The sequence below is a fragment of the Thermosynechococcus sp. JY1331 genome (genome assembly GCF_031583475.1).
Classification (GTDB): domain Bacteria; phylum Cyanobacteriota; class Cyanobacteriia; order Thermosynechococcales; family Thermosynechococcaceae; genus Thermosynechococcus.
Map to the genome: position 1 here is coordinate 56012 of NZ_CP134180.1, position 57671 is coordinate 113682.

50 protein-coding genes, 3 tRNA genes and 1 riboswitch (1 of these 54 cut by a window edge) are annotated in these 57671 nt (G+C 54.1%); of the genes, 18 read left to right on the plus strand and 35 right to left on the minus strand.

The features are described 5' to 3' along the window. Positions 1-215 precede the first annotated feature (215 nt). Positions 216-288, plus strand: a tRNA-Val gene (locus RHJ31_RS00290). Between the two features lie 11 nt (positions 289-299). Here the strand turns inward: RHJ31_RS00290 and RHJ31_RS00295 are convergent. The 4 genes from RHJ31_RS00295 to RHJ31_RS00310 are packed head-to-tail and all read right to left on the minus strand — an operon-like array spanning position 300 to position 2689. After that, the gene (locus RHJ31_RS00295; RefSeq protein ID WP_302676936.1) at positions 300-998 is read right to left on the minus strand and encodes an OB-fold-containig protein; all 699 of its coding nucleotides are present in this window, start codon (positions 996-998) and stop codon (positions 300-302) included. Positions 999-1002: 4 nt separating this feature from the next. Further along, positions 1003-1791 (minus strand): TIGR03943 family putative permease subunit, encoded by a 789-nt coding sequence (locus RHJ31_RS00300; RefSeq protein ID WP_302676937.1) that lies wholly within the window; start codon positions 1789-1791, stop codon positions 1003-1005. A gap of 33 nt (positions 1792-1824) precedes the next feature. Next, complete coding sequence (locus RHJ31_RS00305; RefSeq protein ID WP_225901605.1) at positions 1825-2277, minus strand: diheme cytochrome c; 453 nt, start codon at positions 2275-2277, stop codon at positions 1825-1827. A 37-nt stretch (positions 2278-2314) separates the two neighbouring features. Further along, positions 2315-2689, minus strand: coding sequence for a DUF4346 domain-containing protein (locus RHJ31_RS00310; RefSeq protein WP_149817099.1), 375 nt, complete (start codon positions 2687-2689; stop codon positions 2315-2317). A gap of 119 nt (positions 2690-2808) precedes the next feature. Here RHJ31_RS00310 and RHJ31_RS00315 point away from each other — a divergent pair. Next, positions 2809-2881: transfer RNA gene (locus RHJ31_RS00315), tRNA-Met, on the plus strand. Between the two features lie 19 nt (positions 2882-2900). Here the strand turns inward: RHJ31_RS00315 and RHJ31_RS00320 are convergent. The 10 genes from RHJ31_RS00320 to RHJ31_RS00365 form a co-directional block, all read right to left on the minus strand. Further along, positions 2901-5570, minus strand: a complete 2670-nt coding sequence (locus RHJ31_RS00320; RefSeq protein ID WP_302676938.1) for an RNA helicase — start codon at positions 5568-5570, stop codon at positions 2901-2903. Next, positions 5567-9817 (minus strand): response regulator, encoded by a 4251-nt coding sequence (locus tag RHJ31_RS00325; protein ID WP_302676939.1) that lies wholly within the window; start codon positions 9815-9817, stop codon positions 5567-5569. Before RHJ31_RS00325 ends, RHJ31_RS00320 begins: the two co-directional genes overlap by 4 nt. 18 nt (positions 9818-9835) lie before the next feature. Then, positions 9836-13015, minus strand: a complete 3180-nt coding sequence (locus tag RHJ31_RS00330; protein WP_302676940.1) for a methyl-accepting chemotaxis protein — start codon at positions 13013-13015, stop codon at positions 9836-9838. 199 nt (positions 13016-13214) lie between these two features. After that, a complete protein-coding gene (locus RHJ31_RS00335) occupies positions 13215-13745 on the minus strand; it encodes a chemotaxis protein CheW (protein ID WP_149817107.1) in 531 nt (176 codons plus the stop codon). A gap of 4 nt (positions 13746-13749) precedes the next feature. Next, entirely contained in the window at positions 13750-14115 is a 366-nt protein-coding gene (locus RHJ31_RS00340) for a response regulator transcription factor (RefSeq protein WP_149817109.1), read from the minus strand. Positions 14116-14195: 80 nt separating this feature from the next. Further along, positions 14196-15386 (minus strand): response regulator, encoded by a 1191-nt coding sequence (locus RHJ31_RS00345; RefSeq protein ID WP_302676941.1) that lies wholly within the window; start codon positions 15384-15386, stop codon positions 14196-14198. A 58-nt stretch (positions 15387-15444) separates the two neighbouring features. Continuing rightward, positions 15445-16080 (minus strand): MerR family transcriptional regulator, encoded by a 636-nt coding sequence (locus RHJ31_RS00350; RefSeq protein WP_302676942.1) that lies wholly within the window; start codon positions 16078-16080, stop codon positions 15445-15447. A gap of 323 nt (positions 16081-16403) precedes the next feature. Then, positions 16404-17726 (minus strand): 3-phosphoshikimate 1-carboxyvinyltransferase, encoded by a 1323-nt coding sequence (gene aroA / locus RHJ31_RS00355; protein ID WP_206200581.1) that lies wholly within the window; start codon positions 17724-17726, stop codon positions 16404-16406. A gap of 48 nt (positions 17727-17774) precedes the next feature. Further along, positions 17775-18317 (minus strand): hypothetical protein, encoded by a 543-nt coding sequence (locus tag RHJ31_RS00360; RefSeq protein ID WP_302676943.1) that lies wholly within the window; start codon positions 18315-18317, stop codon positions 17775-17777. Positions 18318-18331: 14 nt separating this feature from the next. Beyond that, positions 18332-19186 (minus strand): hypothetical protein, encoded by an 855-nt coding sequence (locus RHJ31_RS00365; protein ID WP_302676945.1) that lies wholly within the window; start codon positions 19184-19186, stop codon positions 18332-18334. A gap of 73 nt (positions 19187-19259) precedes the next feature. On the opposite strand from RHJ31_RS00365, the gene RHJ31_RS00370 reads away from it, so the two are divergent. Continuing rightward, positions 19260-20276: a YheT family hydrolase gene (locus RHJ31_RS00370; RefSeq protein ID WP_302676946.1), complete on the plus strand. Its 1017-nt coding sequence runs from the start codon at positions 19260-19262 to the stop codon at positions 20274-20276. Between the two features lie 15 nt (positions 20277-20291). On the opposite strand, the gene RHJ31_RS00375 is transcribed toward RHJ31_RS00370, so the two are convergent. The 3 genes from RHJ31_RS00375 to RHJ31_RS00385 all read right to left on the minus strand — a co-directional run bounded on the left by RHJ31_RS00375 (position 20292) and on the right by RHJ31_RS00385 (position 22606). Further along, a tRNA-Cys gene (locus tag RHJ31_RS00375) sits at positions 20292-20363 on the minus strand. Between the two features lie 59 nt (positions 20364-20422). Continuing rightward, entirely contained in the window at positions 20423-22327 is a 1905-nt protein-coding gene (sir, locus tag RHJ31_RS00380; RefSeq protein ID WP_302676947.1) for a sulfite reductase, ferredoxin dependent, read from the minus strand. A gap of 108 nt (positions 22328-22435) precedes the next feature. Then, a complete protein-coding gene (locus RHJ31_RS00385; RefSeq protein ID WP_190278128.1) occupies positions 22436-22606 on the minus strand; it encodes a hypothetical protein in 171 nt (56 codons plus the stop codon). A gap of 158 nt (positions 22607-22764) precedes the next feature. Here RHJ31_RS00385 and zds point away from each other — a divergent pair, with 158 nt between their 5' ends. Continuing rightward, positions 22765-24204 (plus strand): 9,9'-di-cis-zeta-carotene desaturase, encoded by a 1440-nt coding sequence (gene zds, locus RHJ31_RS00390; RefSeq protein ID WP_302676948.1) that lies wholly within the window; start codon positions 22765-22767, stop codon positions 24202-24204. Next, the gene (locus RHJ31_RS00395; RefSeq protein ID WP_206200587.1) at positions 24201-24650 is read left to right on the plus strand and encodes an SRPBCC family protein; all 450 of its coding nucleotides are present in this window, start codon (positions 24201-24203) and stop codon (positions 24648-24650) included. Before zds ends, RHJ31_RS00395 begins: the two co-directional genes overlap by 4 nt. 7 nt (positions 24651-24657) lie before the next feature. On the opposite strand, the gene RHJ31_RS00400 is transcribed toward RHJ31_RS00395, so the two are convergent. From RHJ31_RS00400 to RHJ31_RS00410, 3 genes are all read right to left on the minus strand, one after another. After that, a complete protein-coding gene (locus RHJ31_RS00400; RefSeq protein WP_302676949.1) occupies positions 24658-25650 on the minus strand; it encodes an inorganic phosphate transporter in 993 nt (330 codons plus the stop codon). Positions 25651-25653: 3 nt separating this feature from the next. Next, positions 25654-27036 (minus strand): phosphomethylpyrimidine synthase, encoded by a 1383-nt coding sequence (thiC, locus tag RHJ31_RS00405; protein WP_302677823.1) that lies wholly within the window; start codon positions 27034-27036, stop codon positions 25654-25656. Between the two features lie 10 nt (positions 27037-27046). Continuing rightward, a riboswitch (TPP riboswitch) is annotated at positions 27047-27145 on the minus strand. Positions 27146-27178: 33 nt separating this feature from the next. Beyond that, the gene (locus RHJ31_RS00410) at positions 27179-28114 is read right to left on the minus strand and encodes a septal ring lytic transglycosylase RlpA family protein (RefSeq protein ID WP_302676950.1); all 936 of its coding nucleotides are present in this window, start codon (positions 28112-28114) and stop codon (positions 27179-27181) included. Positions 28115-28633: 519 nt separating this feature from the next. Between RHJ31_RS00410 and RHJ31_RS00415 the strand changes: the two genes are divergently transcribed. The 6 genes from RHJ31_RS00415 to RHJ31_RS00440 are packed head-to-tail and all read left to right on the plus strand — an operon-like array spanning position 28634 to position 34206. Further along, a complete protein-coding gene (locus tag RHJ31_RS00415; RefSeq protein ID WP_302676951.1) occupies positions 28634-30439 on the plus strand; it encodes a DUF2339 domain-containing protein in 1806 nt (601 codons plus the stop codon). After that, positions 30436-31071, plus strand: coding sequence for a pyridoxamine 5'-phosphate oxidase (gene pdxH / locus RHJ31_RS00420; RefSeq protein WP_206200590.1), 636 nt, complete (start codon positions 30436-30438; stop codon positions 31069-31071). The genes RHJ31_RS00415 and pdxH overlap by 4 nt, the downstream gene beginning before the upstream one ends. Before the next feature lie 35 nt (positions 31072-31106). Continuing rightward, positions 31107-31412: an urease subunit beta gene (locus RHJ31_RS00425; RefSeq protein ID WP_302676952.1), complete on the plus strand. Its 306-nt coding sequence runs from the start codon at positions 31107-31109 to the stop codon at positions 31410-31412. Between the two features lie 33 nt (positions 31413-31445). Further along, positions 31446-32201 carry a HEAT repeat domain-containing protein gene (locus RHJ31_RS00430; RefSeq protein ID WP_302676953.1) on the plus strand — a complete coding sequence of 252 codons (756 nt, stop codon included), beginning with the start codon at positions 31446-31448 and terminating at the stop codon, positions 32199-32201. A gap of 14 nt (positions 32202-32215) precedes the next feature. After that, positions 32216-33013 (plus strand): ABC transporter ATP-binding protein, encoded by a 798-nt coding sequence (locus tag RHJ31_RS00435; RefSeq protein WP_302676954.1) that lies wholly within the window; start codon positions 32216-32218, stop codon positions 33011-33013. Between the two features lie 29 nt (positions 33014-33042). Further along, positions 33043-34206, plus strand: coding sequence for a glycosyltransferase family 4 protein (locus RHJ31_RS00440; protein WP_302676955.1), 1164 nt, complete (start codon positions 33043-33045; stop codon positions 34204-34206). 6 nt (positions 34207-34212) lie between these two features. Here RHJ31_RS00440 and prmA read toward each other — a convergent pair whose 3' ends face one another. The 9 genes from prmA to RHJ31_RS00485 all read right to left on the minus strand — a co-directional run bounded on the left by prmA (position 34213) and on the right by RHJ31_RS00485 (position 46044). Next, positions 34213-35112, minus strand: coding sequence for a 50S ribosomal protein L11 methyltransferase (gene prmA / locus RHJ31_RS00445; protein ID WP_302676956.1), 900 nt, complete (start codon positions 35110-35112; stop codon positions 34213-34215). Between the two features lie 8 nt (positions 35113-35120). Beyond that, entirely contained in the window at positions 35121-36704 is a 1584-nt protein-coding gene (gene serA, locus RHJ31_RS00450) for a phosphoglycerate dehydrogenase (RefSeq protein ID WP_206200595.1), read from the minus strand. Between the two features lie 145 nt (positions 36705-36849). After that, positions 36850-37749 carry a J domain-containing protein gene (locus tag RHJ31_RS00455; RefSeq protein WP_302676957.1) on the minus strand — a complete coding sequence of 300 codons (900 nt, stop codon included), beginning with the start codon at positions 37747-37749 and terminating at the stop codon, positions 36850-36852. Between the two features lie 67 nt (positions 37750-37816). Next, positions 37817-39742: an RAMP superfamily CRISPR-associated protein gene (locus RHJ31_RS00460; protein ID WP_302676958.1), complete on the minus strand. Its 1926-nt coding sequence runs from the start codon at positions 39740-39742 to the stop codon at positions 37817-37819. A 12-nt stretch (positions 39743-39754) separates the two neighbouring features. After that, complete coding sequence (locus tag RHJ31_RS00465) at positions 39755-40144, minus strand: hypothetical protein (protein WP_206200598.1); 390 nt, start codon at positions 40142-40144, stop codon at positions 39755-39757. A 2-nt stretch (positions 40145-40146) separates the two neighbouring features. Next, on the minus strand, positions 40147-40944 hold the full coding sequence (gene cmr4, locus RHJ31_RS00470) for a type III-B CRISPR module RAMP protein Cmr4 (RefSeq protein WP_302676959.1): 798 nt from the start codon (positions 40942-40944) through the stop codon (positions 40147-40149). Positions 40945-41016: 72 nt separating this feature from the next. Next, on the minus strand, positions 41017-42123 hold the full coding sequence (locus RHJ31_RS00475; RefSeq protein ID WP_302676960.1) for a type III-B CRISPR module-associated Cmr3 family protein: 1107 nt from the start codon (positions 42121-42123) through the stop codon (positions 41017-41019). Positions 42124-42201: 78 nt separating this feature from the next. After that, positions 42202-45231 (minus strand): type III-B CRISPR-associated protein Cas10/Cmr2, encoded by a 3030-nt coding sequence (gene cas10 / locus RHJ31_RS00480; protein ID WP_302676961.1) that lies wholly within the window; start codon positions 45229-45231, stop codon positions 42202-42204. 375 nt (positions 45232-45606) lie between these two features. After that, on the minus strand, positions 45607-46044 hold the full coding sequence (locus RHJ31_RS00485; RefSeq protein ID WP_206200602.1) for a hypothetical protein: 438 nt from the start codon (positions 46042-46044) through the stop codon (positions 45607-45609). 197 nt (positions 46045-46241) lie between these two features. Between RHJ31_RS00485 and gshA the strand changes: the two genes are divergently transcribed. Together gshA and lpxB are read left to right on the plus strand one after the other, a co-directional pair. Beyond that, positions 46242-47381: a glutamate--cysteine ligase gene (gshA, locus tag RHJ31_RS00490; protein ID WP_302676962.1), complete on the plus strand. Its 1140-nt coding sequence runs from the start codon at positions 46242-46244 to the stop codon at positions 47379-47381. 2 nt (positions 47382-47383) lie between these two features. Beyond that, positions 47384-48571 (plus strand): lipid-A-disaccharide synthase, encoded by a 1188-nt coding sequence (lpxB, locus tag RHJ31_RS00495; RefSeq protein WP_302676963.1) that lies wholly within the window; start codon positions 47384-47386, stop codon positions 48569-48571. A gap of 50 nt (positions 48572-48621) precedes the next feature. On the opposite strand, the gene RHJ31_RS00500 is transcribed toward lpxB, so the two are convergent. The 3 genes from RHJ31_RS00500 to RHJ31_RS00510 all read right to left on the minus strand — a co-directional run bounded on the left by RHJ31_RS00500 (position 48622) and on the right by RHJ31_RS00510 (position 50056). Then, complete coding sequence (locus tag RHJ31_RS00500) at positions 48622-49062, minus strand: Spy/CpxP family protein refolding chaperone (RefSeq protein WP_302676964.1); 441 nt, start codon at positions 49060-49062, stop codon at positions 48622-48624. A gap of 71 nt (positions 49063-49133) precedes the next feature. Further along, entirely contained in the window at positions 49134-49454 is a 321-nt protein-coding gene (locus RHJ31_RS00505) for a hypothetical protein (protein ID WP_302676965.1), read from the minus strand. After that, on the minus strand, positions 49451-50056 hold the full coding sequence (locus RHJ31_RS00510) for a sigma-70 family RNA polymerase sigma factor (RefSeq protein WP_302676966.1): 606 nt from the start codon (positions 50054-50056) through the stop codon (positions 49451-49453). Before RHJ31_RS00510 ends, RHJ31_RS00505 begins: the two co-directional genes overlap by 4 nt. A gap of 158 nt (positions 50057-50214) precedes the next feature. On the opposite strand from RHJ31_RS00510, the gene RHJ31_RS00515 reads away from it, so the two are divergent. The 3 genes from RHJ31_RS00515 (at position 50215) to RHJ31_RS00525 (ending at position 52479) form a co-directional block, all read left to right on the plus strand. Then, on the plus strand, positions 50215-50874 hold the full coding sequence (locus tag RHJ31_RS00515) for a MotA/TolQ/ExbB proton channel family protein (RefSeq protein ID WP_206200607.1): 660 nt from the start codon (positions 50215-50217) through the stop codon (positions 50872-50874). 105 nt (positions 50875-50979) lie between these two features. Next, positions 50980-51381, plus strand: a complete 402-nt coding sequence (locus RHJ31_RS00520; RefSeq protein ID WP_206200608.1) for a DUF3110 domain-containing protein — start codon at positions 50980-50982, stop codon at positions 51379-51381. Further along, the gene (locus tag RHJ31_RS00525) at positions 51382-52479 is read left to right on the plus strand and encodes a glycosyltransferase family 2 protein (RefSeq protein ID WP_302676967.1); all 1098 of its coding nucleotides are present in this window, start codon (positions 51382-51384) and stop codon (positions 52477-52479) included. A 61-nt stretch (positions 52480-52540) separates the two neighbouring features. On the opposite strand, the gene RHJ31_RS00530 is transcribed toward RHJ31_RS00525, so the two are convergent. Continuing rightward, a complete protein-coding gene (locus RHJ31_RS00530) occupies positions 52541-52915 on the minus strand; it encodes a DUF4278 domain-containing protein (RefSeq protein WP_302676968.1) in 375 nt (124 codons plus the stop codon). A 173-nt stretch (positions 52916-53088) separates the two neighbouring features. On the opposite strand from RHJ31_RS00530, the gene RHJ31_RS00535 reads away from it, so the two are divergent. Beyond that, a complete protein-coding gene (locus RHJ31_RS00535) occupies positions 53089-55407 on the plus strand; it encodes an ATP-dependent helicase (RefSeq protein ID WP_302676969.1) in 2319 nt (772 codons plus the stop codon). Here RHJ31_RS00535 and RHJ31_RS00540 read toward each other — a convergent pair. Further along, entirely contained in the window at positions 55388-56026 is a 639-nt protein-coding gene (locus RHJ31_RS00540; RefSeq protein ID WP_149817184.1) for a hypothetical protein, read from the minus strand. The genes RHJ31_RS00535 and RHJ31_RS00540 overlap by 20 nt on opposite strands. Before the next feature lie 47 nt (positions 56027-56073). Beyond that, positions 56074-56766 (minus strand): HAD family phosphatase, encoded by a 693-nt coding sequence (locus RHJ31_RS00545; RefSeq protein WP_302676970.1) that lies wholly within the window; start codon positions 56764-56766, stop codon positions 56074-56076. A gap of 350 nt (positions 56767-57116) precedes the next feature. Here RHJ31_RS00545 and RHJ31_RS00550 point away from each other — a divergent pair, with 350 nt between their 5' ends. Next, a protein-coding gene (locus tag RHJ31_RS00550; RefSeq protein ID WP_149817189.1) for an ATP-dependent Clp protease ATP-binding subunit crosses the window boundary here: on the plus strand, positions 57117-57671 show its 5' end (the start). 1920 nt of this gene lie beyond the right edge of the window; 555 of the gene's 2475 nt are visible here — the first part of the coding sequence; it begins with the start codon at positions 57117-57119; its stop codon lies beyond the right edge, outside the window.

The following is a 57671-nucleotide window of genomic DNA, read 5'->3' on the forward strand; positions in this document are numbered from 1 at the left end:
CTTCCCAAGAGTTGCCCCATGTTGACGTACAGCGCTTTTCACAGGGATTGAACGGCCTTGAAAGGGTCAAACTTCTTTGACACTCATCCCGCTAACGCTAGGCGTATAGCAGGAGATTCCCCGTTCACAGAGTCATAGAACAAGCTCCTATCCGCTTTGTGTACCGTTTTTTAGAAACAGGCTATACCTTTGCTATGATAGATATTCTGGAACTTGGGCGGTTAACTCAGTTGGTAGAGTATCTCGTTTACACCGAGGCTGTCGGGGGTTCGAGTCCCTCACCGCCCATCAAGGATTCCCTAAGACTCTTCGCTATCTTTAATCTGAGATTGCCGCTGCTGGCGTAACCATGTGGCTTCATCCAAGCTGTCTTTGGCCACGACGATGTACTCATTCTCTTGGCGATCGATAATTAAAATCTCCTGACCATGCTGGGGGGTGACCGTTGCCCAAGGGGGGAGCACTGCCGGCAGAATCAGCCGATTGCGATTGGCATCCAAAACACTCACTTGGCCAATACCAGTACCACTGCGGGGAATATGGGCAGAACTGACGTGGCCACTGCACCCCAGCAGGCGATCGCGACTGGTATCTTCACTAAACTGCGCAAAAATTTGCCCCAAAGGCCGTGAACACAGCCCCCCAATTGTTAGCGCCAACAGCAGTGCCGCGATCGCAATCACCCCAGACCACACCACCCTCGGCCAACTGCCACTCAGGGTGTAAAAGAGAACATTAAAAAACCAGCCCAGCACGCCCAAAAGGCTAAAGTCTAAGGCGAGCAAGAGAATGAGGGGCGCTCTCCCCACCCCCAACCAATGCAAAATTGTCAGAAATGAGATGCCCTCCTCTAGATCGACCTCCACTTCCAAGGGATCGGCATCTCCCTCTAGCTCGACCTCTTCAGCGCCCACATCGCCAAAGATCACCGTCAAAAAGAGCAAGATCCCCATGCCCAAGACAATCCAGTAGGGAGTGTGAATCAAGTGAAATAGCATTGCCTTAGTACATAAAGGGATTTTCAGGCTCAGGAATCGGCGTTATCGTCTCAGCAACCAATACCAATTGGCGGCGGTCGTTGAGGGTTTCTGTGGTCATCCGACCTTCAACGCGAAACCACTGATCTTGGGGATAGGCTTGGCGCGATCGCCCCAATTTCACGGGCAGTCCCACAGGATAGGCATCCGCTGCACAACAGGTAATGACAAAACGGGTGAGCGTGAGATAAGTCTCTGGCAGTTGGGGACTATGAACCGCAAATCCCTCAATGCGAGCGGGCAACCCCCTATAGGCATCGGGTTCGGGATAGACATCAAGGGTGCGAATCCAGTCAATGAGCGTCCGCTCCTCAGGCCGTTGATTGAGGCGAAAGGCCACTGGACTATTGCGGGTCACTGTCAAGCCATCCTCGAGACCGCGATGAATGGCCGTGGCACTATTGAAAGGACGGGGCGTAATCACCAAACCCACGACTGCCGCGAAAATCAGAATACTGAGCGTCCAACGAGCCGGTAAGAGGGCAACATGCCGCACAGGTGTCACTCGCCCCCGCCATAACCGCCACCCTTGCCAACCACTCACAGCAACTAAAAGAAACCCAGCGGCGATCGCCAGTCCAAAGTAGTTGGGGTGAATCAGTAACCCCAGTCGCCCCTGCAACCAATATCGAAGAAACAACATTCCCCAGAGGAGAAGTGCCCCAACCGTCCACCACTCTTGCTGTAGCCAGCGACGGCGCATCATCATGCGTTGGACACGCGGAGAATAGCGATTGGAGGAGCTAGAAAACATCGGGCGGTGGAAAATTCGCCATCCCTAAACATTCTAGGGGGAATCCTGCCACTGCGGACTTAGCTCACGAAAGTTAAAGAGGGTGGCCTTGGGATGACATTGGGCACAACCATCGAGGGTGACGGGCTGCGGTACCGCAACACGGGGATGGAGGATGCGAAAGAAGGGCGATCGCCCGACGCGAAAGGGAATTTGGGCATCGTTGGGCAGGGGTCGCGAATAGGTGCGCAAATAGTTCCACAGGGGAACCAGCTCTGGGCGGGGAATGGGTTCGAGGGTTGCGCCGTAGTGATTGGTATCTTGAATCAGTACCTGCCATGCCGGAGTGGGCAATGTTTCCGGGGGGACTGCGAGGTGACAACTGCCACAGCGCCGCAGATAGATTTGCGCTCCCAACTGGGCATTCAAGGGCAAAACATCGACGGTACCGCTCCAGTCGGGGGTGGCGATCGCTGCTAAGGCTGTACCCACTAGGGCACAGAGCATCAAAAGAACTACCCCTACCCCCCAGCGCCAGTGTTGTCTAATCTTGGATATACTCAAGCCCTTCATCCAAACAAAACTGTGCCCGCATCAATTCACGACCGAGATAGGCCGCATGGTCAAACATCGTCACCAGTTGGCGATCCTTTTCAAAGAGTTCAATACACAACTCCTTGGCTGTTCGACCGCTGAGTACTAGATCGGGTTCCCGCGTTACTTTCCCTTTGGTGGGAATGGGTTCTCCCGTATCGGGATCCACCGCTAAGCCCTTCTCATTGATGTCATTGGGATAGTGTTTCATCCAGATCAGTTCTTGCGCAGGGTCAATGTAGATAATGAAATACCCTGCCGGATCGAGATGAATAAATCGCTGCGATAGCTTGTTGTCAAGCGCCGTGCGTTCTGCTTTGCTCAACGCCTATCTTTCCTCTAATGGATTCACTCTTTATTGTACGGCGAACTCGACTGGAATCTGCGAGCCGAGCCTTGAGTTTTGGGACATTCGCGTTATAATGAAAATTACGCAAAAATTTCGGCTCAGTAGCTCAGTGGTTAGAGCAGGGGACTCATAAGCCCAAGGTCGCAGGTTCAAATCCCGCCTGAGCCACTTCTTATGACGATTCAAACTATACGGTTGCTGCCTCTAGCTCGACTCCTTCTAGCAGGTCATTCACGGGGAAGCGATCGAGGAGGTAGCGTGCCTGCTGGGCGCTTTGGCGGAGTTGGGGACTGGTGTGGGGCGCATGGGGAATCTGGGAAAGAAAATCGAGGGTGCGCCGCAGCAACCGCACAATATCGCCGGCATCGAGATTGGTTTCAGTGCACAATTCATTCCACGGCGTGCCCAAGGCCCACTGCTCTACCAAGCCAATGAGATCCCACTCGTACCAGAGGGGAAAGATGATGTGATGGCGACGCTGCACCTGAAACAGTCGGCGGCGAATCGGACTAAGGGCGGCAAGGCGTTCTTCCACTTCACTGGGAATGGGGTAGTTGCACCAACTGTCGGAACGGGGCGTTTCAGTCACTAGAGCTGCGATCGCTGCCGCCAAGAGGTGGGGGGGCAAGTCATCGAGTTCGCCAGAGGCCAAGGCCAGAGCCAACCACAGTTCATTTTCGCCGCGCAGAGCAGCGGCCATTTCCCCAAGGGGGGTGGGGGTTAGGTCGTTGAGGCCACCAAAGTCCTGCAGGGCAGCAATGAGGGCAAGAAATTGCTCCCAGTGGCGTTGGGACTGTTGCTGGAGCTTGTGCTGGCGATCGCGCAGTTCCGTTTGTAGCCGTTCTTCGCGACGAACTAAGCGTAGCAGCGAATGGACATTTTGCGGCAGACTGGCTTGGAGTTGCATGAGTTTGGCCTCAAGGTCAGCGATTTTAGCGGCTTGGGCCGCCACTTCCGGCGCGGCTAAGACAGGTGGCAGATCCGGGAGGGTACCGAGGTAGTGATTCGCCTCATTGCAGGGATAACTTTCCCCTAGGCGCAGTTTCATTGCCTCTGGGGGCGGGGGGAGATTGCTACAGGGGGGGCGATCGGGATAGACAGCCAAAATGTCATCAATGCCAACGACCCGAAAGCGACCATCAGCCGCAAGGCACAGCCAGTGGGGCAACTGCCCGGAACCAGCAACGGGTTGACAGAGGACGGCGGCTAAGGGGGGATGGTCTCGCAGGGGGGATTTGATATGGAGCCATGTCCCCGGCGGCACCGCCATCATAAAGGGGAGGAGTTCTTGGGCACGTTCCTGCTCCGCCTGCTGTTCGAGGATTTTCAGGAGGCGTTGATCCTGTCGTAGCCGTTCCCGCAGCTTTTGATACTGCGCTAGTTGCTGCCGATCAATGCCTGTGAGGCGTTGTTGCACGGTTTGCAATTCCGTTTCCAGTTGGGCGATCGCCTGCCGTTGGGGCGTGAGTTGCAATGTGGCCAAGTATTGACCAAAACTGCGCTCCACCAATTCCCGCGCTTCTTCGAGGGTGTGGCGTTGCAGTAGGTTCAAGACCATGCCATAGCTGGGGGTAAATTGACTGATTAGGGGATCGGGGGCGGCGGTGGCCAAAAATGCCGCTTCATGGGCGCCCTCAAAGGGGGTTTGCAGCGTCACCACATGACCCACGGTATCCATACCGCGGCGGCCGGCTCGCCCTGCCATTTGCAAAAACTCCGAGGCTGTCAGGAGGCGATGACCGCTGTCGGTGCGCTTCGAAAGGGTGGAAATGACGGTGGTGCGCGCGGGCATATTGATCCCTGCGGCCAGCGTTTCCGTGGCAAAGACGAGTTTGATCAGGCCTTCTTGAAAGAGGGTTTCCACAAGGGTTTTCACCACGGGTAGCACCCCGGCATGGTGAGCGGCAATCCCTTGGTAGAGGGGGGCAATCATTTCCGGGGCAACAATGTCCTGATGTTGTGCCAAAAAGGCCTCGACCCGCTCCGCTAGTGCTTGCTGTTCTGCCTTGGTGAGGAGATTCATGCCCAGGACCTCTTGAACCGCTTGGTCACAGCCGCGCCGACTAAAGATAAAGTAAATGGCCGGCAGCATCTCCCGCTGTTGCAGTTGGCTGACCACGTAGCGGATGCTCAAAAAGTCCCGCTTGCCGCCGCGTCGCCGCAGTTCGGGCTGGCCGTGGAGCTTCGGGTTGAGGCGTTTGCGTTGGCCGTCCAAGAGGGGGAAGAGTCCCTTGCCGTTGCAAAAGTAAAAGTGCAGCGGTATCGGCCGCCAGTCGGAGTAGATCAGTTCAGCATCCCCATGGACGGATTGAATCCAGTCGGTGAGTTGCTCGCCGTTGGCGATCGTGGCGGAGAGGGCGACTAGTTGAATTTCCTTGGGGCAGTAGATGATCGATTCTTCCCAAACGGTGCCCCGCTGGCGATCGTTCATATAGTGGCATTCATCGAGCACCACCACTTCAACCCCCGCAAGGGAGGTACCCACTTCGCCAATGGGGGTGCCGTAGAGCATATTGCGGAAAATTTCCGTCGTCATCACCAGAATCGGGGCATCGCGGTTAATCGAGACATCCCCGGTCAAGAGGCCGACCTGCTCTGCACCAAACTGCTGCTGAAAGTCACGCCACTTCTGGTTTGAGAGTGCCTTGAGGGGGGTGGTGTAAAAAACCCGCTGCTGCCGCGTCAGGGCACGGTGAATCGCATACTCACCAATGAGGGTTTTACCTGACCCCGTAGGAGCACAGACCACCACAGAGCGACCGGCATCAAGGGCAGCGATCGCCGCTTCTTGAAAGGCATCCAGTTCAAAGGGGAGTTGGGCAAGGAAGTCTGCTAGGGCCGGCGATCGCTCACTCATGGGGTAGGTGTCGGCTCCTGCTGCACCAGAACTTCACCCCTGAGGAGCCGTGCCGCCGCATCCAGTAATTGCTCCTCGAGATAGGGCTTGGTAAAGTAGCCCCGTGCCCCCAGTTGTGCGGCCATCTTGCGGTGGCGATCGGCGCCCCGTGAGGTCAGCATGGCGATCGGCAGATGGTTGAGTTTGGGATCTTTTTGAATCCGCGAGAGCAACTCCAAGCCATCCATGCGTGGCATCTCAATGTCACAAAAGACTAAGTCACAGGGCAAGCCAGAGCGCAGTTTTTCCCACGCATCTTGACCATCCCGTGCCTGCTCAACGCGGTAGCCTGCCCGCGTAAAGGTCATTGAGAGCAACTCCCGCACTGTAATCGAGTCGTCGATAATCAGCACCAAGGGTTCGGAGGCTTCCTCGGGTTCCGCAACATCCATGGTGTGACCAAAGCCACGCCAGTCGCGATCCATGCGTCCTAGGGACAGGTCAATAATTTCCAGCACGTCGGCGATCGCCATCGCGCGACCATCCCCTTGAACTGTGACTCCCGCTACCCCCACCGGCTTCGGCACCGGTCCAGACAACTGCTTAATCACGATTTCCTGTTCGCCGATGACCTGATCCACCTCCATGGCCACGAGATCATCGCCGCTGCGCAGCACAACAATTGAGACCATGCCATCGTCTTGGCTGCTCCCGCCATAGACATTGCTGCGGCTAATATTGCGGCTGTACTTGAGCAAGTCCCCAAGTTTACGCACTGGCAGCAGGCGATCGTGCCACGAGAGGACACGTTGACCATCTTCTAGGGTTTGGATGCGCTCTTGGGGAATATCCAGCATATCCTCCACACCGTCAATGGGGAAAGCAATGCGGCAGTGGTTATCAATGCAGCAGAGGGCTTTGGTAATGCTCAGCGTCAGCGGCAAGCGGATCGTAAAGGTGGTGCCTTTGCCCACCGTAGAGTCAATGTTAATCGTGCCGCGAATGTCCTCCAGATTTTTGCGCACCACATCCATCCCCACACCGCGACCGGCAAGGGCATCGGCTTGATCTTTGGTGCTAAATCCCGACTGAAAGAGGAAGGCATAGACCTCTTGGCGCGACAGGTTGGGGGCATCCGCCTCCTTCAGGAGACCCTTCTCGATTGCCTTGCGTTTTACCCGTTCTGGGTCAATCCCCGCCCCATCGTCACTGACGGAGATAATCGCTTGACTGCCTTGATAGAAGGCTCGCACGCGAATCAGGCCTTTTTCAGGTTTGCCCAATCGCCGCCGCTCTTCGGGGGGTTCAATACCGTGATAGACGGCGTTATTGATCAGGTGGGTCATCGGGTCAAAGAGCTTTTCGAGGATGCCCTTGTCAATGAGGGTATCTTCCCCTTCAATCTTCAGTTCCACCTGTTTGCCAATGGTACTGGCAACGCGACGCACGGCGCCCGGCAAGCGGACAGACATTTCACGGAAGGGCACCATTCGTGAGCGGCTCAACCCCTCTTGAACTTGGGTAGTGACTTGACGAAACTGCCGTGCCACCTGCTCCACTTCATCAATCACGTACTGGATGTCATCCGCTGCCTCCCGCACCCGCACGATCCGCTCAATCACCTCCTGAGAGAGGGTGTGGAAACCGGTAAAGCGATCCATTTCCAAGGCATCAAACTCGACCCCTGTGGCGTGGGTTCCCCGTTCCCCTTGGCCATTGGCTGCCCGTGCTGTCGTTACGCCCAACAGTGAACTCTCAAGGAGCGATCGCTCGTAGAGGTCTTGCATTTGTTGGCTGACATCCCCAAGTTGTTGGACTTGGTAGAGCAAGTTATCAAGAAACTGCCGCAGGCGTTCTTGGGTGTCTTCGAGGCTATTGCGGTTGACCACCAACTCCCCAACGAGGTTACTCAAGGTATCGAGGTGGCGTACGGGTACCCGCATGGTTTGCTCCACCAAGGCGCTACCTTTTGGCCCTGCCCCGGCTCGGCGAGGAGTGGCCGCCTTCGCACTACTCCCTGCGGGTTGGGGAATTAATTTCTCTAAATCGGCAAAACTATCATCCGCAGTCGAGGGGGTTGTTGTGGCCGGCGGTGGGGTGGGTGCCGTAGGGGTGGCTTGACCCAAGAGTTGCTCGAGATCCTCAAAGGCCGGTGGCGCCACCGTCTCTAAAAGCTGATCCAATTCGTTGAACGTGGCAGCCTCAGCTGGGGTTGTACTCGTTGCACTTTGCTCAATCAACCCCTCCAATTCCTCTAGGACGCTTTCGGGGGTGGCAGACACAGTGGCATCATTCATCAGTGCCTCCAGTTCAGCCATGCTGGCAGCTTCAGGGGAGGGAATGGATTCCTCCACCACCGCTTCGGGTTCCGTCATGCCTGCAGCTTCAGGAGAGGTGAAGGAGGCTTCCATGAGGGATTCTCGCTCGGCAATGCTAGCAGTCTCAGGAGCGGGTACAATCTCCTCCACTAGGGGTTCGGGTTCAGCGATATTTGCCGCTGTCACTTCAGGCATACTTGGCTCAGCGATCGCCGGTGCCTCGGATAGCGTTTCTGCCCAAGGATCATCAGGGCTTGGCGGAGCAATAAATTCCGCGAGGGCTTCTTCCGCCGCATTATCCACAACCAAGTTTTCTAGGGCATCGTTGAGACCCGGCACCTCTTCGAGGAACTCAGCCACATCCTCAGCAACATCACTGAGAGCAGGGATCTCAAAGTCCTCTTCTAAGGGAAGCAGATCGGGAGCCTCAGTGGTTTCCACCTCACCCAAAAAGTCTTCTAGGGAAGCAACTGCCTCATCAAGAGCGGCCATCTCTGAGGGGGCTTCCTCGGCGAATTGTTCAAGAAATGCATCCAGACCAAGTTCGGCGGGTTCTGCGGCTGCACTCTCCTCAAGAGGACGGTCAAGTGTCAAGGGCGCCTCAAGGGCCTCAGCCATACTTTCGGCGATCGCTGGCGGCGTGAGGTCATCGAGGGAGGCTTCCTCCACCTCCGCAGAGACCAGCTCACCCGAGAGTTCTTCAATTTCATCGAGAATGGCATCAAGGCGGGGTTCTGCCTCAGGCAACTCCTCAGCAGCGGTTATGTTCAAAAAGTCGGAAATCTCCTCATCAAAGGCCGCTTCATCCCCCAGCTCTAAACTGGCCAAATCCTCCTCAAGGGTGTCCTCCAGCCAGGCCGTCGGCAGCGCTGTGGCATCACTAAAAATGTCACTCAATTCTTGGAAATCAGTCCCACTCTCCTCACCAAAAACAGTGACACCATCGCCACCGCTGCTCATTGGCTCGGAAATCTCTTCTTCAGGCACCCTCACCTCTAGCGGAGCAACCTCAGAGGCCATTTCAAGGGGTTGCAGTGGTTCCTCAAGGGTGACGGGAGCTGATTCTAAGACCACAGGCTCTGGCGCTTCTGGAACAACAGCCGGCGCTTCCTCAATCACAGGGGGCTGAAGCGCCACTAAACTGTCACTGGGACGAATCGCACTGCCTTGACCATTGAGCACCAAGTCGCGAGCCGCCATAATCTCCTTGATCACCACGGGTGCCAAGGCCGTGAGGGGCTGAGCTGTGTTACTCACCGCCTGTTGGGCGATCGCCAGCAGTTCAACCCACTGGGGCAGCGCAAAGGTTTCCCCCAATTGACCCAAATTAGAACAGGCCTCCGCCAATTCTTGCCGCACTTGGGGCGAATCGGGCTGCTTAAAGAGTTGCAACATTGCCCGCAAGCGATCGGGCACCTCCGTTTGAAAGACTAAGCGGTAGCTGGAATCAGCAACGGGTTGCACTGGCGGCTTAACGGGTTCGGCCACAGGGGGAGAAGGCGCAGCTACAGGGGGCGCCACCTCTGCTCCTTGGGTCAGGTGGCTCAAGTGGGCTTGCAGTTGATTGAAGACTGGCTCCACCCGATTCAGCGTTGCCGTTGCTGTCTCCTCCGTCAAACCAAAGGGGCCTTGCAATTCATCGAGGAGTTCCCGCAGCGCATCAAAGGCTTGCAAAAAGAGTTGCTCTAGGGTTTCATCCACCGTTACGGGGTGTTCCCGCAGAATTTTGAAGTAGTCCTCCAGCTTGTGGGCGGTGTGCTGAATGCTATGGAGTCCGAGCATAGCTGCTCCCCCTTTGACGGAGTGGGCTGCCCGAAACATTTCACTCATCGCCTCGGGGTCATTGACCACCTGCTGGAGATTCATCAAACTGTCTTCAATGGTGGTCAGGTGTTCCTGCGCCTCCTCAATGAAGTAGCCAAGAATGCGCTTTTGTTGATCGCTTTGCATAGCCCCCTCCCGGATTGCTTAGGCTTGATCTTCAGTATTTTCAACGCGGAACCGTTCCACCGATGCCTGCAAGTTGCGCGCCACACTCACTAGACCTTGCAACGAGTCAGACACCCGCTGTGCCTCCTGAGAGGTGGCCTGCGCTGTCAACTCAATGGATTGCATCACCTGAGCCATGGCTCGCGCCGATTCTGTTTGCTCGACCGTAGCGTTGGTAATCGAGCGCACAAGGGTATCAATTTGCGACGACACTTGGATGATGTCCTCAAGGGAGTGCTTGGCCTGTTCAGCCCGCTTCGTCCCCTCAATCACCTGCTGTGTCCCTTCTTCCATGGCGGTCATCACCGCGCCGGTTTCACTTTGAATTTGCAACACAATCTGCTCAATTTCTTTCGAGGCTTTGGCTGCGCGGTCTGCCAGTTGGCGCACCTCATCGGCGACCACCGCAAACCCCCGACCTGCTTCTCCAGCTCGTGCGGCCTCAATACTGGCGTTCAAGGCCAACAGGTTCGTGCGGTTGGCGATCGACGAGATCACACCGACAATCTTGGCAATCTCTTGGGAAGATTCCGCTAGGCGCTTCACCTTGCGGGTGGTCTCGGCCACCGTTTCCCGAATTTGCAAAATACCCGCCACTGTGCGTTCCACCGCCTCACCACCACGGAGGGCTGTTTCTGAAGCATTGCGTGCCACCTCATTAGCTTCTTGGGCACTTTCGGCCACCCGCTGAATCGCATTGGTCATCATCTGCACCGAGTTCAGGGTGACGGCTAGCTCCTCCGCTTGCCGCAGAGCATCTGCTGAGAGACTACGGGCAAAAGTTTCGTTTTCTGCCGCACCGCGACTCACCTGCTGGGCGGCAATTTTCACCTGTTGCACAATCGTCCGCAGGTTGTGAATTGTCAGGTTAAAGGAGTCGGCCACTGCACCGAGCACGTCCGCTGTCACTTCCGCTTGTACGGTCAGGTCACCGCGGGCAGCTCCCTCCACATCATCGAGGAGTCGGATCACTTGGCGCTGTAAATCATCCCGCTGCCGTTCGTTTTCCTCTGCTTTTTTCTGGGCATCAGCAGTAATTTGCTGGATGGTATCCGTCATTTGGTTAAAGCTTTGTGCCAAGAGTCCCAGTTCATCGTTACTGGTGACCGGCACCCGCGCCGTCATATCACCGGCAATCACGGCATTACACTGTGCCTGCAAATCCGTACAGAAGCGCTTGATGCGGCTGACACTGCGCTGCCCCATGGCATAGACGGCCACCCCGGCGGTGAGACCAGCAGCAGTACCACTCACTAAAGGCGCAGGGCCGGGGGCACTAAAGCCTAAACTAACGGCACCCGCAGCCAAGGCGGAAAGGACACCGCTGGTTACAGCTGAGGTAATGTTTTGCTGGCCAAAGGAACTCGTGGCCGTTGAGGTTGCTGGGACTGTTCTAGCCACAGGACTAGGACTACGGGAAGGTGTTGGCGCAGTAGCCGCCGGTGCTGCAACGGGTACTTGCTCGGTAAAGGCTGACAGATCCTGACTTGCTGCAGGGGGTGGGGTTTCAGCGCGGCTAGCGGTGCTTTGGCTCAGGTCGAGGCTAAAATCGGCCAAGTCTTCAAGACTTTGCTGGCTGAGATCAAATTCATCCGGTAAAACTGCAAAGGTCTCGGTGCCGGCATCGGCCATCACGGTGGCCTCTGAGCCAACAGCCCCCATGCCATGCACTTGAGGATTGGCAATGGTCATTTCATCATCAAATCCCGCACCGGAGAGATCTGCATTGCCAAAGGAGAGATCCTCTAGGTTAAAGTCGGCAATGGATTCAAAGGGTTCAGCACCACCAGAGCTCGCTTCCCCTGCAGCGCTTTCTGGCGCCCCTGACTCTTTCGCGTCTTCAGTAATGGCGCCACGTCCGGAAAACTCAGACATGGCGATCGTTTGCTCATCCTCAAAGGTAGCGGGGTCAAAGGCCTCAGGAGACAGGGGTTCTGCCACAATATCTGGGGCTTCAAAAGCCTCAAGGGAAACCGAAAAGTCGCCAAAGAGATCGTCTTCCTCCTCGGCTGCATCAGAGGAACTTAATTCCGGCTGCGGCAACAATTCAATGGCATCTGCCGCCTCATTGGTCAACAAATCACTGATACCAGCGGCAGAGGTAGAGACTTCAGGAACATTGGTCTCAATGGATTCCGTCAGATTTGGCAAGAGGCTCTCTTCAGGAATGCTGGCTGCTGGGGCTTCCTCAATATCGCCAAAGAGACTTTCTGCCGACATATTTGCCGCTAGGGATTTCTCAAGACCGGGAAAAAGGCTCTCTTCAGAAGCGTTGGCTTCTCCCGATTCTGTAAGCCCCCCAAAGAGACTCTCTTCAGATACGGCTACTTCAGCAGCAAAGGGATCATCAAATGTTTCGAGGGCGGGGGGCGTCATTTCTTGAAACGGAGCCGCAGTACTTTCTGATGTCTCACCATCAAAAATAGGTCTGGCCGGTTCGGACGGGGTCAAAGGAGAACTTCCCATGAGCATTGTGACATCATCATCACTGATGGACTCTGTACCTAGGGGCTGCACGGATTCGCCGATGGGAATTTCTGGAATGTCCGCGACTGGCTCCTCCAAAGAATTGGCCGAAAAGGCAAAGGGATCCTGAACCGCCGCATCTTCGTCGAAGGGATTAAAGGCACCCTGTTCTAAACTGGCGCCAAATTCTTCCTCAATGCCGCCTACCTCAAGATCGTCAAAGGGGTTACTTGTCCCTAAATCGCTGCCAAAGTCATCAAAGTGATCAAGACTCAATTCCTCTGAAGGGTTTGCGGCTTGGGGTTCCACAATGGGTGGCGTGGTTTGCAAAAAGGTATTGTCCCCCTGCAGTTGGGTGTGATCTCCTTGCAGGGGGGGGTGGTGTTCGCCGCCGTTTTTGGCAGGTTCAGCAGCGGGAATCAAATCCTTAATCTTGGCAAGGCTCTCGTTGGCCAAGTTGATCAATTCTGGATCCGTTGTGGCATTGAGAACCGCATGGTACTGCTCTTGAGCCTCGCTGTAGCGTTGTTGACAGCAGTAAATGTGCCCCCGCAGCAGCCGCAGGTTTGGATCGCCCGGTCGGGTGCCCACCAACTGGTCAGTGATTTTGGCTGCTTCTTCATAGTTGCCTTGCACATAAGCGGCAACCGCTTTTTGATATTCTTGGGTGTGTTGGGTGCTGCTGGATGCCATGGGCTTACTCCCAGAATGGACGATGACGAGGGGCAGAGAATTCTTAGGGACTACATCAAGGAAGCTTTAATTACTAAAGTATGCGCCAATCCTTGGGAAAGATAGCACGGGGGTGTTAATTTTCCTAAAGTGACTGGTGTTGATGGGTTCCATCGTGACACTTGCGGGCGAGTGTCATTGAGATTCTACTTTTTCTAGTTTAGAGTCCCCAACGAGCACTGCGTAAAATGGCGAGGGGATCCAAGAGCTTAACAATGTCCTGTTGCTCGGCATCAAAAACCCATTCGCCACGGACAAAGGGAGCCATCTGATCGCTGACATGGGTCGCGGGCTTAATGGTGTCATTGTTGAGCCACTCCATGCCTCGGACTTGATGAACTGCTAGCCCTACCATTAACTCATCATCTTCAATGGCAATAATCGATAGCTCAGAGCGATCGGTATTCAAGGGGGTGTCATCGCCAAGAAACTTACCGGTATCCGCGACCCAAATCACCTGCCCTCGCAAGTTCAAAATCCCCAGTAGCAGATTGGAGGTATTGGGCACTGGCGTAATGCGATCGGGAGTCACGGCCACAACTTCGCGTACCCCAATAGCCGGTAGGGCTAGGGTATCACCGCTAGGGATGGTAAAGAGGATATGTAAATCCCCCTCTGGGGTTCTGAGGTCATCGATATTGCCACTTTCGATGGGGGCATTGGTTGCGAGTAAGTCTGAGCTACTAAACATTTTTTTAGCCTCGCAAGAGTTGCTTGATGGTGCCAACCAATTCTTTGGGGTCAAAGGGCTTCGTAATATACGCATCAGCCCCCTGTTTCATGCCCCAATAGCGATCAAACTCCTCACCTTTGGAGCTACAGATCACCACGGGAATGGATTGGGTGCGGGGGTCGGACTTAATTTGGCGACAGACTTCATACCCATTCATGCGGGGCATGACAATGTCGAGGACAACCACATCGGGCGTGCTCTGCTGCAATTGCTCCATTGCCTCGACACCATCGGTGGCAACGGTTACTTCAAAGCCTGTTTTCGCCAGCAATTCGCTGATCATTTCCCGCTGGGGTGGACTATCTTCGACAACTAAGACTTTACTCATAGGGGGTTACACGTAGAATTCAGGGTTTGCTTTATATTCTAAAAGCCTAAGAGGTTGACAGGTTGATGATAGCTAACCTGCTAACGGGGCGTCTCAAGGCCTGATTTTGGTTCTAGCACGTCGCCAAAGGACTCGTCTGTTAAGGAGGTCACAGGTGGCGCTGCACCAATGTAATGGTGCGTAATTGTTAACAATTCTTGAGTTGAAAAGGGCTTGCTGAGGTAATCAGTGGCACCGGCCACTTTGGCGCGCAGGCGATCGCTCCAACCAACGAGGCTAGTCAGCATAATAATCGGCGTATAACGAAAGCGAGGGGTGTGCCGTAGAAGGGTGCAAAATTCGTAGCCATCCAATTCGGGCATGGCAATATCGAGGAAAATCAGGTCGGGATTGAGTTGGAAAATGAGACTCAAGGCCGTTAAGGGGTGGGCGATCGCCGTGGCTTCATAACCTGCGGCTTGCAGGGTGGATTCAACCACTTGACGGACAGTGGCGGCATCATCCACACACACGACCCGGGGCGATCGCCGCCAAGAAAGGGGGGGAAATGTACGGGTGTGGCCATTGGTTCCCCAAGAACTGACTTGTAAGTACCCTTGATGGAGATAGGGCAGCAGGAGTTTGCCCACCGTCACGCCATCTCGTCCCAGTTGCCGACTCAGACGGCGCAAGGTGATCCGCTCGCGCACGAAGGGTTCCAGTTGGCGAAACCACTGATCCGCTGGATCGTTGCCTGTGGGTTTAATATCCGTCAGTTCGAGGGATTGATCAAGGGAACGCAACTCTGGATGCAGTTTTTTCCATTCCCGCAGATGACTCAGGCTGTCATTGAGCAGCATTGTCAGGGAGAGATTGTGCCATTGGGGGGTGAGGGGACTCGCACTATAAAACTTGAACCAAGCGCGATTGAGGCTAACAACGTCAAAGAGACTCTCCCGCAGCAGCGCCCGCCACACGCTATGGATTTGATTGAGCTTGCAGTGATCGAGGAGCCACCACAGGCATTCGTATTCCACCCAACTGGCACCGGCTTTGCTTTCGATGAAGCTATCGGGACTCGGCCAAGGAATGCCCTGCCCATAGAGTAGATCCTGCAACCGCTCTAAACTGTGGCTGTGGCGATCGGCAATATAAACCAAGTGACCATGACTCAAAAAGAGAAGCCACGTATGACCGGCATCATCTTCGAGGTAGAGTTCCCCGGTGCGCTGGCCAAGGGCAAGGGTTTGGCACAGCGTGTAAATATCCGTATCGTTGAGGCATCCTTCCATGGCGCTATTATAGCGATCGCCAGCGGGCTGACCGCGACACCGGATAGTTCAGTCTCAGTTAGCGCTGGGTATAGCTAGAGAGCAATTGCACCAGTTGCTTCACAAGGGCTTCCTGATCGCGATTGATCTGGGGAAAGTTAAAGTCATCGCGAATATGAACCTCAAAGCCCGGCACCACCTCAATGCGCTTCCAAGATTCTGGTTGCGGTGAATGGCTCGGGGGCGGTACCTCGCGGCGGCTGACACTGGGACTGACGCGTATGGGTTCGCCATAGCGATGCTCGGAGCGGTCTTGTACCTGTTGCAAAAAGGCCAAAGCTGGGTTGATCGGGGGTGGATTCAATTGCAGATGAACCCCTTGCTCAAGGAGTGCCCGCAGTTCTGGGGTGCTCATGCGATACACCAGCTTGTAAATGGCACCTGCGGTATAGCCCTCCATCAACAGCCGCCGCACCACCAGCAATTGCACTAGGTGGCGATAGCCGTAGCGCCCTTCGCGGCCAATGCGAGCGGGACGGTCAATCAATTTGCAGGAGGTGTAATGGCGCACCAGACGCGGGTTGACCTCTTCCAAAACACGGTTTTTGGAATCCTCCTGGGGGAGGTGCTGGGGTAAGAGTTCGTTGGCGATTTCCACCAACTCATCTAATGACCATTGATCCTGAACGTGGATGAAATCTTGAATTGTTGCCATGATGAGCAAACACAGCCTTTTTTGAACGAAAAAAACAAAGAAGTCAGTTAGAGAGGGATTTTCCTGTCCCAGATAGAGCGCAAGGGCGCCCCTAGAGCAGGAGTGAAACTATATTATCGTATTTTTTTGGTTCTGTATCATTTTGGGTCTAATTTAGTCTTACAATTATCAAGGAAAAGTAAACACCTGAATATTACAAGGCTACAGAGAATTCAACGCAACGTGAAGCTGCATTGTGACACCAAAACAATTTATTTGATTCTAGCATACAGCGTTTGGTGTTGAGTGAACTTGTCCCAAAAATTACTGGGATTTTTGTGTTGTCAAGCAATTTGTTGCAGAGTTGTTACAAATTCAGGATAGGAGACGGCTGCCGCACTGGCGTTGTGAATGTGGCTGGTTCCTGTGGCATTGAGGGCAGCGATCGCCAGACTCATGGCCATGCGATGATCGCCGTAGGTTTCCACATGGGTGCCTTGCAAGGGTACGCCCCCCTGAATATCGAGGCCATCACTGAGTTCAGTGACCTTAGCGCCCATTTTTTGCAATTCTGTGGCCACGGCCTTGAGGCGATCGCTTTCCTTCACCCGTAGTTCTGCTGCATCCCGAATTTCGGTGATTCCTTCGGCAAAGGCAGCAGCCACAGCCAAAATCGGAATCTCATCAATCAAGCGGGGAATCAATTCACCGCCAATACGGGTTCCCTTGAGGGCTGCCGATCGCACCCGCAGATCTGCCACTGGTTCGCCTGTGACGAGCCGCTCATTTTCAAGGGTAATCTCGGCCCCCATTGCCCAAAGCACGTCGAGAATGCCGGTGCGGGTGGGGTTAACTCCCACATTGGTCAGTACTAGTTCTGAATCAGGGGTAATGGAGGCTGCCACCAACCAAAAGGCGGCTGAACTGATGTCGCCGGGCACAATCACCTTCTGACCCTTTAAGACCGCAGGTCCTTCAAGACTCACCGTACAGGTGGCCTCATCCACGCTCAAACAGGCACCAAAGGCCTGAAGCATACGTTCACTGTGATCCCGTGAGCGGTGGGGTTCGCGAATAATGGTGGTGCCTTCGGTGTGGAGGGCGGCGAGCAATAGCGCTGATTTCACCTGAGCGGAGGCAATGGGACTGTAGTAGGTGATTGGCTCTAAGGGCTGCCCCAAAACGGCCAAGGGGGCACGGCTGTGGTGTTGACGCCCCCAAATCTGGGCACCCATCTGCATCAAGGGTGTGACGACCCGTGCCATGGGGCGCGATCGCAATGAGGCATCCCCAGTCATCGTAAAAAAGCGACCTGTTTGCGCTGCTAATACCCCCAACAACAACCGCATCGTTGTACCAGAGTTGCCGGCATTCAGGACATCCACGGGTTCTTGGAGATGGCCAATTCCCAAGCCTTGAACTGTGACTGCTGTGGCATTGAGATCTGAAATCTCGGCACCAAGGGCACGAAAACAGGCGGCGGTACTACAGGTATCTTCACCCACGAGCAGGCCTTCAATATGGGTAGTGCCCTCTGCCATTGCTCCCAACATCAGGGCACGGTGGGAAATGGATTTATCTCCCGGTACTTGGAGGGTGCCCTGCAGGGGATGGCCATCGGCCTGAATTTGCCAAGTGTCGTCGGATGTAATCTGAATAACCGCCATGGGATATTTGGATAAAACCGCGTTCTCGATTGTCCCACGTCTGTTGCGCTATAGCCCCATTGAGCGCTTCAGTTCCTCAAGGGCAGTTTGCAGTTCCAAGCGGCGAAACTCAGCTTCAATTGGGTCATTGAGGTCACTGCTCATGCGTGGTGGCGGTGGGGGCGGTGGTGGGGGCGCACTGGCGGTAGGCACACGGTTCATGATTTCTCGCCGGCGATCGCGAATCTTTTGCAGCAGCTGCTGTGTCACGGAAATTTGATTGAGGGCGTCGAGGCGTTGCGTCCACAATTGTTCCCCCCGTTGGCGCAATTCGGCCTCCCGTTGTCGTGCCAATTCGGCCAGATCAGGACGCTGAGCGGCCATAGCGGTGTGGGTACGATCGCGCCAGCGGCGAATCTCGGAAACAAGGCCTAAAATTTGCTGTTCGCAGGTATTGACTTCCTGTTGCAGCCGCAGTAGCCGCTCTTGGGTTTCCCGTTCTTGATCCTCTAGCTCAAGGAGCAGTAGATTGAGTTCAAGCTGCGGATTGGCACGAATAAAGTCCTCGAGTTTTTGCTCTAGGAATGCATTCAAGTCGCGGAAAAAGCTCATGAGTGCCCCTTTTTTTAAAAACTTTGGCCAACAGTGAGGGAGCGCACTTCCCCTTGACGCCGTAGCACCGCCCGCTGATTTTGAATCTGTACCAGTTGCCAGCCGTCGTTGCCAATTGTATCGCCCACACTCAAGCGCAGTGTTTGGCCATTGCTTTGAAAAAGAGCCACTGAGCGATCGCCCAGTTCGAGGATGCCAACTAAGGTATGTTGGGGGGGCGCCGGTGTAGGGGCAGGGGGTACCGGTGTGGCTGCCGGCGTAGGAGCTGTCACCGTTGGTAAATTGGGCAGGGTCACCGTTGGCGCGCTGGGGGCTTGGTAGACGGGAACGTAAATGCGTTCAACCGTCGGGGTGGGGGTTGAGGGGGTGGGAACCGAATTGCTGGCGATCGCTGGCGATGCAGGGGTTGGGGGGGCGGCCCGTTGGCTGAGCAGCTGAAGGGAGGTTTGCAGATACTCAGCGAAGGCAATGTCCGCAGGGCTGGTGGTTGTGGTCACCGTAGCGTCAGGGGCAACTGCAACTGGTTGGCGATTCAGACTGATCCAAAGGCCAACTCCTAGGACAAAGGAGGCAATGCCAACCCCCATCAAAAAGCGATCGCCCCAAGAAAAGGTCTGCTCTGGTTCCGATCGGCGCAGCCAGCGAGAAGGTTCCACCGGTGGTGGGGGCGGAGGAGGAGGTGTCGTTGCTTCAAAGGGGACGAGGAGGGAAGGTTCCGGTTCTAAAACCGCTGCTAGGGATTCTGGCTCATTGAGGTCGGCCTCCACAGCGGCAAAGACTTCATCCAGCAAGCGGTTGGCTTGGACATCTGTCAGACAGGTTTCCATGGTATAGGGGTCTGTCCTCTGCGGATCATCGCTCCGTGTCATCACCCATGCCTCACAATAATCACCAAAAACGCCCTACCTTGCCTATTTCTTTTACGATGGATGACTAAATTCTATGCAATCCCTCTCCTATTGGCCACCACTGCCGCTGCACTTTGGCGTGATCCACACGGTCTTTACTGCCTATGTCCAACGCTGGGGGTGCCTCTACCCTTGGCAACCGCAAACCAGCCATGTTTTCCATGGGGCGGCGGGCGTGCCCCTGTACGGTGAGGGGTATCGGCTTGGCCAAGCACGCGGAACCATCATTGCCACCTACGGCATTACGGGTGATCTCAAGAATCAATGGTACTTGCATACCCTTGCCCATTGGGCGATCGCCCGCCGCTTTGATGTGGTGCTTTTTGATTGGCGTGCCCATGGCCGCAGTGCTGAACTTTCTCCGGCGTTGACCAGTGATGGGCTTTACGAAGGCCAAGACTTTGTCGCGATCGCCCAGCAGTGTCAAGAACTTGGCTATACTCCTCCCTACTGGTTTGTTGGCTATTCCTTGGGGGGGCAGTTAGCCCTTTGGGGGGCGTGGTATGCCCAACAGCAAGGGACAAAAGAGATTGGGGGGGCGGCTGTGATTTGCCCCAACCTTGACTCCAACCGCTCCCTTGCCCACCTCGGCACGACTTTTTGGGGACGGCAATTTGAACGCGCCATCAGCCGTCAACTCCAACACTTGGCTCGCCACCTGCATCGCCTTCATCCTCAAATCTTTGATCTCAACACCGTTGCCCAGATTGACACCATTGCCGGTTTTGATGCCGCCCTCGTCATTGACCGCCTTGGCTTTGGCAGTGTGGGCGAGTATTACGCTGCCAGTAGTCCCTTGCCGCTGTTGCCGCAACTGACAATACCCGTATGGATTCTCTATGCCGCCGATGATCCCCTGTTTGCTGCCAGTCTGGTGCCAGAACTCCTAGCCATTGCCGAGGCAAATTCTGCCCTCACCCTGCTGATGACAGAGCAAGGGGGTCACGTGGGCTTTACCAGCGATCGCAAGTGTCAACGCCTCTGGGGCGATCCCGACTACTGCTGGGGGATTCATCGGCTCTTGGATTGGCTAGGGCAGCAACCTAGATAACCTACGAAAGTATAAAGGCGGCACCCGGATTCGAACCGGGGGATAAAGGTTTTGCAGACCTCTGCCTTACCACTTGGCTATGCCGCCCTATTTGGCGATTTCTCATTATAGCCGATAGCGCTCTTCCCATCGTTGATTGTTTTAGCTCAGTGACTGGATTGCTCAAGGTAACGCTGGATGGCTTCACGGGTCACTGCCGCCAGAGACATGCCCTTGGCCGCTGCTAATTCCTTAAGCTGCTGGTATTGATCGGCACGCACATCCACGCGGTAGCGCTTTGTCGCGGTAGCTGGAATATAGGTAGCGGCAAATTCCCGCAAGGCAGCCAAGCCGACGCGGTGGCAAAAGTCCCCAAAGGATTCGCCCTTGTGCCGGCGATCGCGATAAAAAACTAGCAATGGCTCTAGGGCTGTTTCCAGTTCGGCAATCGGTAACCGCTCAATATAGACCTCTGCTAAGCGGGTTTGATCGGGACTCCCCCCCAACCAAGTCTGATAGGCGCCGGGGACAATGCCAACAAAGCCCAATTCCGCCAAGTAGGGGCGGGCACAGCCATTGGGGCACCCCGTCATCCGAATCACAAAGTGCTCTTCTTGGAGTCCCAGCCGATCCATGAGGCAACGAATCCGCTCCAGTACCCCCGGAATTGCCCGTTCCGACTCAGTAATGGCCAAGCCACAGGTAGGCAACGCCGGGCAGGCCATGCTATAGCGTTCGAGGGGATCAATGGCATTGACATCACGCACCCCGTGCTGCTCAAGGATGTGCTGAATTACATCCTGTTGATCGGGAGAGACATCACACAGGAGCAGATTTTGGTGAGGCGTGACCCGCAGGGGGAGCTGAAAGTCTTTGACGATTTTCTTGAGGGCCGACTTGAGTTTGAAGTTCCCCTGATCAAGGATGCGGCCATTGGCAATGGAGAGGCCATAGAAGAATTTGCCATCTCCTTGGGGGTGCCAGCCCAAAAAGTCCTGATAGCGCCACGGCGGCAGCGGGCGAAAGGGTTCGAGGGGTTTGCCAAAGTATTCTTCCACCTTGGCCTTGAATTTTTCGACTCCCCAATCGTGGATCAGGTATTTCAAACGGGCGTGGCGCCGATTATAGCGATCGCCATAGTCCCGCTGGGTGGCCACGATCGCCTTCACCGCCTCATAGACATCTGCCGCTCGGACAAAGCCAATTTCATCAGCCATGCGGGCAAAGGTTTCTTCTTTGTTGTGGGTGCGCCCCAAACCACCACCGGCATAGATATTGAAGCCCTCAAGATGGCCTTGGGCATCTGTAATCACCACCAGTGTCAAATCTTGGGAGAAGAGATCTACGGAGTTATCCCCCGGCACCGTGACACAGCACTTAAATTTGCGGGGCATATAGTGATCGCCGTAGATTGGCTCTTCGTTATTGGGAAAGATTGTGCCATTGCCATTGCGCTGCCGTGCCGCCTTGACATCGGGGTGCTCTTCGGCGGAGATCACCTTTTCACCATCGAGCCAAATCTCGTAGTAGGCACCGGTTTGTGGGGTCAGCAGATCGGCAATGCGGTGGGCATACTCATAGGCAAGGGCATATTCCGGGCGATCGCGAAAGGGGGCGGGTGGCGCCATGACATTGCGGTTCAAATCACCGCAGGCGCCCAATGTGGATCCCATGCTGCGAATAATGGCCGAGATGGCTGCTTTCAGATTCTTCTTGAGAATGCCGTGCAACTGGAATCCTTGGCGGGTGGTGGCTCGCAGGGTGTGGTTGCCATACTCATCCGCCAAGCGATCCAAGGTTAAATAGAGCTGCGGCGGAATATACCCTCCTGGACTGCGGGTACGCAGCATGAACTGGTAGTCTTTCTCCTGACCCTTGACGCGGTTATCGCGGTTGTCCTGCTGATAGGAGCCGTGGAACTTGAGGATCTGCACCCCCTCTTCGCTAAAACGATTCGTTGGTTCTAGCAGTTCTGTGGCTAGGGGTTCCCGCAGATGTTGGCTTTGTTCCTTGAGAGCCTCAATTTTTGAGCGTTTCAGGGCAGCATCAGCAGAGGGGGGCGAAGCAACCATAGTGTTCTTTTTTCCAGCAGGTGAAAGTAACTAAAATGACGACAGCCAAAAGTCCCTAATCTTGATCGGGAAAGTGAGCTATCTCATTTTAGCGAACCTGTGGAACGATTAACAGGAGGGTTCTTCCTTGGAGGCACAGTCTTTTTGCCAGCAGCGTTCGAGGTAAGCATCGTAATACTGCCGCCAGAACCGTTTGGGATTGAGGGTAAAGCCCGGACTAAATAGCCGTTGGTTCAAATACTGCCAGAGGGGAAAGGCGAGGACACGACGCGTAGCCATAAGCACACCGTGAGCGTGAGCGATTCAAAAACTTCAACTTACCTTGATCATAGACGAGGGTTCTGGGGGGCAAGGGTCTCTGCCAAGTTTCTTAACGCGCGAGAAACCGTCCGAGGGGCGAAGAATGTTAAAATCTGTAAAGTTTTCTGGGATCACCGATGCGGGTTGTCATTGTTGGTGCAGGATTAGCCGGCTTAGCCGCCGCAGTGGATTTGGTGGATGCCGGTCACAGTGTCGAAATCTATGAATCCCGTCCCTTTGTGGGGGGCAAAGTCAGCAGTTGGCAAGATGCCCATGGAAACCACATTGAGATGGGGCTGCATGTCTTCTTTTACAACTACGCCAATCTCTTCGAACTGATGACCAAGGTGGGGGCGATCGCCAACCTACTACCTAAAGAACATACCCACACCTTTATTAATCGCGGTGGTCAGGTGGGAGAACTGGATTTTCGCTTTCCCTTGGGTGCCCCCTTCAACGGTCTCAAGGCCTTCTTTACCACCAATCAACTCTCTGCTGCCGATAAATTCTTTAATGCCATTGCCCTTGGCACCAGTCCTGTGGTGCGGGGTCTGGTGGACTATGAGGGGGCAATGCGCCAAATTCGCGCCTTAGATCGGGTCAGTTTTGCGGAGTGGTTTCGCCGCCATGGGGGCTCAGAAAACAGTCTCAAGCGCCTTTGGAATCCCATTTCCTACGCCTTGGGCTTCATTGATACCGAGCACATGTCTGCTCGCTGTATGCTGACCATCTTTATGATGTTTGCCGCCAAAACCACTGCCTCACGGCTGAATATGCTCAAGGGGTCACCGGCAGAGTACCTGCTCAAGCCGATCGTGAACTACCTTGAAGCGCGGGGGGCTAAGATTCATCTGCGGCGACGGGTGAAGGAAATTCGCTTTCGCGGCGAGGATCCGAGCACTTGGCAGGTGGAAGGGTTGGTGATTCCCCTAGGCGAAAAACTAGAAACAGTTACAGCGGATGCCTATCTATGTGCCTGTGATGTGCCGGGGATTCAGCGCCTGATTCCGGCGGCGTGGCGATCGCACCCAACCTTTGACAACATCTTTAAGCTCGAGGCCGTGCCTGTGGCCACGGTACAACTGCGATTTGATGGCTGGGTTACGGAACTGCAAGACCCCAGTAAGCAAAAACAGGTGGCGGCAACGGGTATTGATAACCTGCTCTACACTGCCGATGCTGACTTTTCCTGCTTTGCGGATCTGGCCCTCACTAGTCCAGCAGACTACTATCGCGAAGGTCAAGGCTCCTTACTGCAAGTGGTGCTTACTCCCGGTGATCCCTTCATCAAAGCCAGCAATGAAGAAATTGCCCAACATGTGCTGCGCCAAGTCCATGAACTTTTCCCCTCGTCGCGCCATCTGAACATGACATGGTACAGTGTCGTCAAATTAGCGCAGTCCCTCTATCGCGAAGCCCCCGGCATGGATCCCTATCGTCCGCCCCAAAAAACACCCGTTCCTAACTTTTACTTGGCGGGCAGCTATACGCAGCAGGACTACATTGACAGCATGGAGGGCGCGACAATGTCCGGACGACAAGCCGCCCAAGCGATTTTGGCAGGAGGTCATGGATGAGTTGGTTAGAGCATACGGTTCAGATTGAAGTGGCAGCCGATGTCGATCGCGTCTGGGCACTGTGGTCGGATCTGGAGAAAATGCCCCTGTGGATGAAGTGGATTGAATCTGTGGTCATCACTGAAGAAGACCCTACCCTATCGCGCTGGACATTGACCACGGGCAACTGGCACTTTAGCTGGCGATCGCGCATTTGCCGCCAAGTGAAGCACCAAATGATTCAGTGGGAGTCCGTGGATGGGCTGCCCAATCGGGGTGCAATTCGCTTTTATGATCGCCATGGCAGCACCATTGTGAAGCTGTCGGTGTCCTATGCCATTCCGGGAATTTTGGGACAAATGATGGATCGCCTTTTCCTTGGCCGCGTAGTTGAAAGTACATTGCAAGCAGATCTCGAACGCTTTCGTGAATATGCCCAACAAATGCAGCCCACACAGGTTTCCTGAGGTTGACTCAAAGTTGGGATAGACCAAAAGAGATCGCGATCGCCAGCAGGGCTGCACCGGGAAACGTGAGTACCCATGCCATGAAAATTTGCGCCCACACTTGCCAGTTCACTTCCCCTTGATGGCGATAGCCAGCACCCGTAATCGCACCCACCACGACTTGTGTCGTACTGACGGGAAAGCCCACCAGACTTGCGGCTCCCACAGTCAAGGCGGCACTGAGATTCGCTAAGCAGCCACTCACAGGGTCAAGGGGTGTAATTTTCTCCCCCGTAGTGCGGATAATGCGTTCGCCGCCGCCATAGGTACCGATCGCGATCGCCAAGGCACAGGCAGCCATCACCCAGAAGGGCACACCCGCCTCCGGTGACAGTTGTCCCCAACTCACAAGGGCAAGGGTGATCACCCCCATTGTTTTCTGGGCATCGTTGGCACCGTGGGCAACGGCCATCAATGTTCCGGAGAGAATCTGCAACCGTTGCCAGTGCTCTGGGGGGAGTTCTCCTTGCCATTGCAACCACTTTTCGACTAGGGTCATCAAACCGAGGCCGATGGCGATCGCCACCAAGGGGGACACGACCATGGGAATCACCACCGCCTCAACAATCCCCTGCCAATAGATGATTTGTGGTGACACTTGAAAGAGGGCTGCCCCCACCAAGCCACCAATGAGGGCATGGGAAGAACTACTGGGTAAACCCCAATACCAAGTGAGCAAATTCCAGCCCATCGCGCCGAGGAGTGCGGCACTAATCACGCCAAACCAATGGGCACCCAAGGCACTGCTGTTGAGAATGCCGGCTTCAATTGTTAGCGCCACCCGCGTACTCAAGAAGGCACCACCAAAATTAGCCGCAGCAGCAAGGATGAGCGCCGATCGCAGGGAAAGGGCACGGGTGGCCACCACCGTTGCAATGGCATTGGCGGCATCATGGAAGCCATTGGTGACATCAAAAAGGAGGGCGATCGCAATCAACCCCCCCTTGAAATCAATGGCCATGCCCTAGGCAGAGGCACTCACTTGATCTTTGTCCTTGGCGAGGAATTTCTCCAGTTCGGCAAGGGCGTCGGCATCTACCTTCGTTTGCATGGGGCAGAACTTCGGCCCGCACATGGAGCAAAACTCAGCCGTTTTATAGATATCTGCCGGTAGGGTTTCGTCGTGGTATTCCCGTGCCCGATCCGGATCGAGAGCCAGTTCAAATTGGCGGTTCCAGTCAAAGTTATACCGTGCCCGCGACAGTTCATCATCGCGATCGCGCGCCCCCGGACGATGACGGGCAATATCCGCTGCGTGAGCCGCAATTTTGTAGGCAATCAAGCCATTGCGCACATCTTCAGCATTGGGTAAGCCAAGGTGCTCTTTGGGGGTCACATAGCAAAGCATGGCCGTGCCGTACCAACCCGCCATCGCCGCGCCAATGGCACTGGTAATGTGGTCATAGCCGGGGGCAATATCCGTGACCAAGGGCCCAAGGACATAGAAAGGAGCTTCAGAGCATTCTTCCATCTGCTTGCGCACATTGAATTCAATTTGATCCATGGGCACGTGGCCGGGGCCTTCCACCATCACTTGGACATCGTGTTCCCAAGCCTTGCGGGTGAGTTGACCGAGGGTTTTCAATTCCGCCAATTGAGCTTCATCAGAGGCATCATGGAGACACCCTGGCCGCAGCGAGTCCCCGAGGGAGAAGGAAACATCGTATTTTTTGAAGATCTCAATAATGTCGCGGAAGTGGGTGTAGAGGGGATTTTGTTTGTGGTGATACAGCATCCACTTGGCGAGAATGCCGCCGCCGCGCGACACAATCCCAGTGATGCGGTTTTTCACCAAAGGCAGATATTCAATGAGAATCCCCGCATGGATCGTCATGTAGTCCACCCCCTGCTGGGCGTGCTTTTCAATGATATGGAGAAAGTCATCGGGGGTAAGCCGCTCAACGCTACCGTGGACGCTTTCAAGGGCTTGATAGACGGGCACCGTTCCAATGGGCACGGGTGAGGCATTAATAATGGCGGTGCGAATGGCATCCAAATCCCCCCCACCCGTGGACAGATCCATCACCGTGTCGGCGCCGTATTTAATCGCTAGCCGTAGCTTTTCGAGTTCCTCCTCTAGACTGGAGGAGTTGGGAGAGGCACCAATGTTGGCATTGACTTTGCACTTGGCAGCAATCCCGATCGCCATCGGCTCGAGGTTGGGGTGATTGATATTGGCGGGAATAATCATCCGCCCACGGGCAACTTCATCGCGAATCAATTCCGCAGGCAGGTTTTCCCGCCGCGCCACATAGTGCATTTCTTCGGTGATAATCCCTTGGCGGGCATAATGCATTTGGGTAACATTGTCATGCCCTTTGCGGGCAGCAATCCATTCGCTACGCACCATTGATAGAATCCTCTCTAGACAGCTTCCCTGCGCCAGCATGATCTGGTTCAGGTTCTAAGGGTTTGCTCTCAGCCTGCTCTGACCGCAGACACCCCTAGCATGTCGTTCATTCTATCACTTTGCTTTTGGGGGGTGGGGATCAGTCTAAAACGTCAATGCGCACAGGGCCGACACCGACACCAATGAGGCCAATGGCAGCCGCAGCCCCCCGCGAGAGGTCAATTTCCCGTCCCCCCGTAAAAGGCCCGCGATCGTTAATGCGCACCACTACTGAGCGGCCATTCTGGAGATTTGTCACCCGTACCCGTGTCCCAAAGGGCAGTGTGCGATGAGCCGCCGTCAGGGCGTCCTGATCAAATCGCTCGCCATTGGCAGTGCGGGCACCATGGAAGCCGGGGCCATACCACGAGGCAATACCCGTCAACTGCATCCGAATCGGTCCCATGGCCACAACGGTATTTGGGCTACCCTCTACGCTGGTTAGGGCAGGGGCATTCCCCAGTTGGCGGCGGATCAGGTTAGCAATGCGCAGGGCGTTTTCATCATTGCGTTGTGAACTATTGGGAAGCGTGACTTGATGGTTCAGAGTCAGGAGAGGTTCTTTGTCAGCGTAGATGCGATAGTTCTGTTGTTGGGCATCCCAACCCACGCGCACAAGGTTGGCATCAAAGCCCTGTTCGTGGAGCTGATTGAGGCGAGCGGTGAGAATGGTTGCCTGTTGGGCTGCTTCTGAGAGGGTGGTTTGCTCTGGCATTGCGGCGCTGTTGGCGGCAGCGACTTTGACGCCCTCTGTAGCTGCTACCCGTTGACCCAAGAAGGTGAGTACGGGAATCCCCCGCAAATAGACGGTTACGGCTTCGCGGCCTTGCTGTTGGTGACGATGCAGACTGGCGATCGCCCGCGTTGCTGTTGGGGTCGTGGATTGACGTTCCCCCACTTTGGTTGCAACGACAGCGGAAGAGGGGGCTGAACCTGACTCTATGGCTGGTGTGGTTGTGGTTGCACGGCTACTGGACAGGATTCCCAACACAGCCAACGTGCTTGTTGTCAGACCCACATAAAGCGTTTTTTTCATAGGCGTCCGTTAAAAAGGGCATCCATACGGCTGGACAGTAGGGCACCAACATCACACAGGGGTTACCCCTACTGGTGCCGTGTTCGCTCTCATCGCGGAACTGTTTCAACCTACCACGAAGGCCTAGAATCAAGCATCAGGGGCATTTTGTTCATGGTAAACATTTTGAAAAAGAATAAAAAAGCGCTGAAGGCGGTGAAACCTACGCAGACTGGCATATTAACGGAATTTACAGTTGACGAAAGAAAATAAGAAAATTTTATAAACTTTTAACAAATCGTTTTTAATTTCTGAAGATTTCTGTGACTCAGATCACCAAAAATAAAAATTTATCTAAAAGAGAAAATTTGCTTTTTGCGACCTTTTCTGTGTGCCATAGGACGATTTCTCAGCCAATTTTGTTTCCCGTTTTACCCCTTTTGGGATGCGCCTCTAGCCACTTCATAAAGTGCATTGCCCAAGGAATGGCTCTCTCCTCTAGCGCATAAAACGGGGATATAGTCCGTAGGGAGCCGAACCATGGAAGATAGGGATGACTTGCGGCGTCGTCTTGAAAACTTAGAAGCCGCTGTGGCTGCCCTGCAGCGATCGCTCGAGATTCTGCAAAGAGCCATTCTCCGTGAAGACCTCTCCTCTTCTGGCGTCCCAGAACCCGCAACACCATCAACGCCACCTGAGGAACCGACGGCGATCGCTCCTGCCCCTGCGACTGAATTACAACCCCCAGCGTCTGAATCTCCAGCGGTGCCACCGTTACGCCCAGTGAGGCCTTCCCAAGCTGACTGGCTACAAAATTGGGAACTGTGGCTCAACCGTCTCGGCATCGGCCTGCTGCTGTTGGGGATTGGCTTCCTCTTTCGGTACGCCGTTGAATTGGGCTGGATTACCGATGCGGTTCTTGTGGCCATGGGCTTTATCATCGGTACGGTGCTGATGGGGTTGGGCTGGCGGTTGCAGCGGCGAGCCATCTTTAGCCAGTTTTTGCAGGGGGGCGGTCTGGCGACCTATTACCTGACGATCTTTGCGGCCTATCAGTTTTTGACCGTCATGCCTTGGGGTGTGGCCTTTTCATTGATGGTGTTAGTGACCCTAGGGGCATTTTTCATCTCGTTGCGCCAAAATCGAGCCATTTTTGCGGTGATTGGCGTGGTTGGCGGCTTAGCAACCCCTTTGCTGCTCTACAACACAGAGATGAGTCGTCCCTTGGCCTTGGCCAGTTATACGTTTTTAATTCTCTTGGGCAGTTGGGCAATTTACGCAGTGAAGGGCTGGCGATCGCTTCTGCTGTCAGCTTTTTGGTTGGGATGGCTGATGTTAACGGTGTCTATTACTGCTCAACGGCTTGATCGGGTCGTGGCATTACAGATCATTCTGGCGTTGACTTGGCTGGGCTTTACGGTATTACCCCCTTGGTATCAGGGACGCGATCGCGACAGCGCAGGGGAGCTGTATCGCCCTCAGGGGACTTCCCCACGGCCCTATGGTCAGACGATCGCCCTCTTTAATCCGCTGATTGCTTTGGGCTTAAGTGCCTTCCTCTGGGATTGGTCGGCAACGCTAACGGGGCGGGTGTTTGTTGTTTTTGGGGTGCTCTACCTTGGCACCAGTCTGTTCTGGCGACACTTGCCGCAACCTTGGCGCTGGGTCTATAGCTTGACGGGACTGGTGCTCATTGCCCTTGGCATTGTTGTTCGTTACTACAGCAATCGCTTTATCCTCGCACCGCTGGCGATCGAGGGGCTGATTTTGCATTATTTGAGCCAACACTATGCCTCGCGCACCCTGCGGGTTATTGCCCATCTTTGGTGGGGACTGCTCGGCCTTGGTTTTGTTGGGCAACTGCTGTTTACTGCCGCCGATCGCCCCCCGCTGTTGAATCTGGCTTTTTTCTCCCATTTGGTGGTGCTTGGCGCCGCAGCAGTCAGTATCCGTTTTTTGCCCCCACCCACCCGCCCCCTCTACTGGATATTGGGCTATGGGGTGACGATGATCTGGATGCAGCACGAACTGGCGCCCTTTGGTACGGGGGCAGCCACCCTTGTCTGGGGACTCTTTGGCGTCGGACTGCTGATCTATGGGTTGCGACGGGACACCTCAGCGGTGCGCACGGTGGCTTTAATCACGCTGATCATTACTTTGGTGCGGCTTTTCTTCGTTGATCTCATCCATCTTGCGCCGGTGTGGCGAGTACTCCTGTTTATGGGGTTTGGTTTGATTTTTTTGCTGCTGAGCTATTTTTTCCGCGCCCTGTGGCGGCGATCGCCCGTGGAATCCTCTAGGATCAGTGAAGAAACCCCAACAAATGAGTCCGAAGAAACCCCATGACCCGCATTGCTGATCTGCGCCGTGATTACCGTCGTCAACGTCTCCTCGAAAGTGAGGCGGCTGAGGATGCGATCGAACAGTTTCGCCTCTGGTTTACGGATGCGGTCAACGCTGAATTACCGGAACCCAATGCGATGACGCTGGCCACCGTTGGCCTCGATGGCATGCCTGCTGCACGACTGGTCTTGCTCAAAGATGTGGACGATCGCGGGTTTGTCTTTTTTACGAACTATCGCAGTCGTAAAGGTCTAGAATTAGCCGCCCATCCCAAGGCTGCCCTTGTCTTTTGGTGGGCAGAGCTAGAACGGCAGGTGCGCATTGAAGGCACTGTTGAGCAAATTAGTGCAGCGGAGTCCGATGCCTACTTCCAGAGTCGTCCTTTGGGTAGCCGTTGGGGGGCATGGGCATCCCAGCAGAGTGAGGTTTTAGAATCCTACGCCGATTTGGAAGCCCGCCTTGCGGAAGTGGAAGCCCGCTATGGCGAAAATGTCCCTCGGCCAGAGCATTGGGGGGGCTATCGTGTTCTACCGACCCTGATTGAATTTTGGCAAGGGCGACCCAATCGCCTCCACGATCGCCTGTGCTATCGGCGCCAAGGAGACCACTGGCAGCGGGTGCGCCTCTACCCCTAGGATAGGGATATCTTTAGAGATTGGCTGAGATGCCCATGATTGCCGGTGAACTTATCCCCGCAGAGGGAACCATTGAACTCAATGCTGGCCGGCCAACGGTGACGTTAACGGTGGCCAATACGGGCGATCGCCCAATTCAGGTGGGATCTCACTACCACTTTTACGAAGTCAATCCAGCCCTCCAATTTGATCGTGAACAGGCACGAGGAATGCGCTTAGATATTGCCGCTGGCACCGCCATTCGTTTTGAGCCGGGGGATGAGCGGGTGGTGCAACTGGTGGCCTTTGGTGGCAGTCGCCAAATCTATGGCTTTCGCGGCGAAGTCAACGGTGCGCTCTAGTCGGGATTCCAAGCATCCTGTAGATTAAACAGTATGGATGACAATGATTTCCCCCTTCTCGACACTTCAGAAGATGCACTAGCGGCGCTGCCGAGTGAGGAGAGCGATCGCCCCGATCCCGAAGCCATGTTGCCCCTGCTGACCTCCGCCGATGTGACGGAGCGGATGTTGGCGGCTCGCGCCTTTTGCGAATTGCAGGATGAACGCGCCACACCCTATCTCATCAATCTCCTGCAAGAACCCTGTCCCCTTGTCCGTGTCAGTGCCGCCTATGCCCTTGGCCGTAACCCCAGTTTGGCAGCGGTGGATGCCCTCATTCAGCAATTGGAGCGGGACTGGAATGGCTATGTCCGCAAAGGCATTGTTTGGGCGCTGGGTAACTGTGGCGTCCGCTTTCCCCTGCCAGAAATTTATCGGCGCACCCTTGATCCCTTGATTCGTGCCCTGCAAACGGATATTTCTGCCGTGCGTCTCTGGGCGGCGAGTTCCTTGGGTCAGGTGGCAGAAGCTAGTGAAGAGGCGGCGACGGTTGCCATTCCTGCCCTTGCCCTTGCCTTGGCTCAGGATGCAATTGCCGCTGTGCGCAGTAACTGTGCTTGGGCCTTAGGTCATGCCTGCCGCAAAATTCCCTTTGGGCCTCTTTACACCCAAGCGATTGATCAACTCATTGCCGCTCTCCAAGACAGTGATATGGGGGTTCAAGAAGATGCCAAGGCGGCTCTTTTTAAGTTAGGAGATGCCCGCGGCCTGCAAGCGATCGCAGACCTTCAAGTAGAAGCCTTTAGCTAGGAGAGGCCGACACGATGGCCGAACCATTGGTGGAATTACGCGGTGTCTGCAAAGCCTTTGGCCATCAGCAGGTGCTGAATGATGTGGATTTAGTCATCTATCCCGATGATGCCTTAGTGATTCTGGGGCCTTCGGGAACCGGTAAGTCAACCCTTTTGCGGATTATTGCTGGCTTAGTCGCTCCCGATAAAGGCGAAGTGTATGTTGCAGGAGAGCGCCGTCAAGGATTACGGCAAGAAGGTCTCTGTCGGATGCGGATGAGCATGGTCTTTCAGCAATCTGCCCTTTTTGACTCCCTCACGGTTGCTGAGAATGTCGGCTTTTACCTGTACCAGCATACGCGTTTGCCGGAGGCACGCATTCGCGAAATTGTCAGTGAAAAACTAGCGATGGTCGGCCTCGCTGGCATGGAAGACCTCTACCCAGCGCAGTTGTCTGGGGGGATGCGCAAGCGAGTCAGCTTTGCCCGCGCCATTGTGGATAATCCCGAAGATCCCAATGACAACCCCTACCTGCTGCTTTACGATGAGCCAACGGCAGGGCTAGATCCCATTGCCTCAACAGTGATTGAGGATTTGATTCGCGAATTACGGGAAAAGACGGGGCATGCCTACGTTGTCGTTACCCACCAAAACAGTACCATTGAGCGCACGGGCGATCGCCTGATTCTCCTCTATCAAGGGCGCATTTGCTGGCAGGGCACCCATGCCGAAGCCCGCACGACCGATAACCCCTACCTGCGGCAGTTTCTCAGCGGCGATGTCAATGGCCCCATTCGGATCATTGATCAAGTGGGTACCGCTGCTCTATAAATAACGTAATAAATAAGGAATCAATAATCGTGGCTTTACACATCGCATGGCTTGGCAAAAAATCTCCCCCCTGCGGCAATGTCACCTATAGTCGTGAAATTACCAATGGGCTATTGGATCGCGGGTACCAAGTGAGCTTTCTGCATTTTGCCCAAGAGGATGAACAGAACGCTGAGAACGAAGGGGAGATGCCAGATGTGACGCTCCCTTGCCTCTATAAATCGCAAGTCTATACCCTGCCCTCCCTGCGAGCCAACAAAGTTCTGGTTGAATCCCTCAAGAAGCTCAAACCCGATATTGTCCACGCCTCGTTGACTCTGTCCCCGCTCGATTTCTTTCTGCCGGACATCTGCGAAGAGCTAAACATCCCCCTAGTCGCCACGTTTCATCCTGCCTACAGCGAAAAGTATCGTACCTTAACGGCGGGCACCGCCTTGATGACTTACCAACTGTATGCCCCCTTTTTGGCTCGCTATGACCGCGTGATTGTCTTTTCCCAATCACAAAAGGAACTACTGATTCGTCTTGGGGTTGGTGCTGAGACGCTGCGAGTGATTCCCAATGGAGTGGATACGCGCAAATATACACCGGGACCTTCTACGGCCAAAGAAGACTTTAAGGCGCGCTACCTCTATATCTATCAAGGGCGGATGGCTATTGAAAAAAATGTCGAAGCGCTGCTGCGCTCTTGGTGTGCAGCGGAAATGCCGACGGATTGTAAGTTGCTAATGGTGGGTGGCGGTCCCCTGATGCCCTCCTTGATGGCCAACTATGGTCCGGATCAAAATATTCTCTGGCTTGGCTCGATCGTTAATGATCAAGAGCGGCTACAAATTTTACGGGGCTGTGATGTGTTCATTTTGCCCTCGCAAATTGAGGGGTTATCCCTGTCGCTCCTAGAGGCAATGGCCTGTGGCTTGGCCTGCTTGGCCACCGATGTCGGTGCCGATGGTGAAGTGCTCACTGGAGCAGGGATTGTCTTGAATCCCCAGTATGTGAAAACCCAGTTGCAAACGCTGCTGCCCATTTTTTATCAACACCCGGAAATGATTCGCCTCCTAGGGGATAAAGCCCGCAAACGGGTGCTGGAGCACTATAGCCTCAGTCACAACTTGGATCGCCTAGAGGCCTGCTACCAAGAACTAATGGCTTCGTATTCTTTGGCGCGCCTAGCGGCCAAGGTGAAAAGCTAGCTCCCTCTAGTCTGGCAAACGCTCAAAGCGAGCATTGAGACAACACCATTCGTGCCGTCGCCAGACACTGCCCAAGCTCCAGCCCTGTTGTTCCAGTTGCGCCGCTACGCGATCCGCTTGATCCAAAAGAATGCCACTAAAGATGCCCCAGCCCTTGGGTTTCACAATTGCTGGCAAGTGGGGCAGAATCTCGATAATCACGGGTGCCAAAATGTTGCAGACAAGGCCATCCACCAGTTCGAGGACTTGTTCCCAACTCCCTTGCTTGACAATCAACTGGTCGGCTCTGATGCCATTGAGTTCAGCATTGCGTTGAGTCGCAGTCACCGCCAGATCCGAGGTGTCCACGGCATAGGCTTTGTTTGCCCCTAGCAAGAGGCTGGCGATCGCCAGAATGCCGCTACCACAGCCAATATCAGCCATCACCGTGGGTGGCAGCGGCTCAAAGGTTTGATCCAATTGCATCTCTAGAGCCTCAAGGCAAAGCTGGGTGGTTTCATGGGTGCCGGTGCCAAAGGCCATGCCAGGATCCAGTTTGATCACTAAGCGGGTGTTGCCGAGGGGTGGGGTTTCCCAAGCCGGACAAATGAGCAGGCGATCGCCCACCGGTATTGGATGCCAATAGGCTTGCCAACTATGGGCCCAATCCTGTTCATTCACCAACTGCCAGTGGAGTTTTGGCGAGAGGTAGCCCTGCGCCACCACATCTTGCTCAATCCAAACCCCTAGGGCAGCAATGTCCAGTAGTGTCACCTGCTGCTGCGGCACATAGCCTTGGATCAACACCCGCCCCTGCTGTTGCTGGGTTGCCGTACCTTGACAGCCAAAGGATTGAAGGCGCCAATAGACCAGCTCTTCCGCTTCAGCTTGACAAGTGACGGTAATTTCCCACCAACGTTGTACCACAGCCGTGCCTACAGATTCACGATATAGGCATCACGAATACCGGGGACTTTCAAGATTTCCTCCAAGAGGCCTTCGGGTAGGGGATCGTCCAAGCTAATCACCATCACCGCGTTACCGCGTACCATCTTGCGTCCCACTTGCATACTGGCAATGTTGACATTAAAGCTCCCTAACTGGGTGCCAATTTTACCAATAATGCCTGGCATATCGCGGTGTAGCGTCAGCAACATATAACGGGTTGGCGCCACACTAATGGGAAAGTCATCAATACTGGTGATGCGCAATTCACTGTGAGCCAGCAAGGCACCAGACACCGAGCGGGTTTCCGAGGGGCTTTTAGCAATCAACGCTAGGGATCCCGCATAGTCACGCTGTGATTCATCGCGGGTTTCGACCACGCGAATTCCCCGTTCTTTAGCTTCTAACCCAGCATTCACGTAGTTCACCCGCTCCCGCAGCGCTGGTGAGAGTAGCCCCTTCAAAGCGGCAATCACAATCGGTTGACTGTCATTGGTAGCCAGTTCCCCTTGTAAACGGACTTCCAGAGACTCGACCCGACCGCCCGCCAACTGCCCCACCAAGTTACCGAGGGTTTCTGCCAACTGCATGTAGGGCGCCAATTTCTCAAGAACCTCCGGACGCAGACCCGGAATATTCACCGCCGATCGCGCCGGCAACCCTAGGAGCACATCGCGAATTTGTTCGGCAACGTCAATGGCTACATTCACCTGTGCTTCTTCGGTGGAAGCCCCCAAGTGAGGGGTCAAGATGGCTTCCATCCCCAAGGCACGCAGCGGAGACTCCGCCTCAAGGGGTTCAGTTTCAAAGACATCGAGGGCAGCCCCCGCCAGCTTACCCGTCTTGAGCGCCTCCACAAGCGCTGCCTCATCAATAATGCCCCCCCGCGCACAGTTAATGATGCGGGCTGTGGGCTTCATCTTGGCAATGGTTTTGGCGTTAATCAGATGCTGCGTTTCTGGGGTCTTCGGCAAGTGCAGCGTAATAAAGTCCGATTCCGCAAAGAGAACATCCAACTCCACGAGGCGGCAGCCCAGTTGTTCGGCGCGTTCCGTAGATAGATAGGGATCGTAAGCAAGAAGCTTCATGCCCATAGCACGGGCAACGGTGGCCACGTGGGAGCCGATTTTTCCTAGGCCAATAATGCCCAAGGTTTTCTTATAAATCTCTACGCCCGTAAAGCGTTTGCGATCCCATTGACCTGCTTTGACCGCAGCATTCGCATCGGGAATATGACGGGCAAGGGAGAGCATCATCGCCAAGGTGTGCTCCGCAGCAGCAATGGTGTTGCCCTCTGGGGAGTTGACCACCATGATCCCTTTACGGGTGGCCGCAGGCACATCGATGTTATCTACACCAACCCCCGCCCGACCAATAATCTTCAGTTGATTGGCGGCCTCAATGACCTCCTTTGTGACCTTGGTTCCCGATCGAATCATCAGGGCATCGTACTCGGGAATGATTTTGATCAGTTCTGCCTCTGAGAGGCCAAGTTTGACATCGACTTGTGCCACTTGGGCAAGTAAATCAAGCCCCACCTGTTCAATGGGATCGGAAACCAGAACTTTGGGCATAGGTAAACACTAGGTATAATGCCAGAACAGTTATGCTATCACATTTTATTTCTCTAAGGGTAGGGGTAGAATGTGTTTCAGCAAAACCCCTGCGATAGGGGGGGCGATCGTTCCTCCCTTCCTGTTTTTCTTGATTGCGCTCAGATTAGAATGGCTCACCCAGAAAGAGTTGCGACAGCAGTAGAACCACACCCGCTGCTGCAGCAATCTCTACACCGGCTGCAACTGTGCGCGCCCACTGCTCATCATCCTCTTTTTCTTTGATGGCCAAGAGCAGGAAAAACTGATCTTCATCACTTAAATTTTGAACAAAGGATTCTGAAAGCATTTCCAAGGGTAGAGTTTTGAAATAGTCAATGTGACGACGAATGTAACTAGATTGCTCCTGTAATCGTCGTTCTTTTTTCTGCGCAGCAGCGGCCTTTGCTGCTTCAGTTTCCTTTTTAATCTCACAGAGGATTTTGTATTTTCGGGGACTCACTGTTTTTGTCAGCATTGCCCCCAAGGTTCCCCAAAAGCAGAAGAAAGCCCACAGGTATCCCAGAAAGCCCAAAAGACCGCCTACACTCCCTACCAATAGGCCAACCAACAAGAGAATCCCCCCCTGAATAACGTTGCCCCATTTTGTTGCTGGATCGACTGTATCCAAATCGTCAATCTTGAGGCCGTGGCAAGCTAGCTTTTGCCGCTGTTGTTGGTCAATAGCATTGATTGATTGCTGATACTGCCGTTGAATGGCCTGCCGCTCTGTCTCCAGTTTCCGAGCTACGGCTTCCATACGAGCGGGATCGAAAATGGAGCGGGCAGTTCTAACATCTGTTGCTGGTTGGGTAGGTGGGGGCGGGCGATCGCCCTGCTCCATGAGGTAGGCATAGGCTTCGTTGATTTGCTTGAAGTGCTCCTCGACGATTTGCCGCGCCTTTTTGGGGGTCTCAGGAGGCAGTTTATCAGGGTGGCACTCTTGGCAGAGGCGGCGATAGGCTGCTTTGATCTGCTCTTTGGAAGCACCCGGCTGCAAGCCAAGAATGTCGTAGTAGTCGGTCATGGTTTCTTAGGTATTTATTCAAGCTCAAAAGGTCAAGAAGATTTGAAAGGAAATAGTTGCAAACATCCTAAGGAAATAGTTGCAAACATCCTCCAGACCTATTCAAGTGTTTCAGAAACTCGAGGCGCGGATCTTTATTGACCCCAAAAATCGTAATAACTTGATAGTTCCGTAAGTCTGCAACCCAGACCGGCGAGGGTTTGCCAGTGGAACCACAGAGGTTTTTGTCGTAGTTACCATTCACCTTAAGGCTAGGGTCATGAAGAAGGGCAAGGCCGTAGGGCTTTTCTCCGCTGGGATCACCACTGCAAACGACGATACGGCAGTTTCGATCAATTGCTTCTGCCCACTGCCCAGGGGTGACGGTGCCAACGGATAATAGTTGAGTCGGGTTGATTGAGCAATTACCAAGCTGCCCTAAAGCTGTGTAAAAGTTTTGAAGTCGCTGTTGAAAAATTTCTTTGAATTCCTTGGCACTGCTGGGGAGTTCCCAAAAGGGATCATCGTTTTCAGGAATCAGATTAGAACCACGCCACCAGGGTGCTTGGTTACGGGTTTTACGAGAGTAGCAAGGGCGACGTGCCCCTTGACCAATGCCACCCAAGTGAAACATGAGCCACGTCAGGTTTCTTGCCAGCTCTGCTAGGGTTTTTTGGTGGGCATCAGGAACTTCAGAAGAATAGTCTAATACCAGTGTCCCCTCTTCTTCTCCACAGGGATCGTTTTTACCTTGCTGATTAGGGCGTGCCTCAGGTTGGGTCACCCTCCCATTAATCACCCGTACCCGCAGGTAGCCATGTTTGGGTTGCGGCTGAATTGCGCCAAAAATCATTCCTTCAAGGCGTTGGACTTCTGCTGTGGGCAACACCCCCCGCGCAAAGGCACGAAACCAGTATCGTAGCAGGGACTTAAAGGCTGTGGCTCGCACCTCGGCCTCTGGTTGACCGCGCATTTGCCACGCTTGATTTCTAGCGTTCCATTGCCATGACGTAGACGTACACTTTTGGCAACCATGGATGAGTTGGCCTTGAACGGTAAAATCAACGCTAAAGAAACCACGCCCCACCTGTTTTTGGGGTTCGACTAAAACACCGTAGCCTGCATTCACTTGCGAACCAATTCCTTGGGTCAGGCCGCGAATCAACCAGTTCTTGACCTGTTTAAGCATTTGAGGAGAGCAATGATTGGTAGGTTTAATACCAATAAGAAATGAAGCTTCTCGCAGGGAAAAGAACACGTTTGGGTTGGCAGCATACTTGAGGTTGCCATTATCCCATGACCAGAGATTATTGGCCATGTCCACTGCTAGTCCCCTGTTCTTTTGTTCAGGCAAGGGGTCAGGCAAGGGGTAGGCATCGAGGAAAATAATTTTGCCAGCTTTTTCGCTAGAGTCCCTGCTGTCGAGATAACCAAAGTAACGCTGGCCGACGAGTTTGTCTGCTTCAGCCCAAGGTACACCTTCGTTTGCCATCACCTCCCGAATGGCTTGGGCACGAGCAACACCTCGTAAGGTACTGGAGGGAATATAGGGAATGCCTAGGTTATCAAAGGCAGGCAGAAGGATACTTTCAGGACCACGGTGGCCACCAACACGGATGCGCCATGGGCAGGTGACTTGAAAACAATTGCCTTTGCCGGCAATTTGGCGGGTGCGCTCTGTTAAGACCTGCAAACGTTGGCGATAGTTACCCTGCTCTGCCATTGTCATTAGTTCCACTTTCGTACCATCTTTGGCGGGGCTAGCGGGCGATCGCATCCAGCGCAGATACTCGACAAACCCTGCACTTGAATGGGGGTTGGGATTTGGATCAAGGGGATGTTCGAGCCATGGGGAAGGACGGGGTGGAGTGTTCCCACTGTTCCCGCCCTTTTGGGAACCACCACTATTGCCTCTGCCACCTTTACCACTACCGCTATTGCCAGCGTTTCTTGAATTGGGACGCTGTGTTGCTTTATGAGTTTGAGGTCGCTGTAATGCAGGGTTATTTGTCATGTTGTACTCCTCCTAGTCTGCATTGCCGATGTCAACGTAAAGGGCGGTTGTCCAGAAGCTAAATTCACGGGCAATTTGTAACCCTAAGCCGGTTAAGCCAAGGTAGGATTCTGTGTCAAGGTTCTTGAGGGTCTCCAAGCCTTTGTCATCCGCCAAATTCTGAACATGCGCTGTTTCTTCAAGGGCACGGAAAAAAGCTTTGACAACCTCTTTCTTCCCCTCTTGACTGAGAGCGGCTTCCTCCGCTTTTAGGCGCATCAGTCCCCAAGTGGCCAAATAGGTGTAGAGTTCAACGGCTTGGCTTTTTTGCTCCCGCAGCCGAGTGTCGTCTTTTGTATCATTCCGCAGTTTACTCAAGGCTTCATAGACTGGCTGTGCCATTGTGCGTGGATCAAAGGCCATAGCTAACTCCCAAGGGTTACAAGTTGGACAAAGCCGCGACCAAGGCTTTCTTGACCACCAATTTGGAGAATTGGGTGGCTATCGAAAACATCCCGCAGATCGCTTTCCACTTTTTCTGCGGCGCCATTGAGTTGGGCAACCGTCCCCCACGGGAAGTACATCAATGTATCGGGGGGAATGGCTTCCTCGTAGCGAAAACCGCCTTCAACGGTTTTGTGTTGATCGAGTTTCACCTTGACCTGTCGCCACAGGCTGGTTTCAATGAGGGTTTTGCAGTGCTGATCGGGTAGAACCAAGACCTGTTGAATTTGGGTTTGCTCGCGGATCGGAATCCACTCTTGCCATTCCTCCCAAGGCTTGAGCTGATCGCGTTTGAGAATCGCGTCCTTGAGATAAACAGGTTTGCTGGTGTCTAAACTGGTGCTGTAGGCAGCGACTGTTCCTGAGGACTGACCAGTGAGGCGTTGCCAACGATGCAGCAGCATGGGGCAGCTAATCCAGATCACGCCATGGCTGAGGGAGGGAACCGGTACCCACAGGAGTGAACCATCGCCGACCCACACTTGCCCTTGGGTAAGGTTGGTGTTTTCGCCGCCCATGACATCTTCAATGGTGTTGCCCCAAAGGCGGTTGCGGTCTTTGTGGGGGGTACTGGCACGCAAGCGACCCCGAATCGTGCTGGAGGGAATGTAGGGCAACTCTGTGTGGGACTCCCGCGCAATGCCGAGAAGGTTGCCCTCTTGGGTGGTGCCACCCGTGTGGAGGGGGGAGAGAAGGTAGAGGTAGGCAAGATTAAACATTGTCGATCATCCAGTCTCTTTGAGGTCAACGTGTATCGGTGCTCACCTATTTATCCATTCGTATTCGGGTGGTTATGCAATGCCCCAGAGCAATTGGCCGTAGTGAAGTTTTTCAAAGGTGGTGCGAGCTTTGGGGGCTACACCGCCGAGGAGTTGTTGGGGCTGGGGAGAGGGAGGCTGAGCAAAGCGATAGATAGTTCCCGGCCTGACATAGGCACGCTGTGCGGAATAGCCCAATTGGGGTTGCCCATTGCGACGGGTAAAGGTACTGAGACCACCGGCTAAAAGGGGGCGATCGCCCACCACACCAATCAGATGCTCTTGCCAATCATGGGGATACAGTCCATAAACGGGTGCGTCAACCACCACGGGCGCCAAGCCGGGAGTCAGCACGTAGGCTAGGGTTTCTTGACCGGTGCCTTGAAACCGCTCTAGGTCTGCAAAGGGAGGTTTCTTTAGGGCATGCACCTGTGCCTGATGCCCCTCACCCCCAATGCGCACGACTCCCTCTCGATTGGCAACACTGATGCCGGCCACAAAGCCCCAGCCCGGATGCATCCGGTTGGCCACTTCCGTAAAGTAGCCGGCTTCGTCCTCCACATTGCGACTTTCGGTTTGCATTTTGATGTGGGGGAGGACTTGGGTTGACCACGGCAAATCATGGAAGTGCTCTTTGGCGTTGAGCTGATCCAGCTTTCCTTGGAGATAGAGGACAAGAGCATCCAAGCGCATGAGGGGAGCCGGTCGGCCTTGGGCTTGCTCATTCTCCCTGAGGGTCGGTTCCACAATAGGGCGTAACTTTCCCGGCAACGGATGGCGGACATCTTTCCAAGCAGGGTCGTCGGTGGCAGCGGGTTGAGTGCGGGCAAAGCCATTGACTTTACTGAGGTCGGCACGATCATTGATGTCGGCTTCCTCGTTGCTTTTGTTGCCAATGCACACCAAATCCTTGGGCGTGTCTACCCAGACTTGGTTTTTGGCATCAATGAGGAAAGGCCCAAGAAACTCCAGATTTTGCGCGTAGGGATCACACAGGGAGCGTAAGGCTTGAAAGACCGTAATTGGCAGGGGCGGAAAGAGACTTTTTGCCCAAGAGCCTTCTCCCGGTTGAAAGGGTCGGGAGTCACGAAAAAGGAGGACATCTAGGGGATCTAGACGATACCAACTTAATTCAGTCATGATAATCAACCTCATGTGTCTTTCGTTATCCTTGAAGCAGAATAGTTTTGCCCAAATGAGTTTTAGAACTCTCTGCTTTCATCGATCGCCATCCTGATTACTCCCTAGGGGTACAAACCGTTTATCAATGAAGAAGGCCATGAGCCGCAACAGGTTGAGCAGGTCTTGCAGATCCGTTCCTAGCTGACCTTCATGCTGGAGTGCCCAGTCTTCCCATTGATTGCAACACCGACAAAGCTGCTCAATCAGTTCTGAAGGGATGTCTTTTTCGCGGCGATTGGCAATGCTAGCGATCGCCTTCTCAATGACCCGCTCTTTGCTCAACCAACAATGTTGGGGCAACTCTGTCACGAGTCGGTACAGCAGCGGACTCACATCGTCATTTGCTTGCTCAAGTAGTCGGCCCCAGGCCTCTAGCAGTTCACCCTTCAACACTGCTTCGAGGACATTGCCAGACCCATAGAGCACCCGGAAACAGAGGCCATCTTTGCCGGGGAGTTTTTTCGCCCGTTCCTTTTCGGCTTGCCAGAGGTTTTCTAGAACCGTGGGCAGAGGAACACTCTTGTAGGCAATGACCACGCCCATACTCATTGTTGCCCCTTTGCCCATCGTAAACAGGCGACGCATGCCCAGCCACTTAGCCGCTGTACTGTCCTGAACCGTTTGCCAGTAGTCGCCGTGGGGTTCAAACTCCCCGGCTGGATCCGTACCGCCGCACCATGCTTGGCGTAGGAGATGAATCACCGAGAGGGCATCCTCTAGGGGCAAGACGGCCATGACATCATCGCCACCGCTATAGACCACACGGCCACAGTGACGTTGCTCCACTAAGTAGGGCACCAGACGATTCGAGAAATCTAACAGGGCACGGTTGAGTCCCACATGGGTGGCAGGTCCCATGCGTTTGGGGGTCTGGTTGAGCAGTGTTTGCCACTCATCAGGGTTTTTGATGTAGCTCTTTCTTTGCTGAATGTCTTGAATAATGTTCGTAGCAACATACTCACGATACTTCTTCAGGTTGCGACCGCGGACGTAGTTGCCCATGCTGTCGCCATCGGCCAAGAGGATACACCACCAGTCAGCAGGGGAGCGATCGCCCCAACCCACTCGTTTTTGTGTCTGATTCACCGCCCTCCGAAGTTCGGCCAGCTCCTGTTTACTGTCAAGACCTAAGGCTTCTGCCAACCACTTGGCCGAGAACATGACACCGTTGTAATTCTCTAGCCCGGCATCTACTTGGGGAATCTGGGTTGGGCGGCAAGTGGTGCTGTTAAAGCGAGCGTGAGCGGCAGTAAATTCTTGGTTCAATTCTCGCCAATACCGCTTGACCTGATCGGGATACTTCACCATAAAGCGAGCGGCAGCGATACTGCTGGCATTGGGAAAGCGCACCAAGTTTTCATAGTCCTCCTCAGGGCACGCAACTCCCAAAGACTCAGCGACACCGCCATGTTTCCATGCCATTCGCTTGGTGACTTCAATCGCATTCAAGCGCTCACTGCCATTAAATAGCCCCGGAAAGGCTTGGCTCATCACATACCAAAACAGGCGCAGGGAACTCACTGGCAGGCCATGCCCCTCGCGAAAGGGATCGCGGTACAGGAGATTGGGGTGCAGGGCACTGTAGGCCCCAGAAATCGAGGAGCGCTCACCCGGCGAAGCGGGAAACTGCCAGCTGCGAGTGTTTTTGACAGCGGAGAGAGCCGAACCAAGGCGTTGTTGCAGCAATGGCCACCATGTACCCACGTTAATCGTGGCATACACCTTTTCCTCAACCTGAGTGGGCAGGGGATCCTCGGCTTTTGCTAACGTGGTTTGGGCGGTTTTCCAAGTTGGGTAGGTAGATGCTCCACGCTGGCAAGTTAGAGGTTGGGTTGGCTCCCCAAGGGGCAAAGCGATCCAGTAGCTTTCCCAAAAGTTTTCCAGTTGGGCTTGCCAAAGGGCATTCCACTCCCAGCGTCCTCCCTGCTGCCAACTGAGAAACTCTTTCTTTAACTCCTCTTGCTCTGCCGCAGGAAACTGTGTATCAATCCACGCTTCAATGTGAGCAATCCAGTGACAATCTTCATAGCCACTCCGTACCTTGGTTTTGATGGCTTCGCGCACATTTTTGCCAAGGTTGAGCCATGTTTCCCGCAAATGGTCTTGAAGCTCTTTGCCAATCGTGTCTTTGTCTTGTTCAGGAATGAGTGCCGTAATCACGTTGGGAAAACCCGCTGTCACCAAGCTGGAGGACGGCTGCCCTTGTGCCTCAACTGGTTTGGGGATACCAAATTCCGCAAAGTAGGGTTCAAAGTCTGGGTATTTTTGCAGCAGAAACGCATCAATGATCGTTTGGTTGTAGAGATTGGGGGTAATCACAACATCAGGGCCATAGCGTTCAGCAAGGAACCAGCAGGCCTTGGCACTTAGGTAGTGGAGTAGATAGGAGCCTGACCAAAAGTCCAGCAGCTTGCGTGAGGATTTAATGAATTCCTGCACGGGGGAAAAGGAAAACATCAACAGCCATGGGTGCTGCGGTTTATCCCCATTGCTGGCGTTTCGGGGAAAGAGGGTACCGGCAAGGGCAGCGGTAATCGAGGTGTGGGCTTCGAGGGGGCAGTCGGGAATGCGCGTGTCTGAGGGTAACAGCAAGACATCTTTGGCATAGACCGCTTGATCTTTGATGCGGCGATCGCCAGCAATGGCTTCGCCATAAAATCGCCAAAACCACCAGAAGACCTTTTCAGCATCGGTTTCTTGGCGAATCTTGCTCCAGATGGACTGCGCCTCAATTTCAGCTAAATTCTCATCGCTGAGACTCCCTGCAAAGGCAAAGTTCAAATCACTTTTGGCACCAGTAATCGGGTGGCGAATTTCCACTTGGGTGATATTTGCAGTGGTTGTTGGGGGGGTGCTCATGCCGCGCTGAAAGCTTAGGCGATCGCTGGCCGAGGCAATATGGTCTGCCGTAACACCGCCGTGCTGCTTCCACCAATTTTCCAAATCCTGGGCATGTTGATTCAGGCAAGACACCTGTTGCCATGCGCCTTTGAGAGCTTTGTTGCCGTACAACGCCTTGAGGTAGGGGTCGTGGAGGAGGGCAAAGAGTTTGCGTTCGTAGTACATGGATGGCCTTCCTAGAACAATTGACTCCACTGCGAATCGGCGACCGTGCGCCTTGGGCGATCGCAGCTAATGTTTTATCCAGTGTCGTGAGTTGGGATATGCAGTGGAAGCAAAATAAAAATTCTTTTGTAATATTTAACAGTTTTTTCTACTAGCTATAAGAATTGAAACATTTGGGTCTTGCTTCCGAGAGATCTGTCAAGTTGCCTCCAACCCTGATGCTTTCGTTGAATCCCTTAGCGTTTCTCAGGAAGCGGGTTTGAGCATTTTCTAGTATTTCAGATGAAAATGACAATCCCTACCTAGGGGCGGAGCATTCAGAAGCTCCCCACTGGCCTCAAACCCTGATTTTAAGGGGACTCACTGCAAACTAACCTAGAAGCGATCGCCCGCCTCAAGAACTTTTTCAAGTTCGTCTGCCACCTCAAGAACCACGCGGATACTGGTGTAAAGGGCTTCGGGGTCACAGTCAGCAGCAACCTTCGTACAAAATACAGCGATATACCTATTGTCAGCAAGGGGACGCAACTCCCAAGCGCCAATTTTCTTATTGGCATTTTCAATTAACAGATAATTGGCTATCTCTTGGTCAAGAAAGCCCTCGCAACTGTAGCCCACAGACCAGACATCCCGAATTTCATAGCTTCCCAGCTGCTGGGTTTTGGAGTCAATAAAGGCCTGTTGCGTTCGACCGTTGGATAGCTCAAAGACAACGCGGTAATCACCATCCTCATCCACTTGATAGCGGATTCCCAGGCGATCCAAAACGCGACTGACACGGACATCTGCTTCGACTCGCCGCTGACCAAACATCTTGAGATTCTCACTATAGGGGTGATTTGTGTCATTGATAATACAGGTTAACTGATCGGGTTTTGATCGCCACAGGGAGGGTTTTACGAATGTTCATATGTGCGGCAGGGACGCGGGCATGGTATTGTGGCTAAGTAGCTCAAAATTCCCACTTTCTGCGAGGGGGCTCGCTGACCCAAGTTAGCCAAAGGGATGCCATGTTGTCAAAGGGCTTTGAGGTTGAACTCTACACGGGTAAGCCCACGGGCGAGATTGTGGGACTGTCGGATCGCATTGTGAGGGACTTAGCGGGGTTTGTGCGTGAACCCGATAGCCGCAATGTTGAATTTACAACCCCGCCGGTCTTTCTATATGACCAAGCCCTCTGTGACTTGCTGCGTCCTCGCTTTCGGCTGCGCGCTTATTTGCAATCCCTAGGGGATTTAACGCTGGTTCCCGGTAGCACCCTGAGTCTAGGGGACAGTCAACGCTTTTATCGCTCTGACCCCCAGAATCCCTATCACACCTACATTGAGCAAACCTATGGCACAAGGGTTGTCACCGCCAGTGTCCACATCAACATTGGCCTGCGGGATCCAGAAGAGTTGATCCGTGCCTGTCGGCTAGTGCGGCTGGAGGCGTCCCTGTTTCTGGCGCTCAGTGCTGCGTCGCCGTTTCTTGATGGCAAGGTAACGGGCTATCACTCCACCCGTTGGGCAATCTTTCCGAAGACCCCACCGCAAGTGCCCCTATTTACTAGCCATGCCCACTTCATTGAGTGGACAGAGCAGCAACTCCAACTCGGCACGATGCAAAATGTGCGGCACTTGTGGAGTGCTGTGCGCCCCAATGGCGATCGCCGACCCTATGATCTCAACCGCCTTGAACTGCGAATTTGTGATCTAGTTACGGATGCCATTTCCCTACTGGCGATGACCGCCCTTCTAGAGGCGCGGCTCCTGCAATTGCTAGATACCCCTGATCTTGACCCCCTGCGGTGGGGGGATGGCGATATGTTGGCACAACTGGCAGACAACAATGAGCAGCTCGCCGCAAAAAGTAGTTTAGAGGCGGTATTAACCCACTGGCGCGATCGCCGGCAACTAACGGCAGCCGCTTGGGTAGCCGAACTCTACGAAGAGGTTTGGCCAATCGCCAAGGCACAGGGCTTTAGCTGCTTTCTAGCACCGATTAAGAAAATCCTGCGACAGGGAAACACCGCCCAGCAATGGCTGGCTCAATATGCAGCGGGGCAATCGATCCCTGAGATTATGGCCACCGCCGTACAGGAAATGGCCGCTACGGAACAGGAATTTGCCGATCAACTCTGTCAACCAGTGGCGGCAGTGCGGGGCTAGGCATGGCGCATTTGTTCATTAGCACCGGCGAAGTCTCTGGGGATTTGCAGGGCGCCCTGTTGGTCAAGGCACTCTATCGCCTCGCAGCAGAGCGGGGGATTCCCTTAGAAATTTCTGCCCTTGGGGGCGATCGCATGGCCGCTGCGGGGGCAAAGTTGCTCTTTAATACCGGAGGAATTGGCTCCGTGGGGCTACTAGAAGCCCTGCCATTGATCAAGCCAACGATCGCGCTCCAACTCAAGGCTCGCCGCTATTTACGGCAGCATCCCCCTGATTTAGTGGTTTTAATTGACTACATTGGTGGCAATGTCGCCATGGGGCGGTTTATCCGCAAACATTTTTCTATTCCCATGGTTTACTACATCGCTCCCCAAGAGTGGGTCTGGTCCCATAGTTTGAAGGCCACTCGGCAAATTGTTGCCCTCAGCGATCGCCTGATTGCCATTTTTCCAGAAGAAGCCACCTATTACCGCCGTCATGGTGCCAATGTGGTCTGGGTGGGGCATCCCCTCTTGGATCGCATTGCGGCGGCTCCCAGTCGCGAAGTGGCACGCCAAAGTTTGGGCATTGCTGCCGATGAGCTGGCGATTGCCCTCTTGCCCTTGTCCCGCAAACAGGAAATCAAGTCCCTCTTGCCTCTAATTTTGGGGGCTGCCACAAATATCGCCAAAGCCTATCCCCACGCCCGCTTTTGGTTACCCGTTTCGCTGCGGCAGTATCGCCCAGCCATTGAAGCAGTTCTCAAGGAATATCCCATTCGCGTCACATTGGCAGAAGACTCCCTGCAAGTTCTAGCGGCCGCAGATCTGGCGATCGCTAAATCCGGCACGGTGAATTTAGAAACCGCGCTGTTGAATGTGCCTCAAGTCGTGATCTACCGCGTTCATCCCCTCAGTTTGTGGCTTTATCGGCGTTTCCTGAAGTTTGAGCTCAAATTTGTCTCTCCCCCCAATTTACTCGTGAATAGAGACATCGTTCCCGAACTCCTGCAGGAACGAGCCACCGTTGCCAACATTACTGCCGCTGCCCTTGAGTTGCTCGATCAGCCTGAGAAACGCCTCGCGATGCAGGCAGGCTATGCCGAAATGCGGGCTGCGATGGGCACCCCCGGCGTGGTCGATCGCGCTGCCACCGAGATTCTTGATCTGCTGAGCAACAAAAAAGTGCAGGATCCGCTGTCCCGCACTTAGGGAAGTCATGAACTCCTTTAGAGCTTTAGAGCGTTGCCAAGTTTAATGGGTTACTGCTGGGGTTTCATGGGGCGATTGCCCGGCCGCCGCTGCTGCATTTGGGCGGCCAAGGCTTGCCGTTGTTGCGGTGTGAGAATGTTCCGCATCGCTAGCATACTTTCAAAGCGCAGGGAAGCCAGTTGACTTTCCAGTTGGCGCACCTGTTGGTACTTGCTGCGGATTTGCTCCTCCGAGGCATTGCCACTCATCATCTGCCGCAGTTCTGTCTTGGCGGTGCGCAGTTGGTTGCGGGTTTGCTCCATTTGGCCTTGGTATTGTTGCTGCACGGCTTGCAAACGTTGCCGCTGTTCAGGTGTGAGGTTTAGGTTGTCCAGATTGGCTCCCCAGCGAGGTCCGCCATAACCGGGGTCAGCGACGCTCGGGGGAGCGATCGCCAGTAGGGGGCTGAGGCTACCACATATAAGAAGCGTGGCTAAAGATTTTTTCAACATAGCTGTGTTCTCCTTTGTCAAAACTCAACTTGTCAAAACTCAACAAAGAGTAAAAGTAGGGTGGACAGAATCTAGTCGAAGATGGCGGGTTCTGCGTCCTGAAACATTGCTTGCCAATTGGTGGTGATGAAGATAGCCACTGCATCCGGGGACGTCTGCTTTGCCACTTGAGTTGAGGGTTTGAGGAACCACACACTGGTGGCGGTGGCGATCGCCCCAGCCCCCAAAAGAGACACGATTTGCCAGCGTCGCTTACTCAGTTGATGTTGATGCAGAGCCGCTTGGACAATGCGCTGCTCCAAATGGGGGTGGGGTGGCGGGGGCGTCCCTGCATAGGCTTGTAAAAACTTAACCAAATTTGTATCCTCCACAGGTGGGGGTTCACGTTTCATAAAGTGATTCCAGCCTCCGTAAAGTAAGTCCGCAATGTGCCTCGGGCACGAAAGAGGCGGGATTTCACTGTACCCACGGGAATCCGCAGAATTTCAGCAATTTCTTTTTGGGGCAAGCCCTGCAGATCATGCATGACCAAAACACTGCGGTACTCCAAGGGCAGTGTGGCTAAACCGCGCTGAACTAAATCTTCGTAATGCAATTGTCGTAAATCCAGTCCAGGGGTGAGTGGCTCACTTTGAGACAGGTATTGCTGATGTCGCGATTTGCGCGTTGCCAGTTGACGGCGATAGTCGCAAGCCACATTCCAGGCAATCCGATAGAGCCATGTTGAAAACTTTGCCTCATGTTTGAGACCCTTTAGCCCCTTCCATGCCCGCAAGAAAACCTCCTGCACTAAATCATCAAGGGCAACCGCACCGCACAACTGAAACAGGAGCGATCGCACCCGTTGCTGATGCCGTTGATAGAGTTCCCGAAACCCATTTGGGTGTCCGGAAAGGCACTGCTCAATAATCCGCCGATCGGGATCGATCACTTGGGGTCGGGTCACGATAGCCGTTGATGCCGTTGCCGCTGATAGGGGTAAAGATACACTCATGCGAGGTATCACTCCATTAACGTAATCATCTATTCAGACGGGGCATCGAAAAGAGCGGTTCAAGACCCTTGGCACCACGGTTCGCTAGAATTTGGTAAACAATTGCGGCTACTGGCTGGACTATACTAAACGTCGGATGCTCTGACAGGGAACTGATCGTGAATATCGCTGAAATTTTTAACCGTGGTGGCTTGGCCATGTGGCCACTACTGATTCTCTCGATCTTGACCTTAGGCACCATTTTTGAGCGGCTTTGGTTTTGGAGCATTGTTCTCCGAGGAGAGACGAAACTGGCCGAGCAGATTCTGGATGCCGCTCGCCACGATTGGCAAGAAGCCATTGAATTAGCAGCCAATGCCTGTGATCAACCCATTGGTCGTTTTCTCTACACCCCCTTACAACTGATTGATACCAACCCAGAAATCTTTCGCCTAGCCCTAGAAGCTGCGGCTGATGAGGAGCTGAGTGCCATGCGGCGGGGAGAAAAGGTCTTGGAAGCAACGATTACGATGGCACCTCTACTGGGTTTGTTGGGAACGGTGTTAGGTCTGATTAGTGCCCTCAGTTCTATTCGCTTGGGGGATATTGGCACACCTGCAACCATGGGCGTGGGTCTCGGAATTAGTGAGGCCTTGATTAGTACCGCCTCTGGCCTGGTGGTGGCAATCATTGCCCTTGCCTTTCAGCGGCTCTTTCAAGCGTTTCTCTTGCAGCAGGCACAAATTTTTCGCCGCACCGGCAATGAATTAGAACTCACCTATCGCCAAGCATGGCTAGAGCAGCGGATCAAAGGAGAACCTGAAAAAACATTGTTCTAACTCAAGCTATTTTTGCCCCTTTGACAATTCTGAAGGGGAAAATCCTACGGGTAGGGGGAACCAAAATCGTTATAATCGCTGTTGAGATTTCATTAGCGAGGCATCATGCGCGTTTACGTGTTGCTCTACAACCCGGGGACTGAAAATGAGGGCATTCATTCTCTGCAACTGGGCGATCGCAACCTGATTCTGATGTTTGAAAGCGAAGACGATGCCAGTCGCTATGCCATGCTTTTAGAGGCACAGGATTTTCATCCCCCCAGCGTTGTCCCCATTGATGCCAAGGAAATTGAAGAATTTTGCGAATCCTCAGGCTACACCTGTCACTTGGTTCCCGAAGGATTTGTGCCGACAAACGATGCTGAGCGTCTTTTCTTGGCACCCCCTGAACGCAATGTCGAAGAAACCGACTGGGAACTAGAAAATCGCGTGCCCCCCGCTGCTGAGAGTGAGTTCTCCGAAAGTGAACTGAATCAGTTGCGCCAACAACTTGAAAAGCTGCTGTAGATGGTGCGGGTCTGTGCCTGTCTAATTGTCAAAAATGAGGCAGCCCATTTGGCACGCTGTCTGGGCAGTGTCCAGCCTTGGGTAGATGAGATCGTTGTGGTAGATACTGGGTCAACGGATGAGACGATCGCGATCGCCCGCCAGTTTACAGAGCGCATTTTTACCTTCCCTTGGCAGGATGATTTTGCCGCTGCCCGCAATTACTCTCTAGAGCAGGCCACGGGCGATTGGATTTTAGTGATTGATGCTGATGAGGTGCTCGTGACCTTGCGGGAGCCGCCTGTGCCCCTCGGCCAACAACTGGAGGGCAGCACTTTCAGTGCTTATCAACTCCTACGACGGGAAATCGGCACGGGGCAGCAATTTTCTGACTTTGCCATTGTGCGACTCTTTCGCAACCTGCCGACGCTGCGCTATCAGGGACGCTTCCATGAGCAGTTGGTTTCGACAGCCGCAGAACCGCTGACCATTGGTACTCTGGAAACGCTGCGCATTGACCACTATGGCTATCAACCCGCACAAATTCAAGCCAAGATGCGCGATCGCAACATCCCGATTTTGGAACGCATCCGCGCCAGTGAAGGTCTGCCTTTGAATCTCCTCTTTGCCTTGGCGGATATGTACCACGCTGTGAATAACCCCACGGCTGCGGATGACTGCTACCAAGAACTTTTTGAGCGGCTCTTGCCCCATCTCCTCACCAGCCAACTGCCTGAGAATGCCCCTGGCGCCCTGCCCGAAATTCTGAATCAACTGGGGCGGCGTCTGCTGGCTATGGGGGATCACGAAACATTGCAACTCCTCTGTCAGCAAAGTCTGGTGTGGTTTCCCACCTATCCTCCCCTCAATGATTTGGCCGGGCGCTGGCTGATGGCCTTGGGATTCCCCTTGGGAGCAACGGCCTACTTTGAGTACTGCCTTGAACTGGGGCGCACCAATGGCTACAGTAAACAGATGATTTTTCCCCTAGGCTATGTGCGGGAGATTGCAGCCGAACAACTAGGGCGTGCCTATGAAACCTTGGGCGATCGCGAGCGGGCGGCGGCGGCCTTTGCCCAAGCAACAGCTTTTCGCCAAGAAAGGGGCAATCACCAATAGAAAATAAAAAAAGTGCCGCTGTTAGCAACGGCACCGCAGTTTGGGTTTCGGTGATCCAACCTTAGGCAAATTGCTGCCACTCTTCTTCCAGCAGACTGATGAGATCTTCATTGCCCTGACTCCGAGCCACTTGCAGCCGCCGCTCAAGAGTTTTCAGAATTGCATGGCGATGGGCTTCGGCCAAGGAGTCACGCTTACGCTGGGGAAGTACTGAAGGGGCAGTACTCGTCGTCGGAGCGCTTGTGGTAACTGGTGTACCGTTCGTTTGGTAGGTCACCCCCCGCCAGCAGAGGACATGATTGGGTTGAGGAACCGGTTCAGCCGCTTTGTGCCCTACCCATTGCGCCCTCCGGTAGAGACCCTTGGCGCCCGATTCAACAAGGGGAATGTGCTGCTCAGAAGTTTCGTATTTAACGCCGCGATAGATTACTTGCATAATTAAATCAAGGCTTCTAGGTGAATACTATTGACTCGTTATCAAGCTTTAGGTGGTCTGCGTTAGGAAACAACTTGCTTTTAACTTTCTGTATTCTATTATACGATTTTTCGATCTTCATTGGGTAGAAGCCGGTTTTTTTAACAAATCTTTAGCCCTCCCACAGTCCTCCTATGAACGTGTTGTCACTCCCCGCCAATGCCAGTCACCTTCTAAGGACGTTGCGTCCGGGCCAACGGGAAATTAGTGAATGGCAAGGGGGTCTCTTGGCGGTATCGGCAGTGCCCGGAGCAGGCAAATCCCATGGCATGGCCGTAGGAGCCGCGATCGCCATCGCTCGCGAAAAACTCCATCAGCAGCGGCAACTGGTCGTAGTCACCTATAGTCGTTCGGCAGCGGCCAATATCAAGGTGCGGATTCGCCAGTACCTGCGGGAAGTGGGCTTGCCCCGCAATGGTTTTAGTGTGCAGACGCTCCACAGTTTGGCCTTGAAAATTGCCACCAGTCACCCCACAGCGGGTCTGCGTTGGAGTGGCGAGAATTTAATGAGTGAGCATGAGCAGCGACGCCTGTGTGTTACCTGTGTTAAGGAATGGGCGCGATCGCACCCCGATATTCTCGAGCAACTGATCCAAGGCTGCGATACCAGTCCCCTGAGTGACGTTGAACACGATGGTCGCAGAAGTGCGCTTTTGACTGACATCTTGGTGAAGTTGGCACAAACCGTTATTAGCAGTGCCCGCAGTATGGCGTTGACGCCCCATGATCTGCGGCAGTTGTCCCAGCAGTTGCGCTCCCAAAGTGCAGCCGCAGCAGAACCCTACCCCTTTTTAGAAATTGGTGCCGACCTTTTGGAACTGTACCAGCACCATTTAGCGCAGCGAGAGAAAATTGACTATGATGAGATGATTTTGGCAGCGGTACAACTCCTAGAGGGCGATCGCCAGTGCCGCCAAGAATGGCAACAGCGGGTGTATGCCGTCTTTGAGGATGAGGCGCAGGACTCGACCCCCTTGCAATCGCGGTTACTGCGACTTCTCGCCGAGGACAACACCACAGGGCAAGTGAATTTTGTGCGGGTGGGGGATCCCAATCAAGCCATTAACTCCACATTTACGGCGGCAGACCCTCTCTTTTTTAATGAATTCTGTGACCAATGTGCCCAGCAGCAGGCCTTCTATAAAATGACCCAAGCGGGGCGATCCACCCCATTGGTCATTCGATCGGCCAACTTTTTAGTGAACTGGGTCAATCATGCCCTCAAAGGCCAAGAACTGCCCTTTCGATCCCAAGCAATTCAGCCCGTCTCACCGACGGATCCGCAACCGGGGGCGAACCCACCCCCTTGGGGAGAAGGGGTAGAAATTGCCCGACCAGCAACCGTTTTCGAGACCGTGCGCGAGCTAGCAGCACGTATTTCTGAGGTTTTAGCAGAGTATCCTGAGGCCTCAATTGCGGTACTGGTGCGTACCAACCGCCAAGGGGAATTTGTCGCGGATCTGTTGCGATCGCCCGCTAGCTTCAGCATTAATACCGACCTTGCCGCCCAGGGGATTCCGATTCTCGATGTATCGGGCATTGAACGGCGATCGCAGGTGCCCAAGGAATTGCTGGACATTCTTTATTTTCTCCACTGTCCCTATTCTCCCGAAGCGGTCAAAGCAGCCCTGACTGTTCTTCAGGAGCGCAAACGCATTTCTGTCCAAAATTTGGATCGCTTAGCCGCCCAGCCAGAGGTGTTTCTCTACCCTGGTCCTTTAGACCCCCCTGCCGAGGAACCGGTACTCAAGGCACGGCACTACTGTCAACGTCTCCTCAAAGCCCGCCTAGAGCTATCTCTATTTCCTTTGATCACGTACTGCGCTCAGGAATTGGGCTATGATGCCGCTGAATTGGCCACCAGCGATCGCCTGATCTGCCACTTGGCACAGCAGGAACCAACGCAACTGTGGGAGCGTATCCATCCCCGTTGGCAGGAGTTGGTGGCGACGGATCGCTTTGACGCTGTTGAGATGGAAGACCTCCATAGCCGCTTAGTGCGATTGGGGCAAGTGACGATTATGACGATGCATCGCGCCAAGGGTCTGGATTGGGATGCCGTTTTTGTTCCCTTCTTAGAGGCAAGAACCCTCCCCGGTGAGAGCTGGGTGGCGGCCAATGCCAAGTTCCTCAGTCCAGAGGTGGATTTTACGGATGTGGTGCGATCGCAACTGCGAGCCTATGGCCATCGGCAACCCCTTCCCAATTGGCAAACCGCCTATCAAAAAGCCACAGAGGCCAAAGTTGCCGAGGAATACCGCCTGCTTTACGTGGCCATGACCCGTGCTAAGCGTTTACTGTGGCTCGCCGCCGCCCACCAAGCCCCCTTTAACTGGCAGACCTTTGACTGGCGAGGGTTTTATCAACTGCAAGACAGTGACCCTTGTCCTTTCTTACCTGCCCTAGAGCAGAAGCTAAAGAAACATGCCAAGGCTACTCGCGGCGATCGCTAAGGCTATCACGCCCCGGCAAGCGTTCCATGGCTGCCAAGACGGCCCGTTCTGCTGCCAGAATATCCCGCTCCGCGCCCCCCAAAAAGAGACGGCCAAAGCTGCCCACGGCTGAAATCTGCAAGATATTAATGAGTGCTGCCTTTTCAGCTTCATTGGCGGCCAGTGCGGCATAGGCGGCAGGTTCCACTTCAAACACATAGAGGGTTTGCCCCGCCAAAATCATATTGCCCCGCCGCGAACGGTTAATTAGTTGGGTGTGGTGGGCATCAATATTGCGAATGACTTGACTCGAAATCACCCGTGGCCGCAAGCAATCCTGTACCCGAGCGCCAATGGCATCTAAAATTGCTTGCCCTGCTGCGCGTACTTCCCCCTGATTGCCCGAATGCACCTCCAATAGTCCGTAGAGTCGCTCGATAAACAAAACTCCCGGCCGCACCACCGCAGACTTCAAGGCAATATCCAAAAGGCGATTGACATCAATCCCCGGTGAAATCTCCACCCAGAGGGAGCAATCCCCCGGCAAAGGCAAAAACCCTTGAGCCACGGTTCCCAAGTAGGCCGCGTGTTGCGGTTGAATCGAGTCGAGATAGACATAACTGCGCAGATCAACGCCCAAGGTGGTGGATTCCTAACGCGCCAGTACCCATGATCGCCGAAAATGCCCTAGGACAATAGCCATTGCAGGCGTGGATCCGTAAAGTCCTCAATGCAGACCTCTGCTCCTGCGGCTTGCAGTGCCGTTTCCGATTGCGTTGTTAACACTCCCCAGCAGAGCATCCCTGCCCGCACCGCTGCCATCACCCCTGCCACGGCATCCTCAAAGACAAGACAATGCTGCGGCAACACCTGCAACCGCTCCGCCACTAGGAGATAGCATTCTGGATCGGGCTTGCCCCGCTGCACATCCTGCTCCATCACCACCGTATCGAAAAAGTTGCCCACCCCCTCGCAGGAGAGCACCAATTCCACATTGGCAGCACAGGCCGAGGTGCCTAAGCCCAAGCGATAGCCTTTTTCTTTAGCACTTTTGAGAAAGGGCAATAGCCCCAGCAACAGTTCCAAATGGGGTGCCAGCAGTTCCCGAAAGACAGCCTCTTTGCCCGCGCCCCAGCGTTCGACTTCCGCTTCAGTGACCGATCGCCCCAAGAGTTCTGGCAGGAGTTCGGCATTGCGTTTACCCCCCATTTGCCGCAACTGTTCCAAGTTAATCTGCTGCCGCAGTTCAGGGGTGCGATCGACATAGACCCGCCAAGCTTCAAGGTGGTAGGGCATAGTATGGCAGATGACCCCATCCATATCAAAAATCAGGGCACGCTGCGAGGGTTCAACGGCAAGAAACTGGGAAAAATTAGCCATTGGCGAAAAATTTGGGCATCAGCAAGTGTAGTCTATCGTCTTTTGAGACTAAAGAGGCTGGCTAATCGATCAATCGAATTTTGCTGCAGGCTAGTCCCCAAAATCTCAATTAAAATACGGGCAACCACACCTGCAAAAAAATGAGTCAACATCTACAGTAGGAGTACAGCCCTTTATCTAAGCTATAGGGTACGTCAAGGGACGTTGATCCTGTTTAAGAGTGGATTTGACGGTTCTGGGTCTGTTCCATCTTTTGGGAAGAGGGCTGTAAATTGGCATACAAAAACACGCCAAAGTGGACGTGTTAAGATGAGTGTTACCAGCACGCAGGAGCCATTAGGGGAAGGGTCATGTTTGAACGGTTTACAGAAAAAGCCATTAAAGTCATCATGCTGGCACAGGAAGAGGCTCGCCGCCTCGGCCACAACTTTGTCGGTACCGAACAAATTCTCCTCGGATTGATTGGTGAAGGCACCGGTGTGGCTGCGAAGGTGCTACGTTCCATGGGGGTGAACCTCAAGGATGCCCGCATCGAAGTGGAAAAAATTATTGGCCGTGGGTCTGGTTTTGTGGCGGTGGAGATTCCCTTTACCCCCCGTGCCAAGCGAGTGTTGGAACTCTCCCTCGAAGAAGCCCGCCAACTGGGACACAACTATATTGGTACTGAGCACCTTCTTTTGGGTCTGATTCGCGAAGGGGAAGGGGTAGCAGCACGGGTTCTTGAAAATCTCGGCGTTGACCTGTCGAAAGTGCGCACCCAAGTGATTCGCATGCTGGGTGAAACCGCCGAAGTGGCTGCCGGTGCCAGCCAAGGGCGTACCAAAACACCGACGCTGGACGAATTTGGTGCCAACCTCACCCAGATGGCCATTGATGGCAAGCTAGATCCCGTGGTGGGTCGGCAA

What these genes read in the sequence shown, in the direction of transcription:
- RHJ31_RS00545 (WP_302676970.1), bottom strand. Translation starts at nt 56,766, where the DNA reads ATGGCTAATTTTTCCCAGTTTCTTGCCGTTGAACCCTCGCAGCGTGCC.
- RHJ31_RS00305 (WP_225901605.1), bottom strand. Translation starts at nt 2,277, where the DNA reads ATGCTCTGTGCCCTAGTGGGTACAGCCTTAGCAGCGATCGCCACCCCC.
- cas10 (WP_302676961.1), bottom strand. Translation starts at nt 45,231, where the DNA reads ATGTACTACGAACGCAAACTCTTTGCCCTCCTCCACGACCCCTACCTC.
- RHJ31_RS00360 (WP_302676943.1), bottom strand. Translation starts at nt 18,317, where the DNA reads ATGAGCTTTTTCCGCGACTTGAATGCATTCCTAGAGCAAAAACTCGAG.
- pdxH (WP_206200590.1), top strand. Translation starts at nt 30,436, where the DNA reads ATGACCCGCATTGCTGATCTGCGCCGTGATTACCGTCGTCAACGTCTC.
- serA (WP_206200595.1), bottom strand. Translation starts at nt 36,704, where the DNA reads ATGCCCAAAGTTCTGGTTTCCGATCCCATTGAACAGGTGGGGCTTGAT.
- RHJ31_RS00505 (WP_302676965.1), bottom strand. Translation starts at nt 49,454, where the DNA reads ATGAAACGTGAACCCCCACCTGTGGAGGATACAAATTTGGTTAAGTTT.
- sir (WP_302676947.1), bottom strand. Translation starts at nt 22,327, where the DNA reads ATGGTTGCTTCGCCCCCCTCTGCTGATGCTGCCCTGAAACGCTCAAAA.
- RHJ31_RS00385 (WP_190278128.1), bottom strand. Translation starts at nt 22,606, where the DNA reads ATGGCTACGCGTCGTGTCCTCGCCTTTCCCCTCTGGCAGTATTTGAAC.
- RHJ31_RS00520 (WP_206200608.1), top strand. Translation starts at nt 50,980, where the DNA reads ATGCGCGTTTACGTGTTGCTCTACAACCCGGGGACTGAAAATGAGGGC.
- RHJ31_RS00435 (WP_302676954.1), top strand. Translation starts at nt 32,216, where the DNA reads ATGGCCGAACCATTGGTGGAATTACGCGGTGTCTGCAAAGCCTTTGGC.
- RHJ31_RS00430 (WP_302676953.1), top strand. Translation starts at nt 31,446, where the DNA reads ATGGATGACAATGATTTCCCCCTTCTCGACACTTCAGAAGATGCACTA.
- RHJ31_RS00530 (WP_302676968.1), bottom strand. Translation starts at nt 52,915, where the DNA reads ATGCAAGTAATCTATCGCGGCGTTAAATACGAAACTTCTGAGCAGCAC.
- RHJ31_RS00325 (WP_302676939.1), bottom strand. Translation starts at nt 9,817, where the DNA reads ATGCAAAGCGATCAACAAAAGCGCATTCTTGGCTACTTCATTGAGGAG.
- RHJ31_RS00525 (WP_302676967.1), top strand. Translation starts at nt 51,382, where the DNA reads ATGGTGCGGGTCTGTGCCTGTCTAATTGTCAAAAATGAGGCAGCCCAT.
- RHJ31_RS00485 (WP_206200602.1), bottom strand. Translation starts at nt 46,044, where the DNA reads ATGTTTGGTCAGCGGCGAGTCGAAGCAGATGTCCGTGTCAGTCGCGTT.
- RHJ31_RS00340 (WP_149817109.1), bottom strand. Translation starts at nt 14,115, where the DNA reads ATGAGTAAAGTCTTAGTTGTCGAAGATAGTCCACCCCAGCGGGAAATG.
- zds (WP_302676948.1), top strand. Translation starts at nt 22,765, where the DNA reads ATGCGGGTTGTCATTGTTGGTGCAGGATTAGCCGGCTTAGCCGCCGCA.
- RHJ31_RS00345 (WP_302676941.1), bottom strand. Translation starts at nt 15,386, where the DNA reads ATGGAAGGATGCCTCAACGATACGGATATTTACACGCTGTGCCAAACC.
- RHJ31_RS00455 (WP_302676957.1), bottom strand. Translation starts at nt 37,749, where the DNA reads ATGACCGACTACTACGACATTCTTGGCTTGCAGCCGGGTGCTTCCAAA.
- RHJ31_RS00410 (WP_302676950.1), bottom strand. Translation starts at nt 28,114, where the DNA reads ATGAAAAAAACGCTTTATGTGGGTCTGACAACAAGCACGTTGGCTGTG.
- gshA (WP_302676962.1), top strand. Translation starts at nt 46,242, where the DNA reads ATGTTGTCAAAGGGCTTTGAGGTTGAACTCTACACGGGTAAGCCCACG.
- RHJ31_RS00300 (WP_302676937.1), bottom strand. Translation starts at nt 1,791, where the DNA reads ATGTTTTCTAGCTCCTCCAATCGCTATTCTCCGCGTGTCCAACGCATG.
- RHJ31_RS00500 (WP_302676964.1), bottom strand. Translation starts at nt 49,062, where the DNA reads ATGTTGAAAAAATCTTTAGCCACGCTTCTTATATGTGGTAGCCTCAGC.
- RHJ31_RS00510 (WP_302676966.1), bottom strand. Translation starts at nt 50,056, where the DNA reads ATGAGTGTATCTTTACCCCTATCAGCGGCAACGGCATCAACGGCTATC.
- RHJ31_RS00350 (WP_302676942.1), bottom strand. Translation starts at nt 16,080, where the DNA reads ATGGCAACAATTCAAGATTTCATCCACGTTCAGGATCAATGGTCATTA.
- RHJ31_RS00425 (WP_302676952.1), top strand. Translation starts at nt 31,107, where the DNA reads ATGATTGCCGGTGAACTTATCCCCGCAGAGGGAACCATTGAACTCAAT.
- RHJ31_RS00400 (WP_302676949.1), bottom strand. Translation starts at nt 25,650, where the DNA reads ATGGCCATTGATTTCAAGGGGGGGTTGATTGCGATCGCCCTCCTTTTT.
- RHJ31_RS00330 (WP_302676940.1), bottom strand. Translation starts at nt 13,015, where the DNA reads ATGGCATCCAGCAGCACCCAACACACCCAAGAATATCAAAAAGCGGTT.
- RHJ31_RS00370 (WP_302676946.1), top strand. Translation starts at nt 19,260, where the DNA reads ATGCAATCCCTCTCCTATTGGCCACCACTGCCGCTGCACTTTGGCGTG.
- RHJ31_RS00335 (WP_149817107.1), bottom strand. Translation starts at nt 13,745, where the DNA reads ATGTTTAGTAGCTCAGACTTACTCGCAACCAATGCCCCCATCGAAAGT.
- RHJ31_RS00395 (WP_206200587.1), top strand. Translation starts at nt 24,201, where the DNA reads ATGAGTTGGTTAGAGCATACGGTTCAGATTGAAGTGGCAGCCGATGTC.
- RHJ31_RS00365 (WP_302676945.1), bottom strand. Translation starts at nt 19,186, where the DNA reads ATGACACGGAGCGATGATCCGCAGAGGACAGACCCCTATACCATGGAA.
- RHJ31_RS00295 (WP_302676936.1), bottom strand. Translation starts at nt 998, where the DNA reads ATGCTATTTCACTTGATTCACACTCCCTACTGGATTGTCTTGGGCATG.
- RHJ31_RS00535 (WP_302676969.1), top strand. Translation starts at nt 53,089, where the DNA reads ATGAACGTGTTGTCACTCCCCGCCAATGCCAGTCACCTTCTAAGGACG.
- cmr4 (WP_302676959.1), bottom strand. Translation starts at nt 40,944, where the DNA reads ATGTTTAATCTTGCCTACCTCTACCTTCTCTCCCCCCTCCACACGGGT.
- RHJ31_RS00460 (WP_302676958.1), bottom strand. Translation starts at nt 39,742, where the DNA reads ATGACAAATAACCCTGCATTACAGCGACCTCAAACTCATAAAGCAACA.
- RHJ31_RS00465 (WP_206200598.1), bottom strand. Translation starts at nt 40,144, where the DNA reads ATGGCCTTTGATCCACGCACAATGGCACAGCCAGTCTATGAAGCCTTG.
- RHJ31_RS00320 (WP_302676938.1), bottom strand. Translation starts at nt 5,570, where the DNA reads ATGAGTGAGCGATCGCCGGCCCTAGCAGACTTCCTTGCCCAACTCCCC.
- lpxB (WP_302676963.1), top strand. Translation starts at nt 47,384, where the DNA reads ATGGCGCATTTGTTCATTAGCACCGGCGAAGTCTCTGGGGATTTGCAG.
- RHJ31_RS00475 (WP_302676960.1), bottom strand. Translation starts at nt 42,123, where the DNA reads ATGACTGAATTAAGTTGGTATCGTCTAGATCCCCTAGATGTCCTCCTT.
- RHJ31_RS00415 (WP_302676951.1), top strand. Translation starts at nt 28,634, where the DNA reads ATGGAAGATAGGGATGACTTGCGGCGTCGTCTTGAAAACTTAGAAGCC.
- aroA (WP_206200581.1), bottom strand. Translation starts at nt 17,726, where the DNA reads ATGGCGGTTATTCAGATTACATCCGACGACACTTGGCAAATTCAGGCC.